This is a genomic window from Hallerella porci, from assembly GCF_003148885.1.
GTDB classification, from domain to species: Bacteria; Fibrobacterota; Fibrobacteria; order Fibrobacterales; family Fibrobacteraceae; genus Hallerella; species Hallerella porci.
The window spans coordinates 1-53,417 of the sequence record NZ_QGHD01000016.1 but is presented as its reverse complement, the minus strand read 5'-3'; the positions used below and the strand labels follow the sequence as shown (position 1 = coordinate 53,417).

Annotated in this window: 53 protein-coding genes, 4 tRNA genes and 1 pseudogene; 29 read left to right on the top strand and 29 right to left on the bottom strand. The window is 45.0% G+C overall.

The window, feature by feature from the left end; all coding sequences use genetic code 11:
* The first annotated feature begins 327 nt into the window (after window positions 1-327).
* Window positions 328-663 carry a hypothetical protein gene (locus B0H50_RS08445; RefSeq protein WP_106198974.1) on the top strand — a complete coding sequence of 112 codons (336 nt, stop codon included), beginning with the start codon at window positions 328-330 and terminating at the stop codon, window positions 661-663.
* 149 nt (window positions 664-812) lie between these two features.
* Here B0H50_RS08445 and B0H50_RS08440 read toward each other — a convergent pair.
* From B0H50_RS08440 to B0H50_RS08405, 8 genes are all read right to left on the bottom strand, one after another.
* A tRNA-Leu gene (locus B0H50_RS08440) sits at window positions 813-896 on the bottom strand.
* Window positions 897-1,092: 196 nt separating this feature from the next.
* Window positions 1,093-1,470 carry a preprotein translocase subunit SecG gene (gene secG, locus B0H50_RS08435; RefSeq protein ID WP_106198975.1) on the bottom strand — a complete coding sequence of 126 codons (378 nt, stop codon included), beginning with the start codon at window positions 1,468-1,470 and terminating at the stop codon, window positions 1,093-1,095.
* 20 nt (window positions 1,471-1,490) lie between these two features.
* Window positions 1,491-2,255 carry a triose-phosphate isomerase gene (gene tpiA, locus B0H50_RS08430; protein ID WP_106199019.1) on the bottom strand — a complete coding sequence of 255 codons (765 nt, stop codon included), beginning with the start codon at window positions 2,253-2,255 and terminating at the stop codon, window positions 1,491-1,493.
* A 96-nt stretch (window positions 2,256-2,351) separates the two neighbouring features.
* Window positions 2,352-2,780 carry a hypothetical protein gene (locus B0H50_RS08425; RefSeq protein ID WP_106199020.1) on the bottom strand — a complete coding sequence of 143 codons (429 nt, stop codon included), beginning with the start codon at window positions 2,778-2,780 and terminating at the stop codon, window positions 2,352-2,354.
* A gap of 97 nt (window positions 2,781-2,877) precedes the next feature.
* On the bottom strand, window positions 2,878-3,471 hold the full coding sequence (locus B0H50_RS08420; protein ID WP_106198976.1) for an ABC-type transport auxiliary lipoprotein family protein: 594 nt from the start codon (window positions 3,469-3,471) through the stop codon (window positions 2,878-2,880).
* Window positions 3,472-3,489: 18 nt separating this feature from the next.
* A complete protein-coding gene (locus tag B0H50_RS08415) occupies window positions 3,490-4,413 on the bottom strand; it encodes an MlaD family protein (protein ID WP_106198977.1) in 924 nt (307 codons plus the stop codon).
* Window positions 4,414-4,422: 9 nt separating this feature from the next.
* Complete coding sequence (locus B0H50_RS08410) at window positions 4,423-5,205, bottom strand: ABC transporter ATP-binding protein (RefSeq protein WP_106198978.1); 783 nt, start codon at window positions 5,203-5,205, stop codon at window positions 4,423-4,425.
* A 1-nt stretch (window position 5,206) separates the two neighbouring features.
* Entirely contained in the window at window positions 5,207-6,274 is a 1,068-nt protein-coding gene (locus tag B0H50_RS08405; RefSeq protein ID WP_146129195.1) for an ABC transporter permease, read from the bottom strand.
* 193 nt (window positions 6,275-6,467) lie between these two features.
* Here B0H50_RS08405 and B0H50_RS08400 point away from each other — a divergent pair, with 193 nt between their 5' ends.
* On the top strand, window positions 6,468-7,448 hold the full coding sequence (locus B0H50_RS08400) for a hypothetical protein (RefSeq protein WP_109587557.1): 981 nt from the start codon (window positions 6,468-6,470) through the stop codon (window positions 7,446-7,448).
* Here B0H50_RS08400 and B0H50_RS08395 read toward each other — a convergent pair.
* The 5 genes from B0H50_RS08395 to mltG form a co-directional block, all read right to left on the bottom strand.
* Window positions 7,386-8,105: a hypothetical protein gene (locus B0H50_RS08395; RefSeq protein WP_109587556.1), complete on the bottom strand. Its 720-nt coding sequence runs from the start codon at window positions 8,103-8,105 to the stop codon at window positions 7,386-7,388. The genes B0H50_RS08400 and B0H50_RS08395 overlap by 63 nt on opposite strands.
* Window positions 8,106-8,256: 151 nt before the next feature.
* Complete coding sequence (locus B0H50_RS08390; RefSeq protein WP_106198982.1) at window positions 8,257-8,487, bottom strand: hypothetical protein; 231 nt, start codon at window positions 8,485-8,487, stop codon at window positions 8,257-8,259.
* A gap of 186 nt (window positions 8,488-8,673) precedes the next feature.
* Complete coding sequence (gene recA / locus B0H50_RS08385) at window positions 8,674-9,786, bottom strand: recombinase RecA (RefSeq protein WP_106198983.1); 1,113 nt, start codon at window positions 9,784-9,786, stop codon at window positions 8,674-8,676.
* Between the two features lie 44 nt (window positions 9,787-9,830).
* Window positions 9,831-10,361, bottom strand: a complete 531-nt coding sequence (locus B0H50_RS08380; RefSeq protein ID WP_106198984.1) for a CinA family protein — start codon at window positions 10,359-10,361, stop codon at window positions 9,831-9,833.
* A gap of 131 nt (window positions 10,362-10,492) precedes the next feature.
* Window positions 10,493-11,503, bottom strand: a complete 1,011-nt coding sequence (gene mltG / locus B0H50_RS08375; protein WP_109587555.1) for an endolytic transglycosylase MltG — start codon at window positions 11,501-11,503, stop codon at window positions 10,493-10,495.
* A 210-nt stretch (window positions 11,504-11,713) separates the two neighbouring features.
* Here mltG and B0H50_RS08370 point away from each other — a divergent pair, with 210 nt between their 5' ends.
* The 12 genes from B0H50_RS08370 (at window position 11,714) to B0H50_RS08315 (ending at window position 21,439) form a co-directional block, all read left to right on the top strand.
* Window positions 11,714-12,154, top strand: coding sequence for a hypothetical protein (locus tag B0H50_RS08370; protein WP_106198986.1), 441 nt, complete (start codon window positions 11,714-11,716; stop codon window positions 12,152-12,154).
* Window positions 12,155-12,324: 170 nt separating this feature from the next.
* A complete protein-coding gene (locus B0H50_RS08365) occupies window positions 12,325-13,170 on the top strand; it encodes an ABC transporter ATP-binding protein (RefSeq protein WP_158256502.1) in 846 nt (281 codons plus the stop codon).
* A 1-nt stretch (window position 13,171) separates the two neighbouring features.
* A complete protein-coding gene (locus tag B0H50_RS08360; RefSeq protein ID WP_109587554.1) occupies window positions 13,172-13,816 on the top strand; it encodes an ABC transporter permease subunit in 645 nt (214 codons plus the stop codon).
* A 187-nt stretch (window positions 13,817-14,003) separates the two neighbouring features.
* Entirely contained in the window at window positions 14,004-15,941 is a 1,938-nt protein-coding gene (locus tag B0H50_RS08355) for a peptidylprolyl isomerase (RefSeq protein WP_106198989.1), read from the top strand.
* Window positions 15,942-15,965: 24 nt separating this feature from the next.
* Window positions 15,966-16,038, top strand: a tRNA-Glu gene (locus B0H50_RS08350).
* A gap of 141 nt (window positions 16,039-16,179) precedes the next feature.
* The gene (rpsF, locus tag B0H50_RS08345) at window positions 16,180-16,545 is read left to right on the top strand and encodes a 30S ribosomal protein S6 (protein ID WP_106198990.1); all 366 of its coding nucleotides are present in this window, start codon (window positions 16,180-16,182) and stop codon (window positions 16,543-16,545) included.
* The gene (gene rpsR / locus B0H50_RS08340) at window positions 16,545-16,796 is read left to right on the top strand and encodes a 30S ribosomal protein S18 (RefSeq protein WP_106198991.1); all 252 of its coding nucleotides are present in this window, start codon (window positions 16,545-16,547) and stop codon (window positions 16,794-16,796) included. Before rpsF ends, rpsR begins: the two co-directional genes overlap by 1 nt.
* 9 nt (window positions 16,797-16,805) lie before the next feature.
* Window positions 16,806-17,252 carry a 50S ribosomal protein L9 gene (gene rplI, locus B0H50_RS08335; protein WP_106198992.1) on the top strand — a complete coding sequence of 149 codons (447 nt, stop codon included), beginning with the start codon at window positions 16,806-16,808 and terminating at the stop codon, window positions 17,250-17,252.
* A gap of 74 nt (window positions 17,253-17,326) precedes the next feature.
* Window positions 17,327-18,838 carry a hypothetical protein gene (locus B0H50_RS08330; protein WP_106198993.1) on the top strand — a complete coding sequence of 504 codons (1,512 nt, stop codon included), beginning with the start codon at window positions 17,327-17,329 and terminating at the stop codon, window positions 18,836-18,838.
* A 5-nt stretch (window positions 18,839-18,843) separates the two neighbouring features.
* Entirely contained in the window at window positions 18,844-19,578 is a 735-nt protein-coding gene (locus B0H50_RS08325) for a hypothetical protein (protein ID WP_106198994.1), read from the top strand.
* Window positions 19,579-20,078: 500 nt separating this feature from the next.
* Window positions 20,079-20,285: a hypothetical protein gene (locus B0H50_RS08320; protein WP_146193715.1), complete on the top strand. Its 207-nt coding sequence runs from the start codon at window positions 20,079-20,081 to the stop codon at window positions 20,283-20,285.
* A 98-nt stretch (window positions 20,286-20,383) separates the two neighbouring features.
* The gene (locus B0H50_RS08315; RefSeq protein ID WP_109587552.1) at window positions 20,384-21,439 is read left to right on the top strand and encodes an IS1595 family transposase; all 1,056 of its coding nucleotides are present in this window, start codon (window positions 20,384-20,386) and stop codon (window positions 21,437-21,439) included.
* Window positions 21,440-21,443: 4 nt separating this feature from the next.
* Here B0H50_RS08315 and B0H50_RS08310 read toward each other — a convergent pair whose 3' ends face one another.
* Entirely contained in the window at window positions 21,444-22,010 is a 567-nt protein-coding gene (locus tag B0H50_RS08310) for a hypothetical protein (protein WP_109587551.1), read from the bottom strand.
* A 91-nt stretch (window positions 22,011-22,101) separates the two neighbouring features.
* On the opposite strand from B0H50_RS08310, the gene B0H50_RS08305 reads away from it, so the two are divergent.
* Both B0H50_RS08305 and B0H50_RS08300 read left to right on the top strand, forming a co-directional pair.
* A complete protein-coding gene (locus tag B0H50_RS08305) occupies window positions 22,102-22,899 on the top strand; it encodes a hypothetical protein (protein WP_146193714.1) in 798 nt (265 codons plus the stop codon).
* Window positions 22,900-23,013: 114 nt separating this feature from the next.
* On the top strand, window positions 23,014-23,511 hold the full coding sequence (locus B0H50_RS08300) for a hypothetical protein (RefSeq protein ID WP_146193713.1): 498 nt from the start codon (window positions 23,014-23,016) through the stop codon (window positions 23,509-23,511).
* Here the strand turns inward: B0H50_RS08300 and B0H50_RS08295 are convergent.
* Complete coding sequence (locus B0H50_RS08295) at window positions 23,498-24,181, bottom strand: hypothetical protein (protein WP_109587548.1); 684 nt, start codon at window positions 24,179-24,181, stop codon at window positions 23,498-23,500. The genes B0H50_RS08300 and B0H50_RS08295 overlap by 14 nt on opposite strands.
* 167 nt (window positions 24,182-24,348) lie before the next feature.
* Between B0H50_RS08295 and B0H50_RS08290 the strand changes: the two genes are divergently transcribed.
* Together B0H50_RS08290 and B0H50_RS08285 are read left to right on the top strand one after the other, a co-directional pair.
* Window positions 24,349-25,179, top strand: coding sequence for a hypothetical protein (locus tag B0H50_RS08290; protein ID WP_146193712.1), 831 nt, complete (start codon window positions 24,349-24,351; stop codon window positions 25,177-25,179).
* 132 nt (window positions 25,180-25,311) lie between these two features.
* Entirely contained in the window at window positions 25,312-25,905 is a 594-nt protein-coding gene (locus B0H50_RS08285; RefSeq protein ID WP_109587546.1) for a DUF6261 family protein, read from the top strand.
* A gap of 196 nt (window positions 25,906-26,101) precedes the next feature.
* Here the strand turns inward: B0H50_RS08285 and B0H50_RS08280 are convergent.
* Window positions 26,102-26,174, bottom strand: a tRNA-Gly gene (locus B0H50_RS08280).
* Window positions 26,175-26,252: 78 nt separating this feature from the next.
* Window positions 26,253-27,074, bottom strand: a complete 822-nt coding sequence (locus B0H50_RS08275; RefSeq protein ID WP_158256503.1) for a geranylgeranylglycerol-phosphate geranylgeranyltransferase — start codon at window positions 27,072-27,074, stop codon at window positions 26,253-26,255.
* Between the two features lie 87 nt (window positions 27,075-27,161).
* Here B0H50_RS08275 and rsgA point away from each other — a divergent pair, with 87 nt between their 5' ends.
* Both rsgA and B0H50_RS08265 read left to right on the top strand, forming a co-directional pair.
* A complete protein-coding gene (gene rsgA, locus B0H50_RS08270; protein WP_106198998.1) occupies window positions 27,162-28,271 on the top strand; it encodes a ribosome small subunit-dependent GTPase A in 1,110 nt (369 codons plus the stop codon).
* A gap of 187 nt (window positions 28,272-28,458) precedes the next feature.
* Window positions 28,459-29,619: a multidrug effflux MFS transporter gene (locus B0H50_RS08265; RefSeq protein WP_106198999.1), complete on the top strand. Its 1,161-nt coding sequence runs from the start codon at window positions 28,459-28,461 to the stop codon at window positions 29,617-29,619.
* An 80-nt stretch (window positions 29,620-29,699) separates the two neighbouring features.
* Here the strand turns inward: B0H50_RS08265 and B0H50_RS08260 are convergent, their stop codons facing one another.
* The 5 genes from B0H50_RS08260 to B0H50_RS08240 form a co-directional block, all read right to left on the bottom strand.
* Complete coding sequence (locus B0H50_RS08260; RefSeq protein ID WP_106199000.1) at window positions 29,700-30,992, bottom strand: citrate synthase; 1,293 nt, start codon at window positions 30,990-30,992, stop codon at window positions 29,700-29,702.
* Between the two features lie 14 nt (window positions 30,993-31,006).
* Window positions 31,007-32,302, bottom strand: a complete 1,296-nt coding sequence (locus B0H50_RS08255) for an aminotransferase class I/II-fold pyridoxal phosphate-dependent enzyme (protein ID WP_109587545.1) — start codon at window positions 32,300-32,302, stop codon at window positions 31,007-31,009.
* Between the two features lie 127 nt (window positions 32,303-32,429).
* Window positions 32,430-32,987, bottom strand: a complete 558-nt coding sequence (gmk, locus tag B0H50_RS08250; RefSeq protein ID WP_106199002.1) for a guanylate kinase — start codon at window positions 32,985-32,987, stop codon at window positions 32,430-32,432.
* Entirely contained in the window at window positions 32,984-33,895 is a 912-nt protein-coding gene (locus B0H50_RS08245; protein WP_106199003.1) for a glycosyltransferase family 2 protein, read from the bottom strand. The genes gmk and B0H50_RS08245 overlap by 4 nt, the downstream gene beginning before the upstream one ends.
* A 1-nt stretch (window position 33,896) precedes the next feature.
* Entirely contained in the window at window positions 33,897-36,461 is a 2,565-nt protein-coding gene (locus B0H50_RS08240) for an NPCBM/NEW2 domain-containing protein (RefSeq protein ID WP_106199004.1), read from the bottom strand.
* Between the two features lie 155 nt (window positions 36,462-36,616).
* Here B0H50_RS08240 and B0H50_RS08235 point away from each other — a divergent pair, with 155 nt between their 5' ends.
* Entirely contained in the window at window positions 36,617-38,701 is a 2,085-nt protein-coding gene (locus tag B0H50_RS08235) for a transketolase family protein (RefSeq protein WP_106199005.1), read from the top strand.
* Window positions 38,702-38,800: 99 nt separating this feature from the next.
* Here the strand turns inward: B0H50_RS08235 and B0H50_RS08230 are convergent, their stop codons facing one another.
* The 6 genes from B0H50_RS08230 to B0H50_RS08205 form a co-directional block, all read right to left on the bottom strand.
* Window positions 38,801-39,772: a calcium/sodium antiporter gene (locus B0H50_RS08230; RefSeq protein WP_106199006.1), complete on the bottom strand. Its 972-nt coding sequence runs from the start codon at window positions 39,770-39,772 to the stop codon at window positions 38,801-38,803.
* A 6-nt stretch (window positions 39,773-39,778) separates the two neighbouring features.
* Window positions 39,779-40,105, bottom strand: coding sequence for a GerW family sporulation protein (locus tag B0H50_RS08225; protein ID WP_106199007.1), 327 nt, complete (start codon window positions 40,103-40,105; stop codon window positions 39,779-39,781).
* Between the two features lie 14 nt (window positions 40,106-40,119).
* Window positions 40,120-40,968 carry a hypothetical protein gene (locus B0H50_RS08220; protein WP_106199008.1) on the bottom strand — a complete coding sequence of 283 codons (849 nt, stop codon included), beginning with the start codon at window positions 40,966-40,968 and terminating at the stop codon, window positions 40,120-40,122.
* Window positions 40,965-41,786, bottom strand: coding sequence for a hypothetical protein (locus B0H50_RS08215; protein WP_106199009.1), 822 nt, complete (start codon window positions 41,784-41,786; stop codon window positions 40,965-40,967). Before B0H50_RS08215 ends, B0H50_RS08220 begins: the two co-directional genes overlap by 4 nt.
* A 9-nt stretch (window positions 41,787-41,795) precedes the next feature.
* On the bottom strand, window positions 41,796-42,653 hold the full coding sequence (asd, locus tag B0H50_RS08210; protein WP_106199010.1) for an archaetidylserine decarboxylase: 858 nt from the start codon (window positions 42,651-42,653) through the stop codon (window positions 41,796-41,798).
* A 536-nt stretch (window positions 42,654-43,189) separates the two neighbouring features.
* Window positions 43,190-43,262, bottom strand: a tRNA-Thr gene (locus B0H50_RS08205).
* Window positions 43,263-43,363: 101 nt separating this feature from the next.
* Between B0H50_RS08205 and B0H50_RS08200 the strand changes: the two genes are divergently transcribed.
* The 5 genes from B0H50_RS08200 (at window position 43,364) to B0H50_RS08175 (ending at window position 48,658) form a co-directional block, all read left to right on the top strand.
* The gene (locus B0H50_RS08200) at window positions 43,364-44,053 is read left to right on the top strand and encodes a tetratricopeptide repeat protein (protein ID WP_106199021.1); all 690 of its coding nucleotides are present in this window, start codon (window positions 43,364-43,366) and stop codon (window positions 44,051-44,053) included.
* 258 nt (window positions 44,054-44,311) lie between these two features.
* Window positions 44,312-45,547, top strand: a complete 1,236-nt coding sequence (locus B0H50_RS08195) for an LL-diaminopimelate aminotransferase (protein ID WP_109587544.1) — start codon at window positions 44,312-44,314, stop codon at window positions 45,545-45,547.
* Between the two features lie 262 nt (window positions 45,548-45,809).
* Entirely contained in the window at window positions 45,810-46,916 is a 1,107-nt protein-coding gene (locus tag B0H50_RS08185; protein ID WP_106199013.1) for an HD domain-containing phosphohydrolase, read from the top strand.
* A 49-nt stretch (window positions 46,917-46,965) separates the two neighbouring features.
* A complete protein-coding gene (locus B0H50_RS08180; protein ID WP_106199014.1) occupies window positions 46,966-47,313 on the top strand; it encodes an Hpt domain-containing protein in 348 nt (115 codons plus the stop codon).
* Window positions 47,314-47,521: 208 nt separating this feature from the next.
* Window positions 47,522-48,658 (top strand): Fic family protein, encoded by a 1,137-nt coding sequence (locus B0H50_RS08175; protein ID WP_109587543.1) that lies wholly within the window; start codon window positions 47,522-47,524, stop codon window positions 48,656-48,658.
* A 16-nt stretch (window positions 48,659-48,674) separates the two neighbouring features.
* Here the strand turns inward: B0H50_RS08175 and B0H50_RS08170 are convergent, their stop codons facing one another.
* Window positions 48,675-50,267, bottom strand: coding sequence for an ATP-binding protein (locus B0H50_RS08170; RefSeq protein ID WP_106199016.1), 1,593 nt, complete (start codon window positions 50,265-50,267; stop codon window positions 48,675-48,677).
* A 190-nt stretch (window positions 50,268-50,457) separates the two neighbouring features.
* Here B0H50_RS08170 and B0H50_RS08165 point away from each other — a divergent pair, with 190 nt between their 5' ends.
* The 3 genes and pseudogenes from B0H50_RS08165 (at window position 50,458) to B0H50_RS08155 (ending at window position 53,127) form a co-directional block, all read left to right on the top strand.
* Window positions 50,458-50,940, top strand: coding sequence for a hypothetical protein (locus B0H50_RS08165; RefSeq protein WP_106199017.1), 483 nt, complete (start codon window positions 50,458-50,460; stop codon window positions 50,938-50,940).
* A 56-nt stretch (window positions 50,941-50,996) separates the two neighbouring features.
* Window positions 50,997-51,989, top strand: coding sequence for a hybrid sensor histidine kinase/response regulator (locus B0H50_RS08160; RefSeq protein ID WP_106199018.1), 993 nt, complete (start codon window positions 50,997-50,999; stop codon window positions 51,987-51,989).
* A 168-nt stretch (window positions 51,990-52,157) separates the two neighbouring features.
* Window positions 52,158-53,127, top strand: a pseudogene (locus tag B0H50_RS08155) (ORF6N domain-containing protein).
* The last annotated feature ends 290 nt before the right edge of the window (window positions 53,128-53,417 follow it).

Genomic DNA, 53,417 nt, shown 5'->3' with positions numbered 1-53,417 from the left:
TCTGGTCCCGCCCGGCCCTCCCGCTCCTGCGGGCCGCCTAGAACCCGTATCCGGCCCCGAATCCGGACGTCATCCACGCAAGCCCGATGCCGCCGCCGGGCGATTTTGCGTTGAGCGTACCCTGCGGGCGATTCCTACGTATTTCCGGCGTATGTCCATGTTTTTTTGAAGGCGTATTTCCTCTTTTTCAGAATAAAATCTATATTCACGATAGATGTCAACAACCATGATGGCTAACAGAGCCAAACGAGTAAAATGACTTGTATTGAGATATATAACGAAATCGTGGGCAGTGAGAAAAAACTGAAGGAATGAGACACCGTTTCTGTGGCAACATTGCTCACGGAATACAATAAACAACTCCCCGCTTTAATCAGCAAAAATCAAAAAGATGATCGGAAAATTTCTGAATCGCAGAGGAAAAATTACTTAGCGAATGCGAAAAAGAATGTTTTAAAAGAGAATGATATGCGATTTTGCAAATTAAATGAATATCTGAATTTTTTAAAACAAAAATTAGACATCTTTAATCTAAAAAGAATGCCGCCAAATCCTTGTGCAGAAGAATTAGAAAATTTCAAAAAAGAAAATTCAGCGAGTTATAAAGAACTAAAGAAAAAATTTGAACAAATTCATTCAGCCATCAAGCAATCTGATGTATAATTGATTCTGAAAAAATTTGACATAGAAAAATTTTAGAAATTGATATTGAAAATAGCAAAGGTTAATTGAGTTCTCAAAATACAAATGAGCTCTCTTCAATTTCCGCTTTAAAAGCAAAGAGTTCGGTCTCTTTCAAAACCGAACTCTGATGCGGTCGGACAGACTTGAACTGTCAAGCGGTTGCCCGCACTAGCACCTCAAGCTAGCGTGTCTACCAATTCCACCACGACCGCGTGGTTAACTTGATTACGCGCCCTAATATAGATAATCCGTCAAGCCTTGTCAAGGGGTAAGGCAAAAAAAATCACTTTTTTTTTCGAAAAGCGATTTTTTCAGAAATCCTATTTGGTGTTCTGGATTGATTTTCGTTCTATAACGCAAAAGGCTCCGCTTTCGCAGAACCTTTTGTTGCAATTCTAATCGGAATGATTACTGGGCAGCGGGGAGTTCTGCTGCCGGAACTTCGGCGGCAGGTGCTGCGGGAATCGCGGTTGCAGGAATCTGCGGAGCCGCAGTTGCAGATTGTTCTGCAGACTGCTTGAGCGACGAGGTTGCCTTGACCGAGCGATCTTCCTGAATGGTCATGTACCCGAGGGCAAAGACCAGCACCAAGTAAATGATGCCGACGACTCTCGTGAGCTTCTGAACGAACGTTGCCGCACCTGCAGTGGAGAATGCAGATTGCGAAGTCATTCCGCCGAGGCCTGCGAGACCGCCCATCTTATCGTTCTGAAGAAGAATCAACAGAATCAAGAAAAGGCAGAGGAAGATGTGGATTACGATTCCGACCCAAAAGAGTGTTGACATTTTGATTCCTTCAGCTGAGATTACTTGGCTTCGGCTGCGTCGATGATTGCCTTGAAGGTATCAGCCTTGAGGCCTGCACCACCGATAAGACCGCCGTCGATATCCTTCTGAGCGAGAAGACCTGCAGCGTTTGCACCCTTCATCGATCCACCGTATTGGATGCGCATATCTTCGGCAATCTTTTCGCCGTAGATTTCCTTGATGAGAGAACGGATGTAAGCGTGGACTTCTTCTGCTTGTTCGTCGGTAGCGGTTTTGCCGGTGCCGATCGCCCAAACCGGTTCGTAAGCGAGGACGACGTTCTTGTCTGCGTCTTCAGCGGAAACGCCTGCGAGTGCGCCCTTGATCTGGAGGCCGAGAACTTCTTTGAGAACGCCAGTTTCGCGCTGTTCGAGAGTTTCACCGATGCAGATGATCACCTTGATACCAGCGGCGAGAGTCTTCTTCACCTTGAGGTTCACGGTTTCGTCTGTTTCGTGGAAATATTGACGCTGTTCGGAGTGGCCGATGATAATGTAATCAGCGCCGATTTCCTTCACCATGTCTACGGAAACTTTACCGGTGAATGCGCCCTGATCCTTCCAATGAATGTCTTGGATGGCGAGCTTCACGTTCGAACCCTTGATGACATCGGCAACTTTTGCTGCGGCGAGGTAAGTCGGAGCGATGACCACTTCGGTCTTCTTCACGTCTTTGACTGCAGCGACGATGTCGCTTGCGAGTTGGACGCTTTCGCTCACGGTCTTGTTCATCTTCCAGTTACCAGCAATAATGTACTGACGCATAATGTTTAACTCCTTCGTAGGATTGTTAGAATAAATTCCAAACCAAATGTAGAAAAAAAGCGTCACCTTGGGGGCGGCGCTTTTTGAAAATGCTTCTTAATAAGCCGATTCTAAACTCTTTTTCGGAGGAGCAGATCCGCCGTAGCGGTCGCCTTCAATTTTATCCAAAATGAGTTCGTGTTCGTAGCCTTTGAGGCGAGCGGTTTCCGGTTCTTTCCATTTGAGGCGAGTGATGAGTTGACCATCGCGGGTCAAGTATTCCCAAAGGAAGCCGTCTTGCATTTCGCGATCGGGAGGTCCCCAAAGAAGGTTCACCATTTCTTGGGTCATGCCTTCTTCGATGTAGCCTTGCAAGAAGATATCTTTGAGGCGCTTTTCGATGCCCATACTTTCTTTTGTCGCAAAATATTCGCGTTCATATTGTTCGACGCCGCGTTCGACGAGAACCGACGAAGAATAGCGGCTGTTGCACGCCGAAAAGGCAAGAACTGCGAGTCCGAGTGCGATGAACCTGTAAAATTTCATAATCGCTCCTGAAGAGGTTACGCTTTTAGCGATTGTAAGATAAATAAATTTTTGTTTCTTGTCACAAATGTTTCGGAAAGTTTGCACGAGAAATTTTTCAGCGGGCGATTGCAGAACTCATCGCATCGATTGCTTCTTGGGTGTAACGGTTCACGAGTTTGGACGCTGCTTTGGCAATTTCCCTCGGTTCGTTTCCTGCGAGTGCTTCTTTTTCGTCGTAGGATTTTTTCCATAGAACGGAATCTTTTTGCACATCGCGGAAAGTGAGCTCTAACGCGACGCGGGCGTAACGATCGGAAGAATCCAAATCGACTTCTTCAATCGCAGAAACAAAACCCGAAAGTTCGTAATCGGGAATGGCCGAGGCGCGGACTTCTACTTTTTGAAAGAGTCCGCTTTGTTTGATATTTTCGGCGACGACATTGGTGATTTGATATTCGGGAGAAGTTGCCCAAAGATCGTTATTATACGACATAAAATCGTAGGGCGATTCGCGATAGACGATATTCGAATGCGCATACGCGGGATCGGCGGAGAATTTTTTGACGACTAAACTGAATTCGGTCGCTGTCGAAGATTTTGCTTGGGCATCGGCAGCAAGAGTATAATAACGCGTTTGCACCGAGGTGGTGGAGCACGCAGAAAGGGCGAGTAACGAAAGAAAACTGAGAGTGAGAATAAAATGCTTCATTTTGCGTCCTCAATAAAATTAACGGCCCGTTTGTTTGGATTCGCGGATAAGCGCCGACGGATTTTGCTTAATCTTTTGCGAGAAGACAGAAAGATTGGAAAGCACAGCATTTAATTGATCCAAAACTTCGGAAAGGCGATCTTGATTGTTATACAGAACCATATCGGCGCGTTTCGTCATATCGCTTACCGACTTGAGCGCAGAAACCGTATTTTCGTTGATGGATTTGACGTCTAATTCTTGCATCTTCGCTTGGATTAAGACCAAATCGTCTTCAATTTTTTTAGCGATTTCGGCTTTATTCAAATCGTCGAGAGTTTGATGCAGCGATTGCGCGGACGCTTCGATTTCTTTCATCGGCGATTGAATTTCGCGGGTGATTTTATTTGCGTTTGCGCTCATCGATTCCAAATTTTTCAAAGTATTGGAAATGTGATTCGCATTGTCTTCGGAAAGGATTTTCGAAAGTTGATCCATGATGACTGCGACGCGGTCAAAAGTTTCTTCGGCTTTGTCCGAAATTTTGGCGAGCATATTGTCACCGGCTTGCACATAACCGCCCGCGGGAATATCCGCTTCGGAAACTTCACCGCCCGAAAGGACGAGATCTTTTAATCCCGTGAGTGAAATTCCGTGAGTCATCCGCGTCCGCGTTCCCGTTTTGATGGGTGTTCCTTCTTTCACATTAAAGCGCACGACGACATTGCCGAGGTTTGTGCTATCGATATGAATTTGGGTAACGTTACCGACTTCGATGCCGTTGAGTAAAACTTTTGCATCGATGGAAAGTCCGATGACCGATTCGTGAAACACCGTATAATATTCCGTTTTTTTGTCGGCGAGTTGTTGCTCGGCGATGAAAACGGTGAATCCGACTGCAGCTCCTAAGCAAATCAAAAGAAAGATGCCGAGGCGGATGCGTTCTGTTCTTGTGGTATCCATAAAACTTTGCTAGTCCTCAAATTGAAAGTGAACGAATCGTTTATTCGTTTCAGCTTTATGATGTTCGCGGGCAAAAAAATCGTGAATCGCAGGAATGTCCGATGCCATTCCATTTTCGAGAGTATCGTCCATTAAAATTTCGCCATTTTTCAGATAAATAAATTTATCGGTAATCGTCTTAATGCTTTCGAGTTCGTGCGAAACGATGACGACAGAAACGCCGAGAGTATCGCGGAGTTCGAGAAGCAATTCGTCCAAAGAACGCGATGTAACGGGGTCAAGTCCCGCCGACGGTTCATCGCAGAAAAGAAGCTCGGGTTCAAATGCAATCGCCCGCGCGAGCGCTGCGCGTTTCCGCATACCGCCCGAAAGCTCCGAAGGAAATTTGTAAAATGCATTAAGCAAATGCACTTTTTCTAAACGGTCTGCGGCGATTTCGTCCAAGGTTTTTTGTGCGAGTTTCGGATAACTGCGACGCAAAGGCAATTCCACATTTTCGGCAACGGTCAAATTGGTAAGCAAAGCGCCGCCTTGAAAAAGCACGCCCGTTCTGCGGCGGATGTAATCGGGAATCGGTTCTTTCGTCGGAATTTCTTCGCCGAAAAAAGCGAGCGAACCGGAAATCGCGTGTTCCAATTTGAGAATGTTATTTAAAAGCGTGGATTTTCCGCAGCCGGATTCGCCGAGGATCATCCGAATTTCGCGGGGCTGAACCGAAAACGAAACATCTTTTAAGATGACTCGTTGACCATAACCGGCGCGTAAATGTTTGACTTCGAGAACTGCGGACATATCAGTAATAAATGAAAGAGAAAATGGCGTCAGCGATGATGATTCCCGAAATCGAAGTCACCACGCAAGAAGTTGTCGCGCGTCCGACGGCATCGGCACCGCCGCGGACATTTAAACCTTTTTGCGCAGCGACGAGTGCGATAATCCAGCCGAAGACGACGGATTTAATCATGCTTTTAAAAATCAAGATGACATCAATGCCGTCTTTTAACGAAAGAATATAATTATATGGTGAAATTTGGCAGACTAAATCTGCAACGATTAAACCGGAAAGGCATCCGAAAATCGACGAGCAAAAAGAAAGAATCGGAACGGTGACGCTCAACGCTTTGAAGCGGGGAAGTACCAAAAATTGAATCGGTTGAATGCCCATCGTTTTGAGCGCTTTGATTTCTTCGGCGACAGTCATGCTCGAAATTTCTGCGGTAATCGAACTGCCGGAACGTCCCGCCAAAATAATCGAACTTAAAAGCGGACCGATTTCTGCAAACATCAAAAAGCCGAGACCGCCCGCGAGGAAAGAACCGCCGCCAACTGCGTTCAACATATTGGAACTTTGAAAGGCGAGCGAAAAAGCGATGAGAAAAACGAGCAAGAAAACGATTCCGCTCGCGTCCGCGCCGAGCCGTAACATTTGCAATGCAGTTCCGTGAAAAGGAATGCGGTTTTTATCAAACGGCTTAAAGAGAGTCCAATAAAGGCATTCGCTCAAAAGATAACTGAAATCGCGGAAACCTTTTAAAATAAAAAATCCGAAATCGCCGAGCTTTTCGACGAATCCCATTTTGAGAGTTTCATCTTTTTTCGGCACATGATTGATGGTTAATTTGGAAAGTTCTTCGCGTAATTCGGACGAAAATCCGCGGAGAACGCATTTTCTCCCGCTCGATTCTGCAGCGATTGCAATGTCAGCGAGAAGAGTTTTTCCAAAAAAATCCAGCGATGCGACCGCAGAACCGTCTAAGCGCAAATCACCGCGCGCAAGAATGCGGGCGCAGCTCTTTTGAATTGTGCCGATGTCCTTGGGTGTAATTTCCCTCGGAAGCTGGACTGTGGTAAATGAATCCATCGGAGCGCAATTTAGAAAAGAAATGCGACTTGCAAAAGTAAATGGGTAGGTTTTGCGATAAGAACGGCAGGAAAGCGGATTAAAGAACAACGAAATTCCTTTTTTTATGCTTCTTAAAAAATTGTGCCATCTTCATCGGAAATAATGCAAATTTTCGTCGATTGCATTCAAGAAAGTTTTTAATTTTTATTTGATGAAATTTCGTCTGTTCCAAAAAATTGCCTTTGGCGTTTCGCTGCTTGCGAGTGCGTCTTTGGCAGATATTTTTGATATGAACGGACTGTATCGGTTACAATATGGCCCGAATTTGAATATGATTCTTTCGGGAAATACGCCGATTGTTTGGGGACAGTGGATGAATCAGGGAACGGCGACAGCATCGTTTAACTGGATTGAACCGCTGCGCGATTTGCCTTATGGAAATTTTCTCGATCCCGATGCAGCATTTTTGCGTTTTTCAATGGATATGGAAGTTTCTCCTTTTTACGGGGGATTTCGATTGGGCATTGGCGGACGCCCGTTTAAAATGAATCCGCAAGTCGAAGCCCGATTTATTTACGAGCATTATACTTATTTCAATTCCAATGTCGAGATGACTCTTTCGAGCAATTTGAAAAACGGAAGCATCGCCGATTCGTGGAATGCAGATTGGATTTCGGATCGCGTTTATACGAGTGACGCTGCCGTTGATTTGATGCAAAATTTTGCGTTCTTCTTTGACTTGGAATATGCGATGGGCTCGGACGGGCTGCTCGGGCTCGGGGTGCATTTTACTCTCGTCGATATCAGCACGCAATTCGAAGGGAAAAGTTTTGATTACCGCCGAAACATTCCCGTTTTTAGCCGCGATTTTATCATCGATCTCGTTGCTTACGCTTACATTCCTTTCTCCGAGCATTGGGCGCTAGCATGTCATTTGAATCAGTATAATACCGGAAGTTCGCGCTCGTCGGACGGCTCGTATCTCAAAGAACCGCTGAGTTATACGATTGGACTTCTCGGACCTTCGCTTCGTTGGGGCGATACAAGTCCGAATAAATTAACGCTGATGGGCGGATTTTGGATGCGAGAAAAAGAGCGCTTTTACAGCGGAAAAGTTTCGCAGCAATTCTTAGTGCATTTGCAATATCAGCGGAACTTCGGATTCGGCATTCGACCAGTTCCAAAGGAATGATTTTTCTTCTTTCGCGGACTTTTCTTCGGGCGTGAAATTTTGTTTCGCGGGCACGCGTTTTGCAGTGCGAATCCAAAGAGAACCCGAATAATTGCTGCCTTGAATATCGAGAATCGCAGGGAGAAAAATTCCGTCGTAAGACTTCCACGAATGAATGAAAATTTTCCTTTTTTCACCGGCAGGTCCGTTCATCCGAATGGAATCGGGCTGAGACTTTTCCACATTGAGAGTAAACCAAGTTTGCGAAATGGCGGTGTAAAGAATTGTCGAATCGCGGTGTAAACTATCGGGGCAAAGAAATGATCCGCGGGCGAGAAGTTCAAAATCATCCCACTTGAGAGGCGTTTCGCCAATGAATTCTTTTAAATGGTGCATTGCCATTTGCCGCCGAATATTTTCGGGCTTGATTTCGACATAACGAAATTGCGGAGCCGAAACATAGCGGAATGCGGAATGGGGAAGTGAAATGTCAAAAGTATCTGCAGAAAGCGGTTCATGTTGCCACATAATATCCACGTGAACGCGGGAATGTTCGCGGTTTACAAATCGCCCTTCAATGGAAATGATCGCAGCCGAGTCCACGAGCAGTTGCGGACATTCTTCTGCGACGATCTCAACAGACATCGTCACCAATAAAATGCACAAAAATCGAATCACAAGTATAAATTAGAATTTATTATCGCCCGAAAAAAAATACGGATAAATTCTGCGGAGCTTAGAAATTGCAAAAAAAATAATTGTCGTTGAATCAATAATTTGAATTTTAAGTTTTGCGCTCCGGCTATTTTTTAGCTGGGTAAAATTTTAATTAAAACTCAAATAAAGAATCCGTCACTTTATCTGATTTTTGCAAGCGCAAGAACTCTGTTGCCACAACGCTTTCAACTCCATTTACCATGACGGATACAACCATTTTCTTTAAATGGTTGTTTGCATCGTAGGTAAACGTGGTCAATGTATTTTTGCCATCTTTTTCGGATTCGATTTTTTCAATGCGTTTCGTCTTGTTGTAATAAATGATACAATTCCGAACAGCCATTTCATTGCGAATACGGGAAATAGGGTGTACCTTTAAAAATTGGAAATGACAAACGATTATGTGAAATGAATGCTCTTTTCCCAAAAATTGAAAAAAGTCCTTTTCCCTTTCGCGGGGCATTGGAATATGGCGAAACCGATGCCAGGTTGGAAAAGAAAAAGGACTTTTTGTTATCAACAGGAAGAGTTAAGCTTCTTCTTCAGCAGGAGGAAGTTCGCTTGTTTCGAGAGTATCGTCAGCAGCAAGCGCTTCATCTTCGGAGATGTCAAACATTTTCACATCTTTCATTTTTTCGCGAATCTTCGTTTCAATTTCGCTGCAAATTTCCGGATTGCTCTTGAGGAAGAGACGTGCACTTTCACGACCTTGGCCGATGCGTTCTCCGTTATAGGAAAACCAAGAGCCGCTCTTTTCAATCACATCCAGTTCCACGCCGAGATCGAGAATGCTCGCTTCACGGGAAATGCCTTGCCCATAGAGAATGTCAAATTCGCATTGGGTAAACGGAGCTGCGACTTTGTTCTTCACAATTTTCACGCGAGTGCGGTTACCAATCACATCTTCGCCGTTTTTGATTTGGGCGATGCGACGAATATCAATCCGCTGCGATGCGTAGAACTTCAATGCGTTTCCGCCGGTTGTCGTTTCGGGGTTGCCAAACATCACGCCGATTTTCATACGCAACTGGTTGATGAAAATCATACAAGTATTTGACTTCGAAAGGATGCCGGTGAGTTTGCGGAGAGCTTGCGACATCAAGCGCGCTTGCAAGCCCACATGGTTATCGCCCATTTCTCCGTTGATTTCTGCTTGTGGAACGAGTGCTGCAACCGAGTCCACGACGATAATGTCGATTGCTCCCGAACGCACCAATGTTTCTGCAATATCCAACGCTTGTTCGCCTGTGTCCGGCTGCGAAACGAGAAGCTGATCGATGTTAATTCCCAAATGACGCGCATAAACCGGGTCAAAAGCGTGTTCTGCATCGATGAATGCGGCAACTCCGCCTTGCTTTTGCGCTTCGGCAATCGCATGCAGAGAAAGGGTTGTTTTACCCGAAGATTCCGGACCGTAAATTTCGATGATACGTCCGCGCGGGAAACCTCCCACACCGAGAGCCATATCCAACTGAATGCAGCCCGATGGAATCACCGGAATATTCTGTTCGGGTTGACCGCCCAAAGTCATAATCGAACCCTTACCGAAATTCTTTTCGATTTGTGCAATCGCTGCTTCGACGGCTTTTGCTTTTTCACCGGAAAGGGGCTTGTTGAGTGTTGCTGCAGTTTTCTTTGCCATTTTGTTTATTCTCCAAATGAGTTTTTTGTTGTTAAATATATAAATTACTGAACTTTTGTGCAAGTGCTTTTTTGTTCATTTTCTTCAAAAATTGCATTTCGCAGCAAAGTCAGTACTTTAAAGACGGTTTTTTCACGAATTTCTTCCCGATTTCCTGAAAATTTTACATTCAGGGCTATTTTTTTACAATTCGATGCGACTCCCATCCAAACAAAGCCGACAGGTTTTCCCGGCGTGCCGCCATTTGGCCCAGCGACTCCCGTTGTAGAAACCGCCCAATCGGTATTGTAAATTTGACGCGCACCTTCTGCCATCGCCAATGCGGTTTCTTCGCTGACTTCGGTATATTTATCCAAAATTCGCTGCGGAACGCCGAGGATATTGTGCTTGGCTTCGTTCCAATAAGTGCACGCGCCGCCTTTAAAGAAAGAACTTGCGCCCGAAACATTCACAATCGAACTCGCAATCATGCCACCGGTGCACGATTCTGCTGTGGAAAGCGTTTCGCCGCGTTCTGCCAAAAGCTTTGCGATTTCGCTGACGAGAGAGTTCAAATTTTCGATTTCGTTTTGCATTTCTCAATTTCCTTTGCCTATAAGATAGCATTTCAAAATGACGAAAAATGACAAAATTTTCAACGCTATTTTGCGATGATTTTTTTGCCGTAAGATTTTTAGAGCGCAGTCACCTCGAGGTGCGGCGTCAATTATTGCGAACGCTTTCTGTTCTGAGCTGCGGTCGATTTAAATTGATTGTGTTCCGAAAGAGAATTCGAAAAGAAGTGCGTTCCCGAACCGTCGTCTTTGGCGACAAAATAAAGCGCTTTTGTATTCGTCGGGTGCAGTGCAGCTTCGATTGCTTTGCGTCCCGGATTTGAAATCGGCCCGGGCATAAGACCTTTGAAACGCCTTGTATTATAGGGGCTATCGCTTTGTAATTGACTTTTGTAAATCGGCCCGGTTAAATTGCGGAAGATGAACCGCACCGTAGGGTCAGCGCCGAGAGGCATTCCGATTCGAAGACGGTTGACGAAAACGCCTGCGATTAAATTGCGCTCGTCGGTTTTTCCGGTTTCTTCTTCGACGACGCTTGCGAGAGTCAGCACTTTGTGCCAGCCACCGAGTTCATTCCACAGCGGACTTTGTAACGCCTGCATTTCTTTTTTGAGTTTTAAATTCGCCTTGACCATTTGACGCGCGATATCTTTTTCGGTGGCACCGAATTCGATGGAGTAAGTTTCGGGGAGCAAATAGCCCTCTAAATTATCGGATTCTAAACCGAGTTCTTTTGCAAACTGCGGGTCGTGGACGATAGCTTCCCATTTTGTCGAATCAAAATCGGGAATTGCTTTTCGAAAATACGCGGGCATTTCCCAAGAAGCGCGGCCTTCGGGAATTGTCACTTTGCGGGTTGCTGTCTTCCCAGAACTCAAAATTTCGGCGAGTTTTGCAATGCTCATCGCGGGCGGCACATCGTACCAGCCCGCTTTTAATTGCACTTTTTGAATTCTGCACCACCAAGAAAAAAGCTTGGAACTCGAAACGAGTCCTTTTTCGGCCAAAGCATTTCCGATTTTAACGGGAGTCGCTCCGCTTGCGACTTGAACCGTCGTCCATTTGCGGACTTGATTCGGGGCGTCAATTTGCTTTTTTGCAAAATAAAGTGCTGCAGTCGCAAGGATAACGAGAATTACAAAGGTGAGGAAAAATTTTTTCATACCTCAAAATTATAATTAGGAAGAGTCTTTAGGAGCTGCCCGCCGAATTTTCTCGGCTTCCTCGTCATCGAAAATGGGAAAATTTCGCCAATTTTGCCGGTTCAAGGTAAAAAAACGAGAAAAAAGAAAAAATCCATACCATTTTTGAAAAATAAAGGATATATTTGGGTTAAAGATTCGAAAAGGGATTTCACCCTAAGAGGATGAGAAATGACTAAGAAAATTTTGTTCTGCCTTCTTGCTTTGATGGTTGTCGCTGCGATGGCGGCTCCGAAGTCTGTTAAATCAAAGCGCGGCGATATTGATTTAACGAAGACCAAAGGCGGTTCCGATGTGGTTTGCACCGCTGGCTTCTCCGATGAACTTCGCATTGTGAAAGACGAAGGCGAATACGTTCTCGTGAAAGGTTCTTGCGGCCAAGGTTGGGTCGGCAAAGGCGCTGTGGAATATGTGGCAAAAGCCGAAGGCGACAAGTCGATGAGTCTCGAGGGCGTTGACGTTGTCGGTTGGTTGGATAACCCGAGCGCAGTCTTCGTCTTGGACGCTGATGCAGCAGAATTTGATGGCGTGAACATCGACCGTAACTTCAAGGAATACTTGACGCACACGATGGACCGCGAAACGATGGAAATGCAGAACAACGAAAACTAATCGGCATTTTCAAATTGCGATTTCAAAACTCCTCCGCGACGGAGGAGTTTTTTGTATTTGTTGGATTCGTTTGCGCGCCGTAGGCGCGCATTTCTCGTATTCGCGCGCAAAGCGCGCCATTCTCTCTATTTTTCATTTTAACTTTTGTATTCCGAATTTAAATTGTTCTCGTGCTTCTTCATTTTTTGCATTTGAGTTTTGCTTATGCAGCGTCTGCGCCACTCGTTTTAGATGACGTGGATTTTTCCATTTCTCGCGGAGAATCGTTTGCGTTACTCGGGCCGAATGGTGCGGGAAAAACGACTCTTTTGCGAATTCTTTGCGGACGACTTTTGGCAAAGCAAGGATGCGTTGAAATTGCGCCGCCTTTGCAATTATCAAATGGACTTTTAGACCTTTCTCAATGCGGAATTCTTTTAGAAAATCCGGGAATTTATCCGCGGCTTTCGATAGCAGAATATTTGCAATTTTTCGCAGCATTTTATGCGATGAAAAATTCCGAAGTCAAATCGCAGATGACGCATCTCGCTTCTGCGCTCGGACTTGTCAATCTTTCGCAAAAAATGGGAACTCTCTCGATGGGAATGCGGCAAAAGGTGCAAATTTTGCGGGCGCTTTTACCGCGTCCGCAGTTGCTCCTTCTCGATGAACCCGTCGCCAATCTCGACCCAGAATCGCGCGAAGCGGTTTGGAATTTACTCGGCGAATGGAAAAGGGAATGCGGCGGCACGCTAATCGTGAGTTCGCACATCCTTTCGGAAATGGAAAATTTTGCGGATTCTTTTGGAATCCTTTTCCGCGGAAAATTGCTCGCACACAAAAAAAGAGAAGAACTTTGCTCGGACGAAATGAATGTCTGCGTGAAAATTCCAGCGGGGGAATCGGCTGAAAGTTTCTGCAAAAAAATGCAGTGCGAAGGCATTTCGCCCGAAGAAATTTTGCACATCGAAAAAGCGCGGACTCCGCTTGAAAATTTTTACCGTCAATGCATTCAACGAGAAAAAGGCAGCGTGTAAAATGAAAATTATTTTTCATGTAATGCGTCACGAACTGCGGCAAATTCTTCGCGAGCCCAAATTTCTGTTGCCTTTTTTCTTTCCTCCGTTTCTGTTAATTTGTTCGCAATTTTTCATTCTCGAAAATGCTTCGTCCGAGACGATTCCGTTTACGATGCTTCTTTGTGCGCTCTTGCTTTCGCCGATGGCGGTGCCGCTTGCTTCGGATAGTTTTGCGGGGGAACGTGAACGCGGCTCTCTCGAACTTTTGCAGCTTCTTCCGGGAAATTCATCTTTCATTTTTTACGGAAAATTGCTGGCGTTAATTCCAATTCCGCTCTTTTTCTTGCTGCTTTCCGAGACGATTTTTGCGGGAATGCTTTCGGGAAATGCATTCTCATTTTGGATAAAATCCGTTTGGGCGGGATTTTGCATGACGATTCTTTTTTCGTCGATTGCGCTTTTCGTTTCGCTCTCTGTGAAAACGACCCGCGCAGCAAATCAAATTTCGCTTCTTTTTTTCTTCGCCATTTTTATTTTATTTCAATTCTTCGCCGAACGCTATTTTTCAATCGACTTTGCTTCGCTTGGACTCAGCATTTTCACATTTGTCGCCTGCGCTATTTTAACGCGAATTGCTTATCGAAAATTTCGAAGCGATTTATAATGCTTAAAGAGAGCTTAGAACTTAGAATTTATAGCTTAGAGTTTTTTGTTCAAACTTTTTAGCGCGAAGTTCTTAATCATTGAGTTTTGTGAATTGAAAAAGCCATTCGTTTTCGCGGGCTTTATTTTTCTTGGTTTTCAATTTACTACATTTGCGGGCAAATCAAAATGGAAATGGAGTTTCCTTTATGCTGACATGGATTAACGAAAACGCGAAATGGGTCATTGCCATCTTTGCAGTAGGTATCGCTCTTGGTCTTCTTGCGATGGACCGCACTCCGGAACAGTCTCATCAGTATCCGATCGGACGCGTGGATGGTTCAGAAATTCCGTATGCAGAATTCAATAATCGCGTGAATCGCATCACCGAAATCAATTATCGCGGACAGAATTTGAGCGATGAACAGCGCGCTCAGCTTCGCAATTCCGTGTTCCAAGGCTTTGTGCAGCAGGAACTCCTCAAGGCGCAGTTTGACGAAAATTCGCTCTACGCATCCGTTGCCGAAATGAAAGCGGAACTCAAAAATAATCCGGACGCCGTCCGTCGGATGGTGGGCGAAGAAGCGCAGCAGAGAATTTACAGCATTCAAATGAGCGCGGCGAACGAACAAGAAGCCGCTCAAAATGTCCAAGCTTTCATTCAAACTTTGCCGCAGTTCCTTTTGGATACCGCATTTGACAAAGCTGCTTACGATGCTTGGCTCGAAACTCCAGCAGCCTACGAATGGCTGAACATGCAGAACTATGAACAAGAACTCAAGTCGATGACGATTCCTCTGCATCAGTTGCAGATTTTTGTAACGGCGAACGCTCATCCGACAAGCCTTGAATCGCAGTGGAATGTGAACAATCGTATGACTTCGCAAGAATTGGAAGTCGCTTATGCAGCGGCGGAAGATTTCAAAGTCGATCCGGCATCCGTGGATAGCGTTAAAGTGAACGCTTATTTCAATGCGCATCCGGATAGCTTCTTTGTGACGAACGATCAAGTGCGTCTTGCTTACGCTTATCTTCCGGTTCAACCGACTGCGAAGGACGAAGAAGAAATTCGCAAGTATGCGATGACGGTTTATTATCAGCTCAAGGATTCGAGCTCGGCAACGAGTTTCGAAGATATGGCAAAAGTTTCGAGCGAAGACGTGGGAACGGCAGCCAACGGCGGTCTTCTCGGCGATTACACTTCTCGTGGTACTTGGGTAAAAGAATTTGAAGATGTCGCATTTGCTTTGGATTCGGGCGCAATCTCGGAACCGGTCCGCACGAAATTCGGTTATCATATTATTCAGAATCTCGGCCACAAGAAAGATTCGACTGGCGAACAGGTGAAAGCGGCTCACATTCTCTTCTCGGTGACAGCTTCTCCGGAAACCGTGGACAGTTTGGAACAAATTTTGTTGAGCATTAAGAGCGCCGTGGAAGATCGCGATTCTTCTTTCGTGGACGCTGCTGCTGCGCGGAATGTTCCTGTTCGCGAATCCGCTTGGCTCGGTCGCGGTGACGAAATTCAAGAAATCGGATTTGTGAGTGGACTTTCGGCATTTGCCTTTGTTAACAAAGAACGTCCGGACTTGGCAGAAAGCAAAGTTTCGAATGCTTTGAAGAACGGCAACTTTGTCGTCGTGGCAACTCGTCTGAAAACTCTTACAGCGGGCAAGCGCGATGTCGCTCCGTACTTTGAACAAATCAAAAACAGCATCCTTTTGCAAGAAGAAAAAGACGCGGCAGTGCGTCATTTGAATGCGGTGAAGGATCAGGTAAAGGCGATTGCTTTGGCGGATTCTGCAAAAACTGACACGAGCATCGAAAAGGTGAAAGTGGAAAAGGCAACTGCTTCGTTCGACGGTTTTGTTCCGGGAATCGGCTATTCCAATCCGACTCTTTTCAGCATTCTTTCGAAGCAGAAAGTGGGCGAATGGGGTGAACCGGTCGCAACCAATGAAGGCGCTGCGATGGTGAAAATCATTTCTCGCACTCTTCCGGATACCGCAGCGGTGAAGACCTCTTTAGTCGAAGACTTGGCAAATACGTGGCGCTTCGGTTACGCAATGCTCTTCAATAGCTATGTGCAGAATTTGGAAAAAGCGGCAAATGTCGAAAGCAATCTCGACCTTTACTACCGCGAATAATTACTAATTTTGCCCCGACATTTTGGCATGTTCGTCTAGCGGTCTAGGACGCTGGCCTCTCACGCCGGTAACATGGGTTCGAGTCCCATACATGCTATTCAAAAAGGCTTCGCTTTCGCGAGGCCTTTTGAATTTCTAATTGACAAATTTTTCTTTTTTTACTATCTTGTAGTTCCCCCGTATTCACGGGGCCCTCCTGTGACCATGGTGGTCATGGGCTGAAGTCCAAAGGGATTTTATGAAACAATACGAGACAATGGTGATCCTCGATGCCATGCTCTCTGACGACGTGATTGCGTCTGAAGTTCAGAGCTTTGCCGATAAGATTACCGCTGCTGGCGAAATTCTCCGCCGCGACGACTGGGGCAAGCGCAAGCTCGCTTACGAAATTAAGCACAAAACTCACGGTTACTACGTGATTTTCTACTACAAGGCAGAAGCTTCTGTCGTTTCCACCTTGGAAAACATTTTCAAACTCGATGAAAACGTTCTCCGTTGGATGACCCTCGCCGATTATCCGATGACCGAAGTCATCTATGATAAGAACATGAGCCAGACCGAAGAAGTGACTCCGATCGACGCAGAAGAAGGGGAGGCTGAATAATGGCTTTTGAAGATAAGAAGAACAACTCTCGCGTTCGCCGCAAAAAGACTTGCTGGTTCACCGAGAACAAAGTTGAATTTATCGACTACAAAGACGAAAAGGTTCTCCGTCGTTTCATCTCGGAACGCGGTAAAATCATTCCTCGTCGCATTTCCGGCACGAGTGCCAAGTATCAGCGCATGCTCGTTGAAGCGATCAAGCGCGCCCGTCACATGGCTATTTTGCCGTTCGTTGCAGACACTCTGCGCTAAGGAGCAAAAATGGAAGTTATTCTGAAAGCCAATGTGCCGCATCTCGGCAATATGATGGATGTGGTGAACGTGAAGAACGGTTTCGCCATGAACTACCTCATTCCGAATAAGCTCGCTATCCGCGCTACTGCAGAAGCGAAGAAGAAGATTGCAGAAAACCGCGAAGCGATGGAAGCTCTCTTCAATAAGGAACTCGGCAATGCGAAGGCTCTCGCAGCAAAGCTCGCAGAAGTGACTCTCAACTTCTCCCGCCGCGTTGTGGAAGGCGATCGCCTTTATGGTTCTGTCACGGCTGCTGATATCGCAGACGAAATCACCAAGCAAGGCTTGAAGGTTTCCCGTGCTCAGATCGCTCTCGCTGAACCGCTGAAGCAGCTCGGTAACTATCCGGTGACAGTGAATGTCTTCGGTGATGTGACCGCTGAAGTCAAGGTTTGGGTGGTGAAGGCTGACTAAGTCTTTTCAACCTTTTTAAGCTTGAAAATAAAAAGTCGCTCCTTTGGGAGCGGCTTTTTTTGTAAATTCTAGCTATGCGTTTTATTGTTGTCGCTTTTTGCTTTTTGATTCTTTCGTCGTCGGCGTTTGCCCAAGTGCGTGATTTATTTGCGGAATTTAATGAAGAGGCAAAGACTGCGGATTCTGTCGCCGTGAGTTCTTCGGCAGAAATTTCTTCGAGCGCGGTCGCCGTATCGTCTGCGGAGCAAAGTTCTTCGAGTGCGGTGGTGTCGAGTTCAAGCGTTGCAGTTAGTTTTTCTTCGGTCGCCCTTTCTTCTTCCATTTCTAGTTCAGCGGTTTCAAGCTCATCGATTTCTAGCTCGGCGATGTCTAGCGCAATGAGTTCTAGTTCGGCAATTTCTTCGAGCAGTTTGAGCTTGTCATCTTCGGCGGAAATTTCGTCGAGTTCTTTCTTTAGCAGTTCTTCTCTCGTCGCTGATTCTTCGCAAACGGTCGCTTTGGATTCGACTGCTGCGGATTCGCTTTCTCAGGCAGCGGCAGATTCTGCGGCAGCACAAGCCAAGGCGGATTCCCTTTTGGTCGATTCTCTCGCCCCGATGCTCGCGGATTCTTTAGCGGATACGCTCAAAACCGATTCGACCGCGTTGAGTTCTTCCTCGGTTTCTAGTTCGTCGTCGGTAATCGCGATGAGTTCTTCTTCCATTTCGCGCAAAGATATTTTGGGTCCGACGAAAGTTTCGAAAGTTTACAGCATCGATGAAATGAAGGGCAAATACAAGAGCCCGCGGAAAGCGCTATTTATGTCGCTCGTCGTGCCGGGTGCTGGACAAATTTATGTGGGCGGTTCTACTTTCAATTATGTGCGCGGAGCGGCTTATTTAGCGATTGAAGGCGCACTTTGGGGAAGTTGGTATTATTTCTCGGTGCACAAATACGACCGCCAAGTCAAGCGTTACAAGAAATTTGCGAAGAATCATTATTCGGCGCATACATACGAAACGAAGATGCACGATTTGCGGAATGGCTTAGATGATTCGGACGAAGAAGAAGAATTTGTGAAGCGTTATCTTTCGAATCGCGAATCGTATTGCAAATCCATTTATGGCGATGCGGCGACCAACGGCTGCTACACGGGTGATGCGACGACCGAAATGGTGAATGATAAAAATCATGTGAACAAAGTCAAAGGCGATTTCAGCCTTTATAATTCGGGCTCGTTCTATTCGACAATCGCAGGCTCGGCTTACGTTCTCGGTTGGGATGACGTGGAAAATGAAACGGCAATTTCTGCGTTGGATTTGGGTAAAAATGATGCGGAAGTCGTTCCGCTCGGCGAATCGGAAAATTGGAAAACTTATCGCAGTATGCGCAGCAAAGCGAATGATTATGCGGACATGCAGGCGTGGTTCTTCGGCGGGTTAATTCTCAACCATATCGTGTCGGCGTTGGATGCTGCATGGTCTGCGCATGCGCACAATAAAGTCCTTTACGAAGAAGAACTTTCGTGGTATGACCACTTGCATTTTGAAGGTGGATTTGTTCCGATGAATTCGCGCTCCACCGTGAATGTTTACTTTAATTTCTAAGCCTCATGAAGAAACTGCTCGCTGCATTTTTGATCCTTTTCTTTTCTGCGGAAACTTATGCGCAGACAGTGATTTCTGTGGATGAATCGATTAGTAAAAATTCCTCGAAAAGTTTACCGCTTGCGATTGGCGCTTCGCTTTTGCTTCCGGGAATGGGACAGTATTATTTAGGCGAAGAAACTTTTGTGAAGGCTTATATTTGGACGGATGTCGCTCTTTGGGTCGCAACCTTTGGCAGTTACTTTTTTGGGGAGCGTCAAATTGCAAATGCGCGTTCTTATGCATCGCGTCATGCGGGCATTGTGAATCCGCCGTCGAGTGAAAGCTTTCTCAATTTAATGGGCGATTACCGCAGCCGCGGTGGCGTGGACGGGGAGAATTCCAATCCCGATTCCGATGAAGATTACAACCAAGCAATGCTTCGCCGCGGTCACGCTATCGACAAAGATTATCCGTTCGATGAATCGCATTCTTGGAACTGGGGCTCGAGCGATAATCCGGAAACATCGCATCGGATGTCGCACTTCCGCGATATTATGCGGAATTATCGCATTTCGCGAATCGCATTCCAAGTTTCCATCGGCGCTCTTATTTTGAACCGCGTCATCTCGGTTTTGGATGTGATGGGCATTTATCGTTCAACATCGAGCGATCTCGCGGCGAGCGAAACCAAGCGTTTACACGTCTTCCCTGACTTCCGCCCCGAAGGCCCGGGCGCAACCCTTTTGCTTTCATTTTAAGCAGGAATTCTAATTCCCTAACTATTTCCGTCGCTAGCCTTATCGGACACTCGGAGAACTTAGAGACGGTCGTCGCTAGCCTTATCGGACACTCGGAGAAGCTAGAAACGGTCGTCACTAGCTTCATCGGACACTCGGAGAAGCTAGAAACGGTCGTCACTAGCTTCATCGGACACTCGGAGAAGCTAGAAACGGTCGTCGCTAGCCTTATCGGACACTCGGAGAAGCTAGAAACGGTCGTCGCTAGCATCATCGGACACTCGGACAGCCTAGAGATGGTCGTCGCTAGCTTCATCGGACACTCGGAGAACCTAGAGACGGTCGTCGCTAGCTTCATCGGACACTCGGAGAAGCTAGAAACGGGCATTTTATAGTATACCTGTAACATAAAGAAAAGTTTACTCTTCGCTTTGGCATTATTTCTAGCGAATTAAGATAATTTATGCAGGAAAGTTTCCATAACGGAACTTGAAAACACTCAAAAATGGATGGAGGAAGCGATGCTTCAAATTACGACGATTCGCTTAGCAGGCATCAGTAATGCAGCTCATTATCTTTTTATGGATAAAACCGCTGAACGTGCCAAAGAAAATGAATTGATTTGCAAAAATTGCGCCGACGCATTAAATATTTTGCAAAAGGCTATGTCCACCCAAAGTGTTGCTCCGGTCGTAAAATGCCGATTTTCGCCTAATTTCGCCAATTAGGCACCTTTTGTTTACTAAAATTTACAAACAGAGGCTTCTGTGTCATAAAGTGACACTCCTTTTTGCTATATTTCATAGGCTATAAGGAGGAAAGTCCAATGTCAGAAGTCAATGTCGTGTACCAGATGTACAACACCTTGTCCAAGCAGGACAAGATGCGCTTTATGCAGATGCTCGGCATGCCTACCAAGATGACCGAGATTATCGACTCTACCACAATGGAAGAGTTCCTCGACAAGTATCGTTTCCACGATGGCGTGTTCTGCCCTCACTGCGGTCTTGTTGACTGCAAGAAGAATGGCAAGACCAAGACCGGCCACCAGCGTTTCGTCTGCAAGGGCTGTGGCAAGACTTTCACCTACGCCACCCGCACAATCTTCCACGGAGCCAAGCTGGACTTGGAAACCTACATGAAGTATGTGCATTGCATGATGCACGGCATGACTGTCCGTGCATCCGCTTACGAGTGCAAGATTTCCAAGAACGCGGCCTTCTTCCTTCGCCACAAGATACTTGATGCCCTGCAGGAAATGCAGGCCAAGGTCAAGCTGGATGGCATCGTGGAAGCAGACGAGACCTTCTTCCGCATATCCTTCAAGGGCAACCACAGCAACAGCGAACGCTTCTCCATGCCCCGTGAGCCGCATCTACGCGGTGAACGCGCCAAGAAGCGCGGTGTCTCCCTGGAACAGGTATGTGTGCCGTGTGCGGTCAATCGTGATGGCAAGTCCATCGCGAAGATTGCTAACCTTGGTCGTCCTTCCGTTGCTGCTTTGAGTAGCGTTCTAGGTGGCCGTATCGCTCCCGATGCGGTACTGTGCACCGACAAGCTGAACAGCTATGTGGGCTTCGCGGAACAGGAGGAAATCAACCTCTTGCAGTTGAAGTCCAACCGCCGCACGAACGGCACCCTTGGCATCCAGCACATCAACGGCTACCATAGCCAGCTGAAGTCCTTCATGGTGCGCTTCCACGGGGTCGCTACCAAGTATCTCAACAACTATCTGGTGTGGCACAACCTCCGTAACTACGCCGAGGGCGATTTCCACCTCAAAGAGTCCAACTGGGAGAAGCACAACGCAGTTGCCATCTATGACGATTCCAAGTGGACTTACATGGATAGACCGCCTATTCCGTTGCCGCTTGTGGCATAAGTGTCTACGCCACTGAAAATAGGGTGTCTCTAAACACCCACATGAAATCCGAGTAGCTCATTATTGCTATTTGCTCGAAATCGCCTTCATAACTGGCGAGTAAATCTTTCGACCATTCATCGAATTTAGATTCGTTATCAGAATCATAGTAAACATGACCATTACCCATGTGATGTTCGGTCGTGATTTTCTTGTATAGGGCGTTGTCCGGTTGTACGGATAACCATGCCATAAACATAACTTTATGGTAAAATTCAACCGAACATGTTGCCAACGGCATTCCAATCGGCGAGCCCTGGAATGTCCTCATTACACCTAGATTGTCAGCCACCAGCTTGATAGCATGAGTAATGATTTTATTCCATTCAAAAATAGTCTTCGGGGCTGTTCGAAGTTTTTTACCCCCAAACCACCACCATACGATTAAGCGTCCGAACTGATACCGTTTCATGCCTGAATAAATAATCCAGCCAATAAATGCGATAACCGGTATTGACAAAACATTTGACAGGATGTTGATGGTTATTTGACTTGACATGATGCTTCCGAAAAAATCGTATATGTTTTGCATGCCCTTACCCTCTATTGAGTCCGTTTCTTAAGCATACATAAAGCCATACAGAATGTCAAGGGTGCAACGGGAACTTTATAAACTCATTGTTATGAGTAGTTCCAAAATTATCGTTTCCATTACCTCGTACCCAGGCCGAATAAAGAATGTGGGTATGTCAATCTTCCTTCTTCTGACACAGCAGACAGTCAAGCCAGATGAAATCCACTTATGGTTGGCCGAACCCCAGTTCCCGAACAAGGAGTCCGACTTACCAAAGGACTTGCAAACTATCCTACGCATACCGAAGATAAAGTTGCATTGGACGAAGAAGGATACCTATTGTCACAAACGGCACGAGATATTCAAATTCACCGAACCAAGCGACCTTGTATTCTTGTTCGATGATGATGTGCGCTATAACGACCGGTTAATAGAAACGGTCTTAAAAGACCATGAGCGGTTTCCAAATGCAATCATCGACTATGAATGGTATAGCGAACACCTGTATAACGGGCGAAGAATCATTTACAAGAACGCATCCGATTACAGCAAGCCTAGCACTCGGTTCCGGTGGTGTGGTCAAAGCATGATACCGGCATCGGTATATCCAATGGAAGTTCTGGATGATGAACATACGGCGGTGCGTGATGCGATATGCCCGGTGTGCGATGAATCTTGGTTTACACCTTGGCTAGTATATCATGACATACCGATATTCTGCGAGCACTTTGGATGGGGTGACGACATTGACCCTGACAATAGCAAGTGGAAAGGGTTATGCAGTTCAACCCATGCCGTTGAAGCGAATGGATATGAAAAACGTGATAATTGGTTGTACGCCGTTTTAACCCGTTACCCAGAATTGTACGCAAAGTATCACGCCACATTTAATTATGGCGATGGGTAAATGCGCATGCCTAATATAGTCAGTAATTGTTGCTTGGGTGGCCATTTATATAGAACCCAGGGATGGTTCTATAATAACCCGTTTATGTGGTGCGCCATATTACACCCAAGCATAATGAACCTCATTACAAAATGGGATGACATAGACTTTACCAAGTTTCATCTAGTCACCGGCGATTGGTCGAAGTGTGCGGATAAGAGATATTTCAAACTAATCATAGATAATATGGTTGAAGTTCATTATACGCACTATCTCAAAGATGAACGATATGCAACGCCACATATAGATGATGTCGATGTGAATTACGCAGATGTAGAAAATTATATCATCGAAAAATACACTGAACGATTGTCTCGTATGAATGATTGTCCGGTATTTGTTGTGCTAGATGAAATGCCTTACTACGATTATACGCACGACAATGTAAAGGCTTTACTTGAATTGCCTACAAATTATAAAATTGTCTGTATAACTCGCCACCAAGATTTACTGGATTATAACAGCAACAATCGTCTATGTATATTTGATGATACCAATAGATTAGATGACTGCCATTGCCCAATATACTATACTAAATACACCAATGAAATCAATTCGTTTATAATGGATTGATAATGTTCCACATTGTTTCTAAATGGCGCTTCCAAGTATCGCCTTGGTATAAATCGTGCAACGGCGCACACTCATCATGAGAAACCGCAACTGCACTAAAATCCTTGTTTAGACACATGATATGTGTTGCATTTACTTTTGCCCTGAGACAAGCATATAAGCAATCATCTTCGTGGCATGCAAGTATGCTACCCAGTATATCCTCATTGTCCAATATCTTAGTAAACTCTTTGAAGACATAGGGCGGATATAATGTTGCATATCCCCCGGTTATATGCTTTCCTATCCATTGCGTTGTATAATAGGTCACGAAAAATGATGGGTTGTTTTTCCACAGCTGGTACAGCTCCTCGGCGTAATTGTACCGGTACAGACAATCATCATCAGCACTAATTATCGGCACCTCATGATATTTGTTCATTGTGGGCAACACCTTCTTAAACGACTTGTAATTTCTCTTTACCCATAGTATTTCAAGTAAACCGGCTTTATTCATTGACACCAGGTCATTAGGTAGTTCCGCTTCCTTCTGAGGGAACTCTTCACTAGATAGACACAGCACAATGTGAAAGCCTGGACAGGTCGTTAGTAGATTGAATATCGTAAGACCAACAGTCTTAATACGCGCACGCCAGGACGTGAGAGAAATAATCGCTTTAGGGGTGTTCATAGGGTTCCTTTACGAAATCTCTGTCGAGCAATATAAATGGTCTTTTCCATCAGTTTATACATCGAGAATACAGGCGAACACTTAGATGCGCGGTTTGGGTCGTTTTTCGCCCCCATTTCACTGAATAACGCTGGCTGAATTGATTTCTGTCATATATTTATACTATCTTGATTACTGAACCACAAGGAACGTATATGAGAGGAAAAATCATAACGGCTATCATAGTGCTACTGTCCGCGTTAATCGGTGGTGGTCTGGTTGCGGTGACTTATTATCAAGATGCCGTATATGACGCTGACCGTGCGAAGTATGAACACGAGAAAGGCGTGTTTGATGCGCAGCAGGACAGCATAGTGTCAGCTAAACGAGATTCTTTGTACGCGAGTTGGGTGGCGACCAATGACACCACAATACGAAGTGTTGAACAAATTAAAAACAATAGCAAGCGTGTTATCACGATGCACTACATGGATTCATTGTTTGCTGAAATGAAACAGCATCTTCGCTATGTTAGTTGCCCTGGGTTTGATACCGTTTCTTGCAATAAATTGCGGAAGGCTAATCGGGACGAATACAATAGAGTTTCGATGCAAAGGGATGAACTTATCGCCAGACTTCATAAAAAGGTTGTAAAAACTGGGAGATACGAATGCTCTCCGTCCGACAATGGGAAGATGATATGCGAGGATGAAACTCGTATTATATGGCAGCCGGAAAACATCACCATATACTGGGTCGATACAATATGGTCATCCGGTTATGTATCGCGGGAACAATGGGTGTCTAAAGCCAACAAGTATGCTGATTCTATGGCTACCAAAGCACGAGTGGAATACGAACCTTATAGTGGGCATGAATTCCACTACATCTTGAAAGAAAGTTCTGTCTTGTATAAGGTATGGTATCTTATAGCGATTATTACACCTATCTCCTTCCTGTTGGGTCTAGGGGTGCTAATTTCATACGCATTCTCATCGCGTAAAGAACGTAAGAGCTAATTGGTCTCGAATAGCAAAAGACCCCGAAAAAGCATCGGGGTCTATAAACTACGCAAATTTGACGAAATTAGGCGGTTTGGGGCATTTTTAGGCTGCTAAACCAGCCCAGCAACACTTTGGGTGGACATAGCCTTGCAAAAAGCAATTGAAAAAGAGCAAGAATGCGCATCTATTTCACAAAAAAGTTTCGCAACCGATGAAATTGCTAAAGCAGACGCATTACGAGATAAAGTTTATGCGGGCTATAAAAAAGCGGTTCAGGCTTGCATGTCCATTCCGTTAAAAGAATATGTTGATGCGACAACTGTCTTGAATCAACATATCATCGATTATAGAATCAATACCGAAGATCCACTGGATAAGGAATCGGGCGCTTTAATGGGTTTTATCCAAGATTTAGAAACGGTGCATAAACCGCTCATCGAAACTCTTCACTTGGAAGTTTTTGTAGAACACTTAAGGCTTGCAAACGATACGGTGGAAAAATATGCCAATGTTCGAACCGACGAAAATGCAGCAAAAATCGCCGGAGCGATGAAACAAGCAAGAACTGACTGCGATAACGCTTACCGAGATTTGATTGCTCTAGTGAATGCAAGAATGCTTTTAGAAGGTTCTGCTGCTTACGAATCTTTCGCCAATTTTATGAACACGCAAATTGCCCATTATAAGCAAAGTATGGTCGGAAGAAGAAAAACGAAAGTCGTTGAGGAAGAAGAGGATTAGTCAAACCCCTAGTCACCGCTGACGCGGCTAGGGGTTTGCCCCTTCGGGCTTAACACTCATTTCATTCGCGTTAAGCTCAAAATTTACTTCCACGCACTTCGTGCACGAAGTAAATTTTGTCGGCCCCTCTTCTCGGGTCCGAGTCTTTCGGAATAAAAAAAGAAAGCCACCATAAAGGTGACTTTCTTTTTTTTAGAGCGGGAAAAGGGACTCGGACCCTCGACCCCGACCTTGGCAAGGTCGTGCTCTACCAACTGAGCTATTCCCGCGGGGGTGACCCCAATTTAGAATTAAAAAAATCTTTTGTCAAGGGGAAAAGGAAAATTTTTGCAGGAAAATTTTGGATGTTAGGCGTTGAAGATGAGAAAAATTAAGCCGGCGAGCATCGTGAGTTTTGTCCATTTTTGGGCGCTATGATAATTTTTCTTTTGGGCGGCTTTGATTATGTAAATCGCTAACGGAATGAGAACGCAAAGGGAGAAGAGAAATGAGCGGGCGAGCCAATTTAAGGCGACGGGAAGCGGAATCAAAAAAATGGTAAAGACGAGGAGAAGTAACGCTAAGTTTTTGGCTTTTTCTTCGCCTGCGATGAGCGGAAAAGTTGCGATGCCTGCGATTAAGTCGCCATCTTGATCCTGCAAGTCTTTCAAAATTTCGCGGGAAAGGGTGAGGAAAAAGGCGAACGCAGCTGCGGTGTAAAGCGGGAAAGGATTGGCGTTCGTCAAGAAGAGAATGCGGAGAAGCGGTGTTGTACAGAGAAATGCGACGGTTAAATTTTTGAGAAGCGGAATGTGTTTGAGATTTCGGTCATAGAAAAAGAGGATGAGGAGAAGGACTGCAAAAAAAGCGAGATGTAAAAGCGGTTCGCTTTGCGGAATTCCAGCGCAGGCGAGTGTGAAAATCAAGCAAAGAGCGGCAGAAATTTTTGCGGTGAAAAGTGAAATTTTCCCAGCGGGGAGCGGACGATTGGGGCGGTTAATGCGGTCGGCTTTTAAATCTAAAATATCGTTGAAAATATTTCCAAAGGCAATCGCTAAGGCGAAAGCACTCGCATTTGCCAAAAGAAGTTGCCACGAAAAATCCGCATGAGAAATGAACACGCCGACGCAAAGGGAAAAAATGGCGATGAGAATATTTCCAGGGCGAGTTATTTGAAGTAAAGAAATCACGGGGATAAATTAGAAATTAGGAAGGAAAAATGCGGAATGTAAAATGGAAAATGAGGGGAGCGCGGAACATTGCTATATTTTTCCTCGATGAATTTTGACTTGGATAATGACGACGAAAAGTCTAGCCGTTCTTCGCGGCGGGATGTGCGGGCGCGGCGCGTGAACACGATGGAAATGTGGAAGCGCGGCACTTTGGACGATCGCCCGATTAAAGAACGTTGGAGTCGCGAATTTAAAAAGCCCAAGGTCAAAAAAATTAAAAATCCTGCAGAAAAATTTGAAGCGGACGAAGCCGTAGAAGGTTTGGTCTTGGAAGTGCATCGCCGCACATTTGTGGTGCGTTTGGAAAATGGCGATGTGGTGAATGCGATTTACCGCGCGGCGGTGGTGACGGAACTCAAAGAATTTCCGGTGGTGGGCGATCAGGTTTTGATTGCGCGCGAAAAGAAAGCCGAAGAAAACGCACCGTATTCTCTTTTGCGAGTTCTTCCGCGGCGCTCTGCGCTTGTGCGCCCAGGCCCGAAAGATAAATCGCGGCGGGAATTGGTTTTGGCGTCGAATATAGATCAAGTTGTCGTCGTTTCAAGCGTTGCCGAGCCTCCGTTTAATTATGGATTTGCGGATCGTTTTTTGTTAGCGGCGAATCTTTGCCGTTTACCGCTCGTGATGGTTTTGAATAAAACGGATTTGGTCGAAAGCATTCCGCAAGATGTGAAAGATTTCATTTCAATCGTCGACAAATTTATCTGCGTCAGTTGTAAATCGGGCGCAGGACTCGATGAATTACGGGCGGTTTTACGCGGCAAATGTTCAGTGCTTTCGGGAAAGAGCGGCGTCGGAAAATCGAGTATTGTAAACGCTCTTGTTCCTGATGCAGCGTTGAATGTCGGCGAAGTTCGCGAGCTCGATGGAAAGGGACGTCACACGACAACTTCTTCGAGTTTATTTGATTTGCCTTTTGGCGGGCGGATTATCGATACGCCGGGCATTCGTGAACTCGGCGTTTTCGAAATGGACGCACATGATTTGGCGCGTTCGTTCCCCGGATTTTTTCGCGATGAATTTTTTACGTGCAAATATAATGATTGCATGCATATCAATGAACCCGGTTGCGATGTGCTCGCCCGCGTTGAATCGGGAGAAATTCCTCTGGCGCGTTATAAAAGTTATCTGCGCATTTTAAATTCAGAGCTTTAAAAAATTTCCTGCCGAAAAAAATTGTAGTTTGCAATTTTCAAAAACGGTAAGGAAAATAAAGACGAAAAAATTCCAATAAAAAAAGTTGAAAATCAAAGAAAATTTTTCCTAAATTGCCTTTCGTCGTAACGCGCAGTGTAACACATAAGTCCAGTTGCATTGCGCGTTTTTTTTGTTGAGGTAAAAAATGAACAAGCACATTTTTCTCGTCATTTTAATCGGTTCACTTTCGGCGTTTCCGCCTTTTGTGACGGATCTTTATTTGCCGTCGCTTCCGTCGTTAGCTGCATTTTTCAAAACGTCGCCGTCGCTTGTGCAGATGAGTTTAACGATGAGCATGCTCGGGCTTGCGCTCGGACAACTTTTTGTGGGACCGCTCAGCGATAAATATGGACGCAGACATTTGCTTTTGATTTCTTTAATCGCGTTTATTCTTTCGACGATTCTCTGTTTGCTTTCGCCAAATGTAATCGTGTTTAATGCGTTCCGTTTGGTGCAAGGAATGGCGGCGTCGGGCGGCATTGTGATTGCGCGTGCGATGGCTGCGGATAAATGTCGCGGAAAAGTGCTGACGAAATTTTTAGCGCTCGTGAGTGCGATTAACGGAATTGCGCCGGTGACGGCTCCGGTTCTTGGCGGGATTCTTTTGAATTTTGTGGATTGGCGCGGCACATTTGCGTTGCTTTTGATTTATGGTTTTGCGCTACTTTTTGGGGCCGCGCGGACGGAAGAAAGTTTGCCGGAAAATCGTCGCAATTCAAATTCCATTTTTTCCACTTTCAAATCATACGGAAGCATTTTCAAAAATTCAACGTATTCGACGACTCTTATTTTGTATGCAGCGTCATGTTTGGTTCTATTTGCGTATATTTCGGCGTCGCCTTTTATTTTGCAACAAGGTTACGGGCTTTCGCCGATGGCGTTTAGTTTTTGCTTTGCGGTGAATGCGATTTCTATCGGCATCGGTTGCGCTGTCGCAGGCCGCGCGAAGGAACGTTCGATGATTCTTCTCGGGAGCATTTGCCTTTTTATTTTTGCGGGAATTTGTGCAGCGGCGCTTGCTCTTCAGGCTCCGATTTTTGTGATTGAAGCGACTTTTATTTGTATGCTGTTTTCGTTTGGACTTTTGCAACCGCCGGTGACTGCGATTGCGTTAAATGCGGAGCGCAAAAATGCGGGCGCAGCTTCGGCGCTTCTCGGGGCTTCGGGATTTTTGATGGGCGGAATAGTGACGCCACTCGTGGGCATCGGAAATATTTTTCATTCTCTCGGCATAGCACTTGTCTGCGGAGGAATTTTAGCACTTCTGTTTAGTTTCTTTGTGCTCAAAAAAATTGGGAAAAAATGAAGCGGAAAATTTGGCGAAAAATGAAGTGAAAAAATTTTGAAGAAGAAATGAAAAGCGCGCCGTTAGGCGCGCTGTTTGATTTAACCTCTGTCGTCGATGGGGAGCCAAGGACGCGATTCATAGCCCGTGTAAATTTGGCGTGGGCGATTAATTTTCGATTGCGGATCATCGTGCATTTCTTTCCAGTGGGCAATCCAACCGGGAAGACGTCCGATGGCAAACATCACCGTGAGCATGTTTGTGGGAATTCCCATCGCGTGATAAAGAATGCCCGAATAGAAATCCACATTCGGATAGAGTTTCCGTTCGATAAAGTAGTCGTCTTTGAGGGCGGCATCTTCGAGTTCGGAAGCGATGTCCAACAGCGGATCGCTAATATGTTCGCGGTCAAAAATCGTGTGCACAAGTCCTTTCAAAACTTTTGCGCGCGGGTCGTAGTTTTTGTAAACGCGATGCCCGAAGCCGTAAAGTTTGAATGGATCTTGACGGTCTTTTGCACGTTCGATGACTTGCTTGACTGTGAGACCGCTCTGGTGAATTTTCATCAGCGTTTCGAGGGCGGCTTGGTTGGCGCCACCGTGGAGAGGTCCCCACAAAGCGCAGATGCCAGCGCAGATACTCGCATACAAACTCGCTTGCGAACTGCCGACCATACGGACTGTTGAAGTGGAGCAATTCTGTTCGTGGTCTGCGTGGACGATCAAAAGCACATTCAACGCATGCACAAAAAGCGGATCAACGTTATACGGTTTTGCTTTGCTCGAGAACATCATATTGAGGAAGTTGGAGCAATAACTTTTTTCCGCATCGGGGTAAACGAACGGTTCGCCGATGCTTGCCTTGTACGAGAACGCAGCGATGGTGCGCACCTTCGAAATGAGGCTTGCAACGGTTAAATTGAACGCATCTTGTTTGCTTTCATCGTCGTAGAAACGCGGCGTGAAAAGCCCGAGAGCGTTGACGACTGCACCGAGGATTCCCATCGGGTGCGCAGACGGCGGCATTTCGCGGAAAAAGTTCAGCAAATTTTCGTGGATGAGCGCATTCTCGGTCAAAAGGCGACGGAATGTGCCGAGCTGTTCACGAGTCGGCAGTTCACCGTAAATCAGGAGCCAAGCGGTTTCGGGGAAGGTGGTGTAAGCAGCCAAATCTTCCACATTATAACCGCGGTAACGGAGAATGCCTTTTTCTCCGTCAACGAAGGTAATCTGGCTTTTGGTACTGCCTGTATTGGTGTAGCCGTAATCCAGCGTGACAAGTCCCGATTCCTTGCGGAGTTTGGAAATGTCAACAGCCTTTTCATTTTCCGTTCCGGTTACAACGGGAAGTTCAAAGTTCTTTCCGTTGTAGCTTAGGGTAGCGAAATCAGGCATATTGCCTCCTGTTTTTACTTGGTGAGCGCCAAGACGGCGCGGTAAACATTGTCGAAAAGTTGCGGAAGCTTGCTAGTCGGCACAGCCGAGAAAGCGAGGCGCAAAAGGCCTTTCAGCATGATGGTACCGGTGCTGTAATTCTTCAAAAGTTCTTCGCGAACGGCTTCGGCGTCAACTCCCTTGGGCTTAACGCACATAAAGTAACCGCTGTTAAACGGCATCGGTTCGAAAGCTTCTTTGTATTCGGGATGCGAAGCCAAAGTTTCTTTGATGATGTCGTAACGCTTTTTGAGCACAGCATACTTTGCTTCTTTTTCTTGCACATATTCTGGGCTCTGGTAAGCGGCGAGAAGAATTTTCTGCGAGATGCTCGGTGCATTCGAAATGTTTCCGCGGACAGCGCCTGCGGCTTTGCTTTCGAGTGCTTTTAATTGTTCAGCGGTTGCGCCTTTAAATCCGAAAGAAATGAAACCGACGCGGAATCCCCAAACGTAATCTTCTTTTGTCGGACCGTCGAGTTTGACAGCGAGCAAATTTTTGTGCGCATCGACGAGTTTGGTGAAGAGCGATTCGCGGGTGACGCCGTCTTCGTAAACGAGTCCGAAGTAAGCGTCGTCCAATAATGCGACGACTTTGTTTCCCTTTTCGGCTGCGCGGACGAGAACTTCGGTAATTTTCTTCGCTTCTTCTTCGGTAGCGGTGTAACCGGTCGGATTATTCGGGAAATTGAGAAGCAACACTTTTTTGCCGATGCCGTCTTTTTCGAGAGCTGCTTCTAAGGCATCGATATCAAATCCGCCGTTTTTGAAAGTGTTGTAGGTTTCGATTTTTGCGCCGTATGCGTTTTCGAAAACGAGTTCGTAGTTATCCCAATACAAGTCGGGGATGATGACTTTATCGCCCGGATCGAGGAAGAGATAGCCTGCGACAGAAATTGCATGGGTGAGCGCTGCCGAGACGACCGGACGCGAGAAATTTTTGCCGGCGAGACTCGGATTCTTGCGGAGAATTTGAGCTTTCCATGCATCGCGGAGATCGGGATTGCCGTAACTCGGAGCGTAAAGGAAAGCGGTCTTCGGAAGGTTCAACGACTTTTGCACGCAAGGAAGAACGAGCGGCGAACCATCGTCTTCGAGAGCGGTTCCAATCGTCGCATTGATCTCTTTTCCTTTGGCTTCGGCTCCTTGGCCCAAAATGCCTTTGCTCGGAAAGAAAATATTTTTTCCTTTTTGAGAAAGCATTTGAAGAATGGAGGCTCCGTTGGCTTCGAGGTCTGCGTTCAGAGCTGCGGCGAGAGGATTGAGATTCATAATAATATCCTTGAGAAATTTTCCAAATGGAAAAAATAAAAAATCCCGCGTTCTCGGAGAAAGAATCGCGGAAAAAAAGATGCTATGTTTTTCTTTTTTCGATGAAAAATGACGAGAATGTTAAATTTTACGTCGAAAGAATTTTGCGTAATTGATTTGCTGCGATTTCTAAATTATCGTTGACAATTTTGTATTCGTATTTGCCGTGTTCTTCGGCGAAAGCGATTTCTTTTTTCGCATTTTCCAAACGCAGACGGATGACGTCTTCGCTGTCGGTTGCGCGGTGGCGCAGACGGGCTTCGAGAATTTCTAACGACGGCGGGAGAATGAGAATGCCAACAGCTTCGGGATAGACTTTATCAAAATTGACTTTTCCGAAAACATCCAAATCGAATAAAACGCGTTTTCCTTCGGAGAGCATTTTTTCGACGAAAGATTTTGGTGTGCCGTAGAAATTGCCATGGACTTCGTTCCATTCGACCATTTCATTTTTCGCAATCATCTGCTGAAATTCTTCACGGGTTTTGAAGAAGTAATGCACGCCGTCAATTTCGCCTTCGCGGGGCGCGCGCGTCGTTGCCGAAATCGAATAAACCATATCGGGAAATTCCCGAATCACTAAATCTTTGAGAGTGGTTTTTCCCGCTCCCGAAGGAGCGCTCATCACAAAAAGTTTGTGCTTCATTTTTTATCCTCAATGTAAAGCGGACGCTGTTTTACTTCTTCGTAAATGCGGCCAATATATTCGCCTAAAATGCCAATCGACATAAGCTGAACGCCGCCGAAGAAAACGATGGCGGTCATAAGAGATGCCCAACCGGGAACGGTTACAGCGGGGTTCAAGAATTTTTCGAGAATCGCCCAAATCCCGATGCCGAGAGAAACGAGCATGACGAAAAATCCGGCGAGAAAACTGATTTTTAAGGGCGTCGTGCTAAAGCCTGTGATGCCGTCCATCGCTAAGCGGAGCATTTTCCGCAGCGGATATTTGGAAGTGCCCGCAGTGCGTTCTTTGCGGTCGTAGAGAATTCCTACGCGTTTGAATCCGACCCAACAAACGAGTCCGCGTAAAAAACGATTGCGTTCGGGGAGAGCGTTTAATTGATCGACGACGACGCGGTCCATTAAGCGAAAGTCGCCGGTATCGGTTGGAATGTCGATGCTCGTGAGCGAATGCAGCAATTTGTAAAAACAGTGCGCGCTCGCTTTTTTGAAAAATGTTTCGCCTTTGCGTTTGCGTCTTTGTGCGTAAACGACTTGATAGCCTTCGCGCCATTTTTCAAGCATCTCGTGGATAAGCGAAGGCGGGTCTTGCAAATCGCCGTCGATAATTACAACGGCTTCGCCTTGGGCGTGTTTTAAGCCCGCGCTGAATGCGGCTTGGTGTCCGAAATTGCGGCTGAAATTGATGAGTTTATTTTGCGGCGTATTCGGAAGAAGCGACTCTAAAATTTCGCGGGTGCGGTCCGTGGATCCGTCGTTCACAAAGATGAGTTCATGTTCCACATTTTTGAGTTCATCTTCCAAAACGGCAAATGTTTTGGAGACGATTTCTTCTTCGTTAAAAAGAGGAACGATGACGGATAAAAGCATTTTATTTCTCCGGTTTAATGGACTTGGGATCGGGGTAAAGAGTCGGGAGAAGAATATCTACGTGGTCGCAGTCTTTACTCGAAAGCGTATCGGTAATAAAGGAAAGTTCGTTGACGCCGAGAACGGAAATATCGAGAGAATCCGATCGGCTGAGCGAAACCGTTCCGCTTTGATATAATGTTTTTCCGTCGCCTAAAACTTGATAGCGGATGCCGTCGCTGCAAAGGCTTTCTTCGTCGAGTCCGATGCGAGCGGTGAGACGTATAAATTCACCGCGGAGATTAAAGGTGGTTTTACTCGGCGCATGCGTTCCAAATCCATCGGGATATTGTTGTGATTCGACAGTAAACGGATTTCCGTCTACGCTTGCGTTCGTGTGCAAATCGCCCCAGCCTTGAGAATGCGATGTCGGCGGAATGAGAGAAAGTTGCAGAGCGCCTTCGAAACGGAAGAATCGCATCGCAGAAATTTTGGAGATGGATTCGTGCTTTACCGTGTCGATGATTTCGGCTTCGAGATGATTGAATCCCGGTTTTAATATGGGACCGACGAGAGTGTCGCTGAAATTTCCTGCGGCATAAGGCTTTTCAAAAATCGAATCGCCATTTAACGCAAAACGAATTTTCCACGGTTCATCGCTTTCGTAATTTGCTGCGGAATTAAAGACGAAAGTTTTCGTTTCGGGATATCCCGCCCAGATGCCGAATTGAAAAAGTTTTTCCGGATCAAATGTGCGACGCTGTCCGAGCTTTGCGATGCGTACCCAATAATTATTGGTAATGAGAACGCGGTAAACTTCTTCGAGTTTAATTTCGCGTTCAAAAATATCGCAAGTGGTGGCGATGCGATGTTCCACGGCTTTCGCGTGATAAGTTTTTGAATCCCAGCAATCGAGTCCGCGGATGTAGTAAACTTCGCCGTTGTATTTTTGAATCAAACGCTGCAATGAATCTTGTGAAATTTGCCGCGCGCGGTTGTAGTGAATCGCCGAAACACCGTAACCGGTAAAATGCCACGGACGCCCGTAAATAAAGAATCGCGGTTTTTTAGGCTGCGCATTTAACCACTTCCAAATTTCCGATTCTTCTGTCGTCAAATGGTTGCGGTTGTACATGATATTTTTGTTGAAACTTTCTTTGTAACGAAGAGTATTTCCCGAGAAAATAAGGGCGAGTAAAATCGCTGCGATAAAAGAGAATCGTAAATTTTTTTTCCATTCAGATTTTCCGAGTAAGAAGAAAACGGTTCCAGATAAAATGCGCACAGCAAATGCGGCGAGGAAAGCCATCGAAGGCATCATCACGAGCGCGTAACGTTGATTGATTTCGATATTAAAATCGCCGGAAACATTTTCCAAAATCATATACGCTTGGACGTAATACAGAACGAGGAAAAGCGTCATCTTGGAAAAAGCGCCGAATCGTTTGCTCAAAATTTCTTTTGCGCAGAGACTGAGAAGTATAAAGGCGCCGATGAGAAAGAGATAATTAAAACTCGAAAGGAATGGATTGGCGAGAATTCCGCTATCGGTGAGAGGCTTCGTCATCACAGACCAGTTGCTTTGTAAATTTTCGAAGAAGTGTCCGTGCGCCGAATAAGCTCCGCCTTGGAATCCGTAGCCTTGGAAGTAACTAATCGTGAGTAAAACCGGAACCGAGCAGAGCGATAACGTCACCAAAAACGCGGGCGCTTTCCAATCTTTTTTATCGAGAATTCTCGGGAAAGCGATAAACAAAAAGGCGAGGAAACAGAAGACGGTTTCTTGACGCGTTTCGGCGAAAAATCCGAGGACGAGAGCTGCGAGAATCCAATGCTTTAAAGTGTTTCTATCAAATGCCCATTTAAACATCCACAGCGAAAGCGCAAAGAGGAAAATATAAAGCGGTTCCACCGACATCGAGCGGAATTGAAAGAGAACTGTCGGCTGCACAAAAAGGATAACGCTTGTGAGAAACGCGGTAAAATCGTCCGCAGTCCACGCGCGAATCGCAAAGAAAAGAAGCAAAACGGCGAAGAAAAGCATCGCAAGTTCGAATTTGAAAATCCAATGCAAATCCGAACCGAAGAACGGCATCCCGAGGAAGTATAAGAACGACAGACCTTTCGTTTTAAAACTATCGGAATTTTGGAAGCAATCGAGAACGCCATCGTGAAATTCGCCTTCGTCGCAAGTTCCCGTCGTTTGATTGTGATACATATTTTGCGCAATCGCCATGAAAACGCTTTCGTCGCTTTGGACGCGGTGACGTGCTTCAATTTGCGTGCCCGCAAAAATCGTAGCGAGAACGGCAAATAGAAAAATCAAAAGCAGATACGGCTTTGGCGGAAGATGTTCGAAAATATAATGGCGAAAATCTTTCCAAAGAAGACCGAAAAGAACGATGCCAGCGGTCAACTGCGCAAGAAAAAGCGGCAGCGGAAAACGCTGATCCAAAGTGCGAATCAAATCGCGTGCGCCGACATTGGGTCCGAGGTAAATGAGAAAGGGAATCGCAAGAGCGAGAATGACGCCTGCAATTCCTGCGGGATGCAAAATATTTTTGAAAAGTTCTTTTAAGTTTTTCATCGGGGGCGAATATAGTTTTTTTACGGGAAACTCCGAGATTTTTTGCGCTTCGCCATCGACTTTTCGGCTTTTCTAAGGAATTTCAAGTTTTTGCGGGTTGAGAAATTTTCAAATGTATTTAAATTTGGGGCGCAAAATTTTTACAGAGGCTTCCTGTGAACGATTCCATTATTCTCAAAGCAGCAGACAACGTACGCATTCTTTCCGCCGCCATGGTTGAAAAAGCTAAATCCGGACATCCGGGTGGAGCGATGGGGGCTGCGACCGCAATCACTCTTCTCTTCGCGGAATTTCTCCGTTTTGATCCGAAGAATCCGCATTGGGAAGCGCGCGACCGTTTTCTGATGGATCCGGGACACATGTCTCCGCTGCTTTATTCGGAACTCGTTCTTACGGGTCGTCTTACCCTCGAGGATTTGAAGAATTTCCGTCAATTCGGAAGCATTACTTCGGGTCATCCCGAACTTTCTGTGGAACACGGCATTGAAAATTCCTCGGGTCCTCTCGGCTTAGGACAAGGAATGGCTGCGGGCGTTGCTATCGGCGAACGTTACAAAGTGGCGCAGTTCGGCGATATCATTTCGCACAAAACGGTGGCGCTCGTTTCGGACGGCGGCATTCAAGAAGAAATCGCTTACGGAATCGGCCGCATCGCAGGTCACTTAAAACTCTCGAATTTGATTTTCTTCTACGACGCAAACGGCGTGCAACTTTCTTGCAAAACCGCCGACGTGATGGATCAAGATTTTAAGAAGCAATACGAATCTTGGGGCTGGCGCGTTCTCGAAGCCGATGGCGAAAATGTGGAAGAACTTCGTCAAGCTTTTAAAGCGGCTTTTGCCGAAACAGAACGTCCGACGATTGTCATCGGACAAACGACGATGGCGAAGGGCGCAGTCGGCGCAGCCGGTGAATCGTTTGAAGGAAAAGTTTCCACTCACGGTCAACCGCTTTCGGGCGCAGGCGCTTCTCTCGAAGAAACCGTGCGTCATTTGGGCGGTAACGCAGAAAATCCGTTCGAAATTTTCCCCGAAGTCAAAGAAGCTTTTGCAGAACGCCTCGCGGAACTCGAAAAACTCGCGGCCGCATGGAATGCGAAGAAAGCAGAATGGGATAAGCAAAATCCGGAAAAGGCAAAGACTCTCGCTAGCTGGTTGAACGGCAACAGCGTCAAGCTCAACTTGAAAGATTTAGCGCAGAAAGATGACGTCGCAACCCGCAATAGCTCGGGCACTGTTCTCGCTTACTTGGCGAAGAATTACCGCAACATTATCTGCAGTTCCGCAGACCTTTCGAACAGCGACCAAACGCAGAAATTCTTGAACGAAACGCGCATTATGACGCCGGGAGATTTCGGCGGTGCTTTCGTGCAAGTCGGCGTTGCCGAACTTTCGATGGGAGCCATCGCTTGTGGCCTTGCGCTTTCGGGCGGACTTTATCCGATTTGCGCAACGTTCTTTGTCTTTAGCGATTTCATGAAGCCGGTAATTCGTATGGCGGCGCTTCAAGGACTTCCGGTGAAGTATGTGTTCACTCACGACAGTTTCCGCGTCGGCGAAGACGGTCCAACTCACCAGCCGATCGAACACGAAACGCAGATTCGTCTTCTCGAAGATTTGAACAAAGACGATGGTCGTCCGCAGATGCTCGTTCTCCGTCCGGCAGATGCCGCCGAAACGACTGTCGCTTGGGAAATGGCTTTCGAAAACGAAGACAGTCCGACCGCTTTGATTTTAACCCGTCAGAAAGTGGGCGCCCTCCCGTGCCCTGCGGGCACGACCCGCTACGCGGAAGCGGCAAAATGCCGCTTGGGCGCTTATATCGTAAGCGATAACACTCCCGCGGGCAAGAAGCCCGATTTGACATTCGTCGCAAACGGTTCCGACGTTCTTCTTTGCCATCAAGCAGCAGAACTTCTCCGCAAAGAATCGAAAAATGTCCGCGTTGTTTCGATGATTAGCCCGAAACTTTTCCGCATTCAAGACGAAAAGTTCCGCAACGAAATCATTATTCCGTGGACTCCGGTTTATGCGCTTTCGAGCGGACTTCCGGTTCTCTTCAAAGATGTCGTCGGCGGATTCGGCAAAGTCGCAGGCCTTGAACGCTTCGGCGCATCGGCTCCGGCTTCGGTTCTCGAAAATAAATTCGGTTACGAACCCGATGCAGTTGCGAAGGAAGCGATGATGTATCTCGCTGAATTTGAAAAGAACGTTGCCGACTTCAAAAAAGTCAACGGCTAAGCGAAACGCGGCGAAGCCGCGTTGCAGAAATTAAAAATGCACGGCGTAAGTCGTGCATTTTTTTGTGAAAATTTTTGCGAATAAATTTTTCGAAATTCTTTAGCGCAAAATCAAGTAAGCGGTATATGCGACATAGCAAAGGAGAAAGAAAATTCCTTCGATGCGGTCAAAGAAATTTTTTCCGAAAGTGTGTGCGACGAGAAATGTGCAAAGCGCTGCAAAAATCATCACCACAAAATCTTCAAGAAGAACGCCTTGAATAGAAATCGGTGCTGCCGTTGAAGAAATCCCGAGAATGAGAAGAATATTGAAAATATTCGAACCGATGACATTCCCGAGGGCGAGTTCTGAATTTTTCTTGAGAGCAGCGACAATCGACGTAATGAGTTCGGGAAGGGAAGTTCCCAAAGCGACGACGGTAATTGCGATGACCGCTTCATCGACTCCCCAAGCCCGCGCTAAATTTTCCGCCGAACCGAGGAAAAGTTTTCCGCCTCCGATGAGTCCCGTAAGCGATGCCACTGCGATGAAAATCAAAAGCAAAATCGGCTTTCCGCTGAAACGCGAAACGGCTTCTTCTTCAATATTATCCGCAGCGTCTGCTGGCTTCCGATTTTTGTAAACGGTCACAAACATATACCCGACGAATAAAATCAAAAATAAAATGCCGTCGAAACGAGAAAGCGAATTGCTCCAATTTTCGTTCAGCAACGATTTGTTCGCGAGGAAAGTTAAAAGCAGAGCGGCGAAAATGCCGAAAGGAATATCGCGCTTGATAATCGCTTTATCAATAGCGAAAGGAAGAATAGTCGCCGAAACGCCTAAGATTAAAAAGATATTGCAAATATTCGAACCGATGATATTTCCGATGGCGACATCCCCGTGACCTTCGAGCGCAGACGAAAACGAAACGAAAAGTTCTGGCGCGGACGTTCCCATTCCGACGATCGTGAGCCCGATTAAAAAATTCGAAACGCGGGCGCGCTTGGCGATAGCAACGGAAGAATCGACGATTAATTCCGCTCCCAAAAGCAAAAGTCCAAGCCCCACAACAAGAAGTAAATAATCCATTCTCGTTTATGCTTCTTTTTTCTTAAACGCCGAAAGAACATCGGGAACTAAATCCGCGACTTTCGAAACGATATCGTTTTCTTTCGCAATGGGCATAATGCGCACATCTTCGCCCGAGATGACGACGAAAGCGACAGGATTTACCGAAAGTCCGCCACCCGAAGCGGCAACGGCTTCTTTTTTCCCGCCGAGTCCAAATCCCATCGAAACGCGACTTACCGGAATGACGGTAACTGCGCCCGCTTGAATGGGTTTTCCGATGACGGTTTCTGCTTGGGAAACCATCCGAAGTTTTTCAAGAATTGTTTCTGCTAAAGTATCGATTTGTGCCATGATTTTTAATATAGTTATTCCGGAGAATTGTAAACGCTTTCTGCGATTTTTCGAAAGCGTTCTAGTAAATTTTTGGAATCCAAAGCGCCCCAAAGGCAAACGAGACGACCATCGGACAAACGCATCGCAGCGCCGCGGCTTTCGATTCCTGCGTTGAAGAAAAGCGTATCCGCATTCCAAAAAATATCCGCAGTCTTTTTTTGCAAATTAAAAGTCCAATTTTTCCAATCTTCTTCGGAAACGGATTCCCAACTGCGGGCAGCGTTCCAATAAACATCATTGCCGCGGAATCCTTGCACGAGCATCGGAAAGTTGGATTCGATTCCCAAAAAATTTTTCATTTGAATGGACGCTTCGCCGGGAAGACGGTCGGCAATCGGAAGGCTCAAAAATTCGGGCGGAAGTCCTGCGCGGTAATCGGGAAAATTTTGCACATAATGTTCGAGTTCGCCGCGTTCGTGATTGCGCAAAAGGCCGTAGCGAAAAACGAAAAGACGCGGACCGCTTCGCATTGCAATTTCGCGGGAATCGCCGTCGATAACGGGCAAACGTTCTTGCACAAGTCCGCTATTTAAATAGAAGGCAAGCGCAGACATTTCGGTTTTAAATTCTAAAATGCGAATGTGCAAAGAGTCGCCGGCGACGGGCGCATAGACGAGTTCTGCCATCGTAGAAATCGCATAATTTTTCAAATTCCACGAAGCGGGAACGAGTTTTAAAACCGTTGCGGAATCGTAAAGTTCTACTGCAACTGGAGCGCTTTCGCGATAAAGAAAATGGTATAAATTCAAATCCAAAAGAGATTTTTTTCCTTCGCAACTGCAAAGGAAAAGAAGAGCGAAAAGAAGCGTCCAAATTTTCATTTGAGAACTCCGACAAAACTTTTGGGGCAAAAAGAAGTGAGCGGACATTGTGTGCAATTCGCAGTCAAATCAGCGCAGATAAATCCGTGCTCCGATGGCTCTAAGAAAAATTGAAATGCGTGCGCAGTCATCCGCGGATCTTTGCGGGCGAGCGCTTTGCAAAGCGATAATGCTAATTTGCGTTTCCGCGTTTCGTCCATTTCGGCGTAACCGATTTCTTTTCCGGGTCCGATTAAACCGATCCATCGGCGAATGCCAAAGGCAAATGGAACGGGTGAAATATCATTTTGAAATTGAGTTCGGAGAACGCCGAGTCCGCGGGGCGCTGGTGAAAATAAACGCGAAATCGAAAGAATTGCTTTCGGGCGATACGCGCCTTTTCCCATGAAAAAAATTTCGCCGAGATCGCGGAGAATTCCTTGTAACGATGTAGAAGCAGCCCAGCCGGGAAGCGGTGAACGCCTTCGCACAAAATTGCCGACGCTAAAGAAAATTCCGGGAACGCATTCTTCTTCGGGCCAATCATAAGTTTTCTTCGCCGCGCGAACGACTTTTTGAATTTCATTTTCGGCGGGAATCGGAAATGCAAAAAGTTTTTCATCGGGAAAATTTTCAAAGAGTGCGTTCAGAACTTTTTGTAAAAGCGAAAGCGGAATTCCTTGTTCAATGCAAGTTCCCAAAAGAGTCCACGCCATTTTGGATTCGAGAGTGCTCGCACGATTTGCAATTGCGACAACAGGATCGGGAACATTGGCGAAAAAGCGGACAAAGGCTGCGGTTCCGCGCATAATGTCCGGATGTTCCTTTTCCCAACGCATCGATAAAAATTAAAGAAGAGATTCGCCCATTTTAACCGCTTTCCCGAGAGTCTTGGCGAAAAGTTCGGGATGACGATTCGCGAGAATTTCGTCGGCGATTAAGATGACAGTGCTTCCCATTTCAAAACGTCCGAGTTCATCGCCGCGTTTAAAGCGATATTCTTCTTGAGGCGTGTAATCGATACGAGGCGCATGGCGGGGAAGTTTTCCGACATTCGTAATCCAATTCGGCGCATAATTGACCGCAATACGTCCGACATTGGTCGCTCCGACTTTGACGAGTAAAAGTTCTCCGCCACCATCGACAGCGATGCGAGTCGTAATGCGTTCGTTAATGCAGAAAAGTCCTTCGACGCGGTTTACGCTCCAGTTGTTCACCGGCCAAAGAGTTCCCGGGCAGTAACTTGCCGCGATGAGTTTTCCTGAAACAGGAGAATGGATGCGGTGATAATTAAATGGGGCGAGGTAAATTGTCGCAAACCGTCCGCGCGCAAAGTGGGCGGCGAGCTCTTTATCGCGGAGAAGTTCGGCGAGGGAATATGTTTTTCCTTTTGCTTGAATCATCTCGGCATTTTCACCGTAGAGAATTCCCGATTGCGATTCGCGTCCGTCGACTGGACTTACAATTTCGGCATCGGCGATGGGACGCTTTCCCGGAGCCAAAGTGCGCACAAAAAGTTCGCCGATATTGGCATACGCCGAAAGCGGTTTCGATGCTTCGCTCATTTCTAAGTGATAAGCTTTGGCAAATAAATTCCGCGCCAGTTTAGAAAGCACGGGAATTTTTAAGTTAATCAAATTTCCGAAGAGTCTCGATTCCAAGTTCTTCGGGAGAAGTTTCATAAAAACATAACGTGGAGAATTCATTGAACGCAATGTAGAAAATTAACAGTTAACAAAGAAGTACCGGGCAAATGAAGCGAAAGCAAATAATTCAATGCATAATGGATAATTAACAATGCATAATTATAGAGTTAGGCGCACCGCGCGAATGAGATCTTAGAACTTAGATTTTAGATCTTAGAATTTCTAAGTTCAAAGTTCTAAGCTCTAAGTTCTCAGCTCTAAGCTATCAAAACCCCGCCGCGCCATCATCTACATTTTTCATTTAAAAAGCCTTGCCGCAGCGTTGCAAGAACGAATTTGACGTGTTAAATGTGTTCCCGCAGCGTTGCATGAGAAAAAATGAGGAAATGGAAAGCCCGCTTGGATTCAATGCATAATGGATAATTAACAATGCATAATTAGAGAGTTAGGCGCTCCGCGCGGTAATGCAAGATCTTAGAGCTTAGATTTTAGAGCTTAGAGTTTTCTAAGATCAAAGTTCTAAGCTCTAAGTTCTCAAACTCTCCCTTCTAATTTCTCATTAAAAAAAGCGCCTCAACGAGACGCTTTTTTTTTCGAGCCACCCAGCAGATTTGAACTGCCGACCTGCTGATTACGAATCAGCTGCTCTACCAGCTGAGCTAGAGTGGCAAGGCGAACACAAATGTAGTAATAAATTGAAAAAATTTCTATATTAAATCGCAAATTTTTTTTCAAGGACCGAAAATATGGCCAATAATATGCCGAATAATATGCCTAATGCCGGAACTTCCGCGGCAAATTCCGATATGAAGGAATTTTTTCTCCAGCACGGAATCAAGGTGGGGGCAATTCTTTTAATCGTCATTCTCGTGGTGATTGCGATTGTGCATTTTCACGGGTCAAAAAATAAAGCCGATGCAGCGCAAGCTGAATTGCTCGGTCCGGCTCTCGCTTACGAATATACCGGTAAAAAAGATAGCGCTTTAGCTCTTTACGAAGGCTTGATCGCCTCCAATCAACTGAAAGACGAAACTTTGGCAAAGGCAGCGCTTCTCGCGGGCAATATCCGCTTCCAAAATGGCGAATTTGATGAAGCCGCAGTCCTTTATCAAAAGGCTTTGGACAATGCGGGCTCGGTTCCGTTAATCCGCGGCGGCGCAATGCACGGTCAAGCTGCAGTGGCGATTGAAAAGAAAGATTATTCTTCTGCGGCAGCTCTTCTCGAAAAGTTCGTCGCAGAGTTCGGCAAGCGCACGGGCGACTTAGAAGACCGCTACGAAAAGCTCGAACCGGCAGACCAAGTCCCGACAATCGCAGACGCTCTTTGGAAACTCGCTCTCGTTTACAATCAAATGGGCTTCCAAGACAAAGCAAAAGCTGCCGCCGAAAAATTGATTAAGGTTTACGGCGACGATCAACTTTACAGCGATCGTGCGAAAAAATTCCTCGCCACTCTTTAAGAATTTTTGAAAAATTTTTTCTCCTTGGCTCGCCCGCAAGGGCGGGCTTTTTCTGTGTTTCGGCGAATGAAAAAATTGAGAATTTCTGTTTTTGCAAATCAAATGAACGGCCTAAAAATAGATTTGACAAAAATGTTTTAAAATTTTGATGCTTTTCAAAAATTGCGTGCTATCGTGCAAAATACGGGCTTTTTTCGTCGGCGAGAATTGACAAATCCATTTTAAATTTGAAAGGAAAATTCTAACACCGGAGACTTTATGTCCGATTATATTCAGAATCTTTTTGCAGACCGTATCGGCGGGAAAACCTTTGGCCTGGGAACCGTCCTTTACAAGTTTGAAAAAATCAAGCGCGCGCGTCGCGCAGCCGAAAAGGAACATCCCGAAACGCCGATTATCGATATGGGCGTTGGGGAACCCGATTGGATGGCGGATTCAACAGCCGTAGAACGCCTTTATGCCGAAGCGAAGAAACGCGAAAATCGCGGTTACTCGGACAATGGAATTCTTCCATTTCAAGAAGCGGCGGCGAATTATATGCAGACCGTTTTCGGCGTGCACGGCTTAAATCCGCAGACCGAAATTTGCCATAGCATCGGTTCAAAGCCTGCGCTCGCGATGATTCCGCAAGCATTCATCAATCCGGGCGATGTGGCGATTGTAACGGTTCCGGGTTACGGCGTCCTCGCTACGATGACGAAATTTCTCGGCGGCGAAGTTTATCAACTTCCGCTTCTTCCCGAAAATGATTTTTTGCCGGATCTGGATTCAGTTCCCGCTGACATCGCAAAGCGTGCAAAACTTTTCTACATGAATTATCCGAACAATCCGACGGGCGCTGTAGCGACTCCAGAATTTTTCCGCAAGGTCATCGACTTCGCCAAGAAAAATGAAATCATCGTGATTTCGGATGCCGCCTACGCAGCGCTCACCTTCGACGGTTATGCGCCTCTCAGCTTCCTTTCTATTCCAGGCGCAAAAGAAGTCGGCGTTGAAATTCAATCGCTTTCGAAGGCTTTCAACATGACGGGTTGGCGTCTCGGATTTGTCGCGGGCAACGAAAAAGTGGTGAAGGGATTTGCTTGCGTCAAAGACAACAATGACTCGGGACAATTCAAAGCGATTCAGTATGCGGGCGTGCAAGCGCTCTCAACGCCATCGATTACAGAACGCACTGTTGCAAAGTATTCGCGCCGCCACAATTTGCTCGTCAAAGCACTTTCCGAAGTCGGCTTCAAAGTCAAAAAGCCAAAGGGAAGTTTCTACTTGTACGCGCAAGCGCCGAAGGGAATTGAAGGCGGAGCAACATTTAACACCGCCGAAGATTTTTCGCAGTGGCTTATCCGCGAAAAGCAAATTTCCACAGTGCCTTGGGACGATGCGGGTCATTTCATCCGTTTTAGCGTCACGTTTATGGCGGATACCGAAGCCGCAGAAATTGCGCTCATGGACGAAATTAAACGTCGTCTTTCCGATGCAAAATTTGTTTGGTAACGCATTTTTTCTTCTCAAATTTTGACAATTTAAATTTCGAAAAACTTTCGCAGAAATTTTCTGCGGGAGTTTTTTTATGCAAAAATTTTCCTGCAAAACGCAAAATTTTTTCGCAGAATTTGGAAGAAATTTTTTTTGCTAAATCGAATTTTGATAAAGAACAAAAATGTTAATTTGTCGGTAAAAAATGAAGTGAAAAAATTCCATTTTTTTGTTTATAAATTAAATTTATTGAAAATTCTCACGACTTGCTGGAGTTAGAATGGCAGATAAAGTACTTATCATCGATGATATGGAACTGAATCGTGACATGCTTTCTGTGATTTTGGAAGGCGAATATGAAATCGAAGTCGCAGAAGATGGGGATTTGGGAATTCAAAAATTAAAAGTGAATAAAGACGAAATCGTCGGCGTTTTACTCGATTTAAATATGCCAAATAAAAACGGCTACGATGTTCTTTCGTTTATGCAGCAAGAAAAAATGATTGACCGCATTCCGGTTTTAATCATTAGCGCCGAATCGTCGAGCGAAGCCGAAAATCGTTGCCTTTCGATGGGCGTCTCGGACTTTATCCGCAAACCCTTTGACTCGGCGACGGTGCAGCGCCGCGTCCGCAATGTCGTTGAACTTTTCTTGCATCGTAATGCGCTCGAAAGCAAAGTCACAAGTCAAATGCGCACGTTGCAGCGTCAAAATGAATTGCTCGAAGCGCAAGCGCTTAAACTCCGCGAAAATAACGAAAAAATTATCGATGTCTTAGGTGAAATCGTCGAAGGCCGCAGCCTCGAAAGCGGACAACACATTAAATGCGTCAAAGGATTCACCGAAATTTTAGCGAAATGGGTCGCAAAAATTTATCCGGAATATCATCTCACTCCCGAAAAAATTCGGATTATCGTCGCCGCAAGTGCGTTACACGACATTGGAAAAATTGCGATTGCCGATAACGTTTTGCTCAAACCGGGAAAACTCACCATCGAAGAATTTGAGTATATGAAAACGCATACAACTCGCGGTTGTGAAATGCTCGAACGCATTACCAATGTATGGGATGAAGTTTACAGCAAAGCGAGCTATGAAATTTGTCGTCATCATCACGAACGCTATGACGGTCGCGGTTATCCCGATGGACTCAAAGGCGAAGAAATTCCGATTTCGGCGCAGCTCGTTTCTATCGCAGACGTTTACGACGCTCTCGTTTCGAAGCGCGTTTACAAAGGCGCATTCAGCAAAGATGAAGCGTTCCAGATGATTATGAAAGGCGACTGCGGCATTTTCAATCCAAAACTTTTGGAATGTTTCCACGAAGCCAAAGCAGAATTCGAAGCGCTTGCGGATAAATCGCATCAAGCAGAAAAAGTGGCTTAAACACAAATCCGAGAAGTTATTTTAAATTGCCTCGGGCAAAGGAATTTTTATGAATGTCAAAGAATGCTATGCAGAATTAAACGCCGATTATGAAGGCACCGTGAAGCGTCTCATGAACGAAGCGTTGGTAAAACGTTTTGCTCTCAAATTTTTAGAGGATCCGAGCTTCTCCATTATCGAAGAAGGTTATGCAAAACAAGACGCTGAACAAGCGTTTCGTGGCGCGCATACATTAAAAGGCATCTGCTTAAATTTAGGCTTTACGCAACTGCAAGAAGTGAGCAGCAATCTCACCGAAGCATTATGCGGAAGATCTTTCGAAGGTTCGCAAGAACTTTTTGAAAAAACAAAAATCGAATACGAGCGCGTCAAAGAAATCCTCAAAAAATTAGCGTAGAAATTTTTCAAAACGATTGAGCAGGCTTTTTCCGCCTGCTTTTTTTTATTACTAAAATTTGAAATAAATCTAAAATTTTCATTCTCTTATTTCAAAAAGTGCTTAGTTATTTGAAATAAAAATGCAAAAATTGATATTTTATTTCAAAAAGTCTTGATTTGTTGAAATAAAAAACTAAATTATTCCGAGTAATTTCAAAAGGTTTCCAATGAATCGCGCTGGGCAATTTGTAAAAAATCTTAGTGGAGAAGCAGAATACTTCTCGTTTAAGCCTACAAATTTACCTCCTGAACCAGCCATTCAAATAGATGGCAAAATGACTCAGATTTTATTGGAGGCGAATCGAAATCTGATAGAACTTGATGCAGCGGCAAAATATATTCCCGATGTCAATTTATTTATTTCGATGTATGTTCGAAAAGAAGCTCTGATTTCTTCTCAAATTGAAGGAACTCAATGCACATTGGATGATATTTTAGACCCCGAAAATGAATCGCATAATTTAGATGTTTCTGAAGTAATCAATTACATTTCCGCTTGTCATTATGCGTTAGATCGTTTAAAAAATTTTCCTTTGTGTAATCGTTTTTTTTGCGAAATACATCACAAATTGATGAATCATGTTCGAGGTCAAGAAAAATCTCCGGGTGAATTTCGTAAAACGCAAAATTGGATTGGCGGCTTAAATTGTTCGCTTAAAGAGGCGCGCTATATTCCTCCGAATGTCGAGGACATGAACGCAGCTCTTTTTGCATTAGAAAAATTTATCAATGAAAATCAAGATGATGATGCATTGATTCGAATCGCTTTAATTCATTATCAGTTTGAAACAATACATCCGTTTTTAGATGGAAACGGACGCGTTGGCAGACTCATTATTTTACTTTATTTAATGGAGCAAGGTTTACTTTCTAAACCCGTCATTTACATTTCTTATTTTTTGAAAAAAAATCAAGTCGAATATTACGATCGCATTTCGGAAGTTCGGAGAAGTGGAAATTATGAACAGTGGATTTACTTTTTCTTAGAAGCGGTTTCGGCTGCGGCAAAAGATTCCTTGCAAAGTATTGAAGCTCTGGTGAAATTGCATCAAAAAAATTTGAAAATTTTACCTAAATCCAATCGTCAGAAAAATACGATTAAAATGGTTTTTGATTATTTAGAAATGCATCCGATTATTGAAATAAAACGGATTGCTTCGGATTTGCAAATTAGTTTTAATACGGCTTCCCATGCAATTCAAAAATTGCAGGCGTTAGGCATTTTAAAAGAAACGACGAATGCATTGCGAAAGCGCGTCTATAGTTACGAAGAATATTTAAAAATTTTACGAAAAGACACTTAAAAATTTTGCATTTGAATTAGGCGAGCACTTCCCCAATTGTTTTGATCAATTTTTCTACATCGATGGGTTTAGCTAAGTGCGCGTTCATGCCCGCGGCGAGAGAGGCTTCGCGGTCTTCGTCGAATGCGTTTGCGGTCATCGCGATGATGGGAATGCGGGCGCGTTCATCTTGCAAGTGACGGATGCATTCGGTTGCTTTGTAGCCGTTCATATTCGGCATTTGAATGTCCATTAAAATCAAATCGTAATAGCCGACGGGTTTTTCTTGGAGCATATCGAGCGCAATTTTTCCGTCTTTGGCGAGTTCTGTGCAGAAGCCTAAATTGTGTAAAAGGGTGAGCGCAATTTCGGCGTTGAGCTCGTTATCTTCGGCGAGGAGAATGCGTTTTCCGGCGAGAGATTTTAAATCGTGTTCGTTTCTATTTTTTTCGGACGATTTTTCTTTTGCAATCGGGAAGATAAGCGTGACAGTAATTTTTGAACCTTTGCCCGATTCACTTTCGACGGAAATTTCTCCGTCCATTGAATCGACGAGGAATTTGACAATCGGCAGCCCGAGACCGGTTCCCGAAATTCCCGATTCCGAAGAATTGTGCTCGCGGGAAAATGGTTCAAAAAGATGCGGCAAATATTCGGAACTGATTCCAATTCCATTGTCACAAATTGTCGCAGAAAATTTCGCTGCATTTGCTTTTTCGGTCGGAAGTTCTTCTAAATGCCAAAGAATATTTCCGCCTTCTGGAGTATATTTGACAGCGTTGCTTAAAATGTTGAGAAAAATTTCGCGGACTTTTAAAGAATCGCAGACGATATTTTTGTGCGTTATCGAAATTTCTTTTTGATAATGCAACTTCTTTTCTTTTAACGCACTTTCCATCACAATATCTAACGTGTGAATGATTTTGTCAAAATTTGTCGGCGCTAAGTGCAGCGTTTCTTTGCCATTTTCGATGCGGCTCATTTCGAGAATGCTATTTAAAAGGTCGAGCATAAACGAACTTGCTTTCTGCAATTTTTGCAAATAGTCTGCGATGAGTTCGCGCTTTTCGAAATGATGTTCCATCAAATTGGCGTAGCCGATAATCGCATTCATCGGCGTCCGCAAATCGTGACTCATATTGAATAAGAATGTAGAACGGGCGCGGCTTTCTTCTTCTTGCTGTTCTTTTTCTCTGCGAAGAAGTCTGTTCTGTTCAGCGAGGCGCTGCTCTGCAAGTTTTGATTTTTCCATGCGAATGGAATCGGAAATGTCTTGGTGAGTTCCGTAAAGGCAAATGCAATTTTGAACATTTTCATCGCGTTTTCCGCCGCAGCGCACAAACATTTCGCCGAGAGTTGGGTGCTGATAACGATAAACAATTTCTGCACGTTCGGAAACGAGTTTATTGGAGTAATCTAAAAAGAGTTGCAAATCGCCGGGATGAATGTGAGCGCGGTGAAATGTAAAACGTCCTTCGGGAGAAATTCCTTGGGGAACGCCAATGAGTTCATCCATAATGTCATCGGCATAGAAACGCGGAGCAGCATCGGGTGCAATTTCAATTTTCCATGTACCGATTCGTGAAAATTGCATCGATTTTTCAATTTCGTTCCACGATAATGCATCCATAATTTGCGTCCTTTTTTTGAATAATCTATATAAAAAATGTGAGAAAAAAAGATTTTGCAAGCAAAATTCGGCTAGAATTTCCAATTTTACAGGCGAAAATCAAATTGAAATTTGGAGAAAGTAAAAATAAAAAAATTAGTTTATATACAATCATAAATCAGAACGCCCTTTTGGGAAAAGGATCGCTGTGATGCCTTTGTCAAATTGGATTTGGCACAAAATTTTGAAAACGAATAATGCGAAACGCGGGCTGTTTTCGTTTATCGCTTTTGTGCTGTTTATCGTCCTTTTGGTCGTCGTTTACACATTGATTTTGCAGCGGAATTTTTCGGGTGAAATTTTGGAATCGGGAATTGCTCGCAATCAATTACGCGCGGAATCGGTTTTTGATTTGCTTTCGCAGAAATTTTCTGCAGAAGATTTTGAAAAGTTCCGTTCTGAATCGGATATGAATGACCCGCGTTATGTGGAAATTCAAAAACAATTAAATGAAATTCGAAATTTTAAAGGAATCCGTTATCTTTATACCGCAACAAAAAATGAAGCGGGCGAACTCATTTATGTCGTCGATGGCTTAGAAAAATCCACTTCGGATTTTCGCGCTCCGGGAAGTAAAATTGAGCCCGAAATGATTCCGTATATCAAGCGCGCTTTATCGAGGCGACTCGTTTAGATGTTTTAAAACGCGTTTTAAAAAGTTAGAAAAATTTTTACATCGAATATGACGCCGTGGTTGCGAAAACGCCAAAACGCTTGCAAGGAAAATTCACAATCAACAATCAAAATCCAAACGAAGAACACATGCTCATTGCGATTCGCGATATTACAGAAATTGAACGCGAACGCTCGGAAATCAGCACGACGATGCGGAAAAATATCACGATAAAAAGTTCTATCGATATTCAGACAAAATTTGTGTGTTGCGATACGGTAAAAATTAAAGAAGTCTTTTTGAATTTAATGTCGAACGCCATCAAATACACGCCCGAAGGCGGCACCGTTTTGATTGACACCAAAGAAATTCCTTCGCATCTCGAAGGCTATGCGATTATTCAGACGACGATTTCGGATTCTGGAATTGGCATGAGCCCTGAATTTTTGAAAGTGATTTTCGATGAATTTTCGCGCGAGCATCATTCGGAAAAAAATCGCATCGAAGGCACAGGCCTTGGCATGTCGATTGTAAAACATTTGGTGAATTTAATGAATGGTTCAATCGATGTGAAAAGTGAACTTGGAAAAGGCACTTCGTTTATCGTTACGCTCCCGCACAGAAAGGCGCACGAAAGCGATATTCATCAAATTGTGAAAAGCGAAATTTCAAAAGATTTATTTCAAGGCAAAAAAATTTTACTCGCCGAAGATAATGATTTAAATGCCGAAATTACGGTGGAACTTTTGAAAGAATATGGATTTGAATTTGAGCGCGCACGCGATGGCGTTGAATGTGTGGATATGCTTTTAAAATCAAAACCGCACGAATTTGATTTCATTTTGATGGACATTCAAATGCCCAATATGGATGGTTACAAAGCAACGAAATTGATTCGAAATTTCAAAGATGAAAAACGAAATATTCCGATTTTTGCGATGACTGCAAACGCTTTTGAAGAAGACAAAAAGAATGCTTTGAAAGTCGGCATGAATGCACATTTTGCAAAACCGTTGCAGGTCTTAGAAATGGTAAACACGATGAAAGATTTTTTGAAAGAAAAGGTTTGACTCCCTGAGTGTGATTAGTAATTGATTTTTTTTTGAATGATTGATTTTATAGAAAGAAAATTGCACGTTCCCCTTCTTTGTCATTTTTTGACATCCAACTTTTATTATATTCTTTTCAAACATGATAATCCTTGCTGTTTTTTGCTTGTCGGCGAGGAAGGAGTTAAAATGAAAAAGACTAAAACGATTGGAGTTGAACAGCAGGTTTCTTTAATCGATGAAAATCTTCTCAAGTCTCGGATTTACACGATTCGTGGCTTGAAGGTAATGCTTGATGCCGATTTGGCAGAAATTTATGGGTATGAGACAAAAAGATTCAACGAACAGGTGAAAAATAACGAAGATCGGTTTGCAGAAGATTTCCGTTTTTTTGCTTAGAAAAGAGGAATATGAGAACTTGATGCCGAAAAAATCGGCTTCAAGTTGGGGAGGCTCAAGAAAGCCACATTATGCATTCACTGAACAGGGCATTTATATGCTGATGACAGTCCTTAAAGGCGAATTGGCTATAAAACAAAGTACCGCCTTGATTCGTTTGTTCAAGCAGATGAAGGACTTTATCATTGAAAACCAGCCTGTGTTTGGTTACGACAGCGCAAAACTTGCAGAAATTGCAGTTCAGACGGAGCGAAATTCAAACGAAATTGTTGAAATCCGGCAGGACTTGCAAAAAGTGATGGACAATTTCGTCGATCCAACGACTTACAAGCATTTCTTGATTCTAAACGGCAAAAAACTTGAAGCCGATGTCGCCTACACGCAGATTTATGCGTTAGCGAAAAACTCCGTTATCATTATCGATGACTATGTGGGCGTAAAAACGCTAGACCTGCTTCGCGGAATTGCAAAAAATGTTGAGGTGCAAATTTTTAGCGATGAACGTGGCTCAGAACAGTTGACTAAAAATGTGATTGCTGATTTTAAGGTGGCGCGCCCAGATGTTCAATTGTCTGTGCAGCGGACTTGCGGCAAATTCCATGACCGCTATATTTTTCTGGATTACGGAAAATCTAATGAACGGCTATATCATTGCGGTCCTTCTTCAAAAGATGCCGGAAACAAGATTGCAACCATCATGCAAATCGAATGCCCGCAAGTATACCACGGAATTGTAGAAATGCTGATGCTTCAAGTGTGAATGCCGCCTGCGTGTCATCCTGAACGAAACGTTACGCCTTCCGTGTCATCCTAAACGCAATGAAATGGAGCGAAGGATCTTGCAGAAACAATGTACAATTAACAATGCACAATTAACAATTCGAAATAATGGCAGCTTCGCTGCAAAATTATAGATTTCGCGCGCAGCGCGCTGGTTCTGTCAAATAAACGGTGACATTTAGTTTTTGTTAGCTAAAAAAAGAGCTTTGAAATTTCAAAATTGAAGAAGCGAAAAGCAAAATCAAAGCGATGTTTTTTCAACTCGATTTT

What these genes read in the sequence shown, in the direction of transcription:
- secG (WP_106198975.1), bottom strand. Translation starts at nt 1,470, where the DNA reads ATGTCAACACTCTTTTGGGTCGGAATCGTAATCCACATCTTCCTCTGC.
- tpiA (WP_106199019.1), bottom strand. Translation starts at nt 2,255, where the DNA reads ATGCGTCAGTACATTATTGCTGGTAACTGGAAGATGAACAAGACCGTG.
- B0H50_RS08425 (WP_106199020.1), bottom strand. Translation starts at nt 2,780, where the DNA reads ATGAAATTTTACAGGTTCATCGCACTCGGACTCGCAGTTCTTGCCTTT.
- B0H50_RS08420 (WP_106198976.1), bottom strand. Translation starts at nt 3,471, where the DNA reads ATGAAGCATTTTATTCTCACTCTCAGTTTTCTTTCGTTACTCGCCCTT.
- B0H50_RS08415 (WP_106198977.1), bottom strand. Translation starts at nt 4,413, where the DNA reads ATGGATACCACAAGAACAGAACGCATCCGCCTCGGCATCTTTCTTTTG.
- B0H50_RS08410 (WP_106198978.1), bottom strand. Translation starts at nt 5,205, where the DNA reads ATGTCCGCAGTTCTCGAAGTCAAACATTTACGCGCCGGTTATGGTCAA.
- B0H50_RS08405 (WP_146129195.1), bottom strand. Translation starts at nt 6,274, where the DNA reads ATGGATTCATTTACCACAGTCCAGCTTCCGAGGGAAATTACACCCAAG.
- B0H50_RS08400 (WP_109587557.1), top strand. Translation starts at nt 6,468, where the DNA reads ATGAAATTTCGTCTGTTCCAAAAAATTGCCTTTGGCGTTTCGCTGCTT.
- B0H50_RS08390 (WP_106198982.1), bottom strand. Translation starts at nt 8,487, where the DNA reads ATGGCTGTTCGGAATTGTATCATTTATTACAACAAGACGAAACGCATT.
- recA (WP_106198983.1), bottom strand. Translation starts at nt 9,786, where the DNA reads ATGGCAAAGAAAACTGCAGCAACACTCAACAAGCCCCTTTCCGGTGAA.
- B0H50_RS08380 (WP_106198984.1), bottom strand. Translation starts at nt 10,361, where the DNA reads ATGCAAAACGAAATCGAAAATTTGAACTCTCTCGTCAGCGAAATCGCA.
- mltG (WP_109587555.1), bottom strand. Translation starts at nt 11,503, where the DNA reads ATGAAAAAATTTTTCCTCACCTTTGTAATTCTCGTTATCCTTGCGACT.
- B0H50_RS08370 (WP_106198986.1), top strand. Translation starts at nt 11,714, where the DNA reads ATGACTAAGAAAATTTTGTTCTGCCTTCTTGCTTTGATGGTTGTCGCT.
- B0H50_RS08360 (WP_109587554.1), top strand. Translation starts at nt 13,172, where the DNA reads ATGAAAATTATTTTTCATGTAATGCGTCACGAACTGCGGCAAATTCTT.
- B0H50_RS08355 (WP_106198989.1), top strand. Translation starts at nt 14,004, where the DNA reads ATGCTGACATGGATTAACGAAAACGCGAAATGGGTCATTGCCATCTTT.
- rpsF (WP_106198990.1), top strand. Translation starts at nt 16,180, where the DNA reads ATGAAACAATACGAGACAATGGTGATCCTCGATGCCATGCTCTCTGAC.
- rpsR (WP_106198991.1), top strand. Translation starts at nt 16,545, where the DNA reads ATGGCTTTTGAAGATAAGAAGAACAACTCTCGCGTTCGCCGCAAAAAG.
- rplI (WP_106198992.1), top strand. Translation starts at nt 16,806, where the DNA reads ATGGAAGTTATTCTGAAAGCCAATGTGCCGCATCTCGGCAATATGATG.
- B0H50_RS08330 (WP_106198993.1), top strand. Translation starts at nt 17,327, where the DNA reads ATGCGTTTTATTGTTGTCGCTTTTTGCTTTTTGATTCTTTCGTCGTCG.
- B0H50_RS08325 (WP_106198994.1), top strand. Translation starts at nt 18,844, where the DNA reads ATGAAGAAACTGCTCGCTGCATTTTTGATCCTTTTCTTTTCTGCGGAA.
- B0H50_RS08320 (WP_146193715.1), top strand. Translation starts at nt 20,079, where the DNA reads ATGCTTCAAATTACGACGATTCGCTTAGCAGGCATCAGTAATGCAGCT.
- B0H50_RS08315 (WP_109587552.1), top strand. Translation starts at nt 20,384, where the DNA reads ATGTCAGAAGTCAATGTCGTGTACCAGATGTACAACACCTTGTCCAAG.
- B0H50_RS08310 (WP_109587551.1), bottom strand. Translation starts at nt 22,010, where the DNA reads ATGCAAAACATATACGATTTTTTCGGAAGCATCATGTCAAGTCAAATA.
- B0H50_RS08305 (WP_146193714.1), top strand. Translation starts at nt 22,102, where the DNA reads ATGAGTAGTTCCAAAATTATCGTTTCCATTACCTCGTACCCAGGCCGA.
- B0H50_RS08300 (WP_146193713.1), top strand. Translation starts at nt 23,014, where the DNA reads ATGAACCTCATTACAAAATGGGATGACATAGACTTTACCAAGTTTCAT.
- B0H50_RS08295 (WP_109587548.1), bottom strand. Translation starts at nt 24,181, where the DNA reads ATGAACACCCCTAAAGCGATTATTTCTCTCACGTCCTGGCGTGCGCGT.
- rsgA (WP_106198998.1), top strand. Translation starts at nt 27,162, where the DNA reads ATGAATTTTGACTTGGATAATGACGACGAAAAGTCTAGCCGTTCTTCG.
- B0H50_RS08265 (WP_106198999.1), top strand. Translation starts at nt 28,459, where the DNA reads ATGAACAAGCACATTTTTCTCGTCATTTTAATCGGTTCACTTTCGGCG.
- B0H50_RS08260 (WP_106199000.1), bottom strand. Translation starts at nt 30,992, where the DNA reads ATGCCTGATTTCGCTACCCTAAGCTACAACGGAAAGAACTTTGAACTT.
- B0H50_RS08255 (WP_109587545.1), bottom strand. Translation starts at nt 32,302, where the DNA reads ATGAATCTCAATCCTCTCGCCGCAGCTCTGAACGCAGACCTCGAAGCC.
- gmk (WP_106199002.1), bottom strand. Translation starts at nt 32,987, where the DNA reads ATGAAGCACAAACTTTTTGTGATGAGCGCTCCTTCGGGAGCGGGAAAA.
- B0H50_RS08245 (WP_106199003.1), bottom strand. Translation starts at nt 33,895, where the DNA reads ATGCTTTTATCCGTCATCGTTCCTCTTTTTAACGAAGAAGAAATCGTC.
- B0H50_RS08240 (WP_106199004.1), bottom strand. Translation starts at nt 36,461, where the DNA reads ATGAAAAACTTAAAAGAACTTTTCAAAAATATTTTGCATCCCGCAGGA.
- B0H50_RS08230 (WP_106199006.1), bottom strand. Translation starts at nt 39,772, where the DNA reads ATGGATTATTTACTTCTTGTTGTGGGGCTTGGACTTTTGCTTTTGGGA.
- B0H50_RS08225 (WP_106199007.1), bottom strand. Translation starts at nt 40,105, where the DNA reads ATGGCACAAATCGATACTTTAGCAGAAACAATTCTTGAAAAACTTCGG.
- B0H50_RS08220 (WP_106199008.1), bottom strand. Translation starts at nt 40,968, where the DNA reads ATGAAAATTTGGACGCTTCTTTTCGCTCTTCTTTTCCTTTGCAGTTGC.
- B0H50_RS08215 (WP_106199009.1), bottom strand. Translation starts at nt 41,786, where the DNA reads ATGCGTTGGGAAAAGGAACATCCGGACATTATGCGCGGAACCGCAGCC.
- asd (WP_106199010.1), bottom strand. Translation starts at nt 42,653, where the DNA reads ATGAATTCTCCACGTTATGTTTTTATGAAACTTCTCCCGAAGAACTTG.
- B0H50_RS08200 (WP_106199021.1), top strand. Translation starts at nt 43,364, where the DNA reads ATGCCTAATGCCGGAACTTCCGCGGCAAATTCCGATATGAAGGAATTT.
- B0H50_RS08195 (WP_109587544.1), top strand. Translation starts at nt 44,312, where the DNA reads ATGTCCGATTATATTCAGAATCTTTTTGCAGACCGTATCGGCGGGAAA.
- B0H50_RS08185 (WP_106199013.1), top strand. Translation starts at nt 45,810, where the DNA reads ATGGCAGATAAAGTACTTATCATCGATGATATGGAACTGAATCGTGAC.
- B0H50_RS08180 (WP_106199014.1), top strand. Translation starts at nt 46,966, where the DNA reads ATGAATGTCAAAGAATGCTATGCAGAATTAAACGCCGATTATGAAGGC.
- B0H50_RS08175 (WP_109587543.1), top strand. Translation starts at nt 47,522, where the DNA reads ATGAATCGCGCTGGGCAATTTGTAAAAAATCTTAGTGGAGAAGCAGAA.
- B0H50_RS08170 (WP_106199016.1), bottom strand. Translation starts at nt 50,267, where the DNA reads ATGGATGCATTATCGTGGAACGAAATTGAAAAATCGATGCAATTTTCA.
- B0H50_RS08165 (WP_106199017.1), top strand. Translation starts at nt 50,458, where the DNA reads ATGCCTTTGTCAAATTGGATTTGGCACAAAATTTTGAAAACGAATAAT.